53 protein-coding genes and 1 pseudogene are annotated in these 50,260 nt (G+C 36.8%); 46 read left to right on the top strand and 8 right to left on the bottom strand.

Going from position 1 to position 50,260, the window contains the following annotated elements; all coding sequences use genetic code 11:
• Window positions 1-445: 445 nt before the first annotated feature.
• The 9 genes from HNQ98_RS06085 to HNQ98_RS06125 are packed head-to-tail and all read left to right on the top strand — an operon-like array spanning window position 446 to window position 9,867.
• Window positions 446-967, top strand: coding sequence for a hypothetical protein (locus HNQ98_RS06085; RefSeq protein ID WP_259655132.1), 522 nt, complete (start codon window positions 446-448; stop codon window positions 965-967).
• Between the two features lie 16 nt (window positions 968-983).
• On the top strand, window positions 984-2,972 hold the full coding sequence (locus HNQ98_RS06090) for a CD3337/EF1877 family mobilome membrane protein (protein WP_184284965.1): 1,989 nt from the start codon (window positions 984-986) through the stop codon (window positions 2,970-2,972).
• Entirely contained in the window at window positions 2,969-4,111 is a 1,143-nt protein-coding gene (locus tag HNQ98_RS06095) for a phage tail tip lysozyme (RefSeq protein WP_184284966.1), read from the top strand. The genes HNQ98_RS06090 and HNQ98_RS06095 overlap by 4 nt, the downstream gene beginning before the upstream one ends.
• Window positions 4,112-4,126: 15 nt before the next feature.
• Entirely contained in the window at window positions 4,127-4,651 is a 525-nt protein-coding gene (locus HNQ98_RS06100; RefSeq protein WP_184284967.1) for a hypothetical protein, read from the top strand.
• Window positions 4,641-5,207 carry a hypothetical protein gene (locus tag HNQ98_RS06105; RefSeq protein WP_184284968.1) on the top strand — a complete coding sequence of 189 codons (567 nt, stop codon included), beginning with the start codon at window positions 4,641-4,643 and terminating at the stop codon, window positions 5,205-5,207. The genes HNQ98_RS06100 and HNQ98_RS06105 overlap by 11 nt, the downstream gene beginning before the upstream one ends.
• 12 nt (window positions 5,208-5,219) lie before the next feature.
• Window positions 5,220-5,657: a thioredoxin domain-containing protein gene (locus HNQ98_RS06110; RefSeq protein ID WP_184284969.1), complete on the top strand. Its 438-nt coding sequence runs from the start codon at window positions 5,220-5,222 to the stop codon at window positions 5,655-5,657.
• Window positions 5,658-5,660: 3 nt separating this feature from the next.
• Window positions 5,661-8,165: an ATP-binding protein gene (locus tag HNQ98_RS06115; protein WP_184284970.1), complete on the top strand. Its 2,505-nt coding sequence runs from the start codon at window positions 5,661-5,663 to the stop codon at window positions 8,163-8,165.
• A 9-nt stretch (window positions 8,166-8,174) separates the two neighbouring features.
• Window positions 8,175-8,498, top strand: coding sequence for a hypothetical protein (locus HNQ98_RS06120; protein ID WP_184284971.1), 324 nt, complete (start codon window positions 8,175-8,177; stop codon window positions 8,496-8,498).
• On the top strand, window positions 8,491-9,867 hold the full coding sequence (locus tag HNQ98_RS06125) for an ATP-binding protein (RefSeq protein WP_184284972.1): 1,377 nt from the start codon (window positions 8,491-8,493) through the stop codon (window positions 9,865-9,867). Before HNQ98_RS06120 ends, HNQ98_RS06125 begins: the two co-directional genes overlap by 8 nt.
• A gap of 209 nt (window positions 9,868-10,076) precedes the next feature.
• Here HNQ98_RS06125 and HNQ98_RS06130 read toward each other — a convergent pair whose 3' ends face one another.
• Complete coding sequence (locus HNQ98_RS06130) at window positions 10,077-10,607, bottom strand: GNAT family N-acetyltransferase (RefSeq protein WP_184284973.1); 531 nt, start codon at window positions 10,605-10,607, stop codon at window positions 10,077-10,079.
• 204 nt (window positions 10,608-10,811) lie between these two features.
• Between HNQ98_RS06130 and HNQ98_RS06135 the strand changes: the two genes are divergently transcribed.
• The 6 genes from HNQ98_RS06135 (at window position 10,812) to HNQ98_RS06160 (ending at window position 15,372) form a co-directional block, all read left to right on the top strand.
• Window positions 10,812-11,090 (top strand): hypothetical protein, encoded by a 279-nt coding sequence (locus HNQ98_RS06135; RefSeq protein WP_184284974.1) that lies wholly within the window; start codon window positions 10,812-10,814, stop codon window positions 11,088-11,090.
• Window positions 11,091-11,231: 141 nt separating this feature from the next.
• Complete coding sequence (locus HNQ98_RS06140) at window positions 11,232-12,860, top strand: replication initiation factor domain-containing protein (protein WP_184284975.1); 1,629 nt, start codon at window positions 11,232-11,234, stop codon at window positions 12,858-12,860.
• Between the two features lie 146 nt (window positions 12,861-13,006).
• On the top strand, window positions 13,007-13,222 hold the full coding sequence (locus HNQ98_RS06145; protein ID WP_184284976.1) for a helix-turn-helix transcriptional regulator: 216 nt from the start codon (window positions 13,007-13,009) through the stop codon (window positions 13,220-13,222).
• Window positions 13,209-13,589 (top strand): DUF2178 domain-containing protein, encoded by a 381-nt coding sequence (locus HNQ98_RS06150; protein WP_019040931.1) that lies wholly within the window; start codon window positions 13,209-13,211, stop codon window positions 13,587-13,589. Before HNQ98_RS06145 ends, HNQ98_RS06150 begins: the two co-directional genes overlap by 14 nt.
• Before the next feature lie 104 nt (window positions 13,590-13,693).
• Complete coding sequence (locus tag HNQ98_RS06155; RefSeq protein ID WP_150259469.1) at window positions 13,694-14,104, top strand: hypothetical protein; 411 nt, start codon at window positions 13,694-13,696, stop codon at window positions 14,102-14,104.
• A gap of 104 nt (window positions 14,105-14,208) precedes the next feature.
• A complete protein-coding gene (locus HNQ98_RS06160) occupies window positions 14,209-15,372 on the top strand; it encodes an IS30 family transposase (RefSeq protein WP_184284977.1) in 1,164 nt (387 codons plus the stop codon).
• A gap of 74 nt (window positions 15,373-15,446) precedes the next feature.
• Here the strand turns inward: HNQ98_RS06160 and HNQ98_RS06165 are convergent, their stop codons facing one another.
• The gene (locus HNQ98_RS06165) at window positions 15,447-15,803 is read right to left on the bottom strand and encodes a MerR family transcriptional regulator (RefSeq protein ID WP_150259465.1); all 357 of its coding nucleotides are present in this window, start codon (window positions 15,801-15,803) and stop codon (window positions 15,447-15,449) included.
• 70 nt (window positions 15,804-15,873) lie between these two features.
• Here HNQ98_RS06165 and HNQ98_RS06170 point away from each other — a divergent pair, with 70 nt between their 5' ends.
• Window positions 15,874-16,734 (top strand): oxidoreductase, encoded by an 861-nt coding sequence (locus HNQ98_RS06170; protein WP_150259463.1) that lies wholly within the window; start codon window positions 15,874-15,876, stop codon window positions 16,732-16,734.
• Window positions 16,735-16,852: 118 nt separating this feature from the next.
• On the opposite strand, the gene HNQ98_RS06175 is transcribed toward HNQ98_RS06170, so the two are convergent.
• Window positions 16,853-16,990: a winged helix-turn-helix transcriptional regulator gene (locus HNQ98_RS06175; RefSeq protein ID WP_150259521.1), complete on the bottom strand. Its 138-nt coding sequence runs from the start codon at window positions 16,988-16,990 to the stop codon at window positions 16,853-16,855.
• Window positions 16,991-17,519: 529 nt separating this feature from the next.
• Between HNQ98_RS06175 and HNQ98_RS06180 the strand changes: the two genes are divergently transcribed.
• The 14 genes from HNQ98_RS06180 (at window position 17,520) to HNQ98_RS06245 (ending at window position 27,847) form a co-directional block, all read left to right on the top strand.
• Entirely contained in the window at window positions 17,520-17,774 is a 255-nt protein-coding gene (locus HNQ98_RS06180; protein WP_150259461.1) for a hypothetical protein, read from the top strand.
• A gap of 594 nt (window positions 17,775-18,368) precedes the next feature.
• A complete protein-coding gene (locus HNQ98_RS06185) occupies window positions 18,369-18,602 on the top strand; it encodes a helix-turn-helix transcriptional regulator (protein ID WP_184284978.1) in 234 nt (77 codons plus the stop codon).
• Window positions 18,592-19,563, top strand: a complete 972-nt coding sequence (locus tag HNQ98_RS06190) for a replication initiator protein A (protein ID WP_184284979.1) — start codon at window positions 18,592-18,594, stop codon at window positions 19,561-19,563. The genes HNQ98_RS06185 and HNQ98_RS06190 overlap by 11 nt, the downstream gene beginning before the upstream one ends.
• A gap of 27 nt (window positions 19,564-19,590) precedes the next feature.
• On the top strand, window positions 19,591-19,866 hold the full coding sequence (locus HNQ98_RS06195; RefSeq protein WP_184284980.1) for a hypothetical protein: 276 nt from the start codon (window positions 19,591-19,593) through the stop codon (window positions 19,864-19,866).
• Window positions 19,835-20,191, top strand: coding sequence for a hypothetical protein (locus HNQ98_RS06200; protein ID WP_184284981.1), 357 nt, complete (start codon window positions 19,835-19,837; stop codon window positions 20,189-20,191). The genes HNQ98_RS06195 and HNQ98_RS06200 overlap by 32 nt, the downstream gene beginning before the upstream one ends.
• Window positions 20,181-20,615: a single-stranded DNA-binding protein gene (locus HNQ98_RS06205; RefSeq protein WP_184284982.1), complete on the top strand. Its 435-nt coding sequence runs from the start codon at window positions 20,181-20,183 to the stop codon at window positions 20,613-20,615. The genes HNQ98_RS06200 and HNQ98_RS06205 overlap by 11 nt, the downstream gene beginning before the upstream one ends.
• A 4-nt stretch (window positions 20,616-20,619) precedes the next feature.
• Window positions 20,620-21,588 (top strand): hypothetical protein, encoded by a 969-nt coding sequence (locus HNQ98_RS06210; RefSeq protein ID WP_184284983.1) that lies wholly within the window; start codon window positions 20,620-20,622, stop codon window positions 21,586-21,588.
• Window positions 21,589-21,795: 207 nt separating this feature from the next.
• Entirely contained in the window at window positions 21,796-22,173 is a 378-nt protein-coding gene (locus tag HNQ98_RS06215; protein WP_184284984.1) for a hypothetical protein, read from the top strand.
• Between the two features lie 15 nt (window positions 22,174-22,188).
• A complete protein-coding gene (locus HNQ98_RS06220; RefSeq protein ID WP_184284985.1) occupies window positions 22,189-22,974 on the top strand; it encodes a DNA/RNA non-specific endonuclease in 786 nt (261 codons plus the stop codon).
• A complete protein-coding gene (locus tag HNQ98_RS06225) occupies window positions 22,975-23,688 on the top strand; it encodes a hypothetical protein (RefSeq protein WP_184284986.1) in 714 nt (237 codons plus the stop codon). It begins immediately after the preceding gene.
• The gene (locus HNQ98_RS06230; protein WP_050891983.1) at window positions 23,678-23,992 is read left to right on the top strand and encodes a hypothetical protein; all 315 of its coding nucleotides are present in this window, start codon (window positions 23,678-23,680) and stop codon (window positions 23,990-23,992) included. The genes HNQ98_RS06225 and HNQ98_RS06230 overlap by 11 nt, the downstream gene beginning before the upstream one ends.
• Complete coding sequence (gene mobP2, locus HNQ98_RS06235; RefSeq protein WP_184284987.1) at window positions 23,976-25,457, top strand: MobP2 family relaxase; 1,482 nt, start codon at window positions 23,976-23,978, stop codon at window positions 25,455-25,457. The genes HNQ98_RS06230 and mobP2 overlap by 17 nt, the downstream gene beginning before the upstream one ends.
• Window positions 25,458-25,919: 462 nt before the next feature.
• The gene (locus HNQ98_RS06240) at window positions 25,920-26,714 is read left to right on the top strand and encodes a DUF6414 family protein (RefSeq protein ID WP_221429588.1); all 795 of its coding nucleotides are present in this window, start codon (window positions 25,920-25,922) and stop codon (window positions 26,712-26,714) included.
• Window positions 26,714-27,847 carry an AAA family ATPase gene (locus HNQ98_RS06245; protein WP_184284988.1) on the top strand — a complete coding sequence of 378 codons (1,134 nt, stop codon included), beginning with the start codon at window positions 26,714-26,716 and terminating at the stop codon, window positions 27,845-27,847. Before HNQ98_RS06240 ends, HNQ98_RS06245 begins: the two co-directional genes overlap by 1 nt.
• A 492-nt stretch (window positions 27,848-28,339) precedes the next feature.
• Here the strand turns inward: HNQ98_RS06245 and HNQ98_RS06250 are convergent.
• Window positions 28,340-29,326, bottom strand: a pseudogene (locus tag HNQ98_RS06250) (IS30 family transposase).
• Window positions 29,327-29,446: 120 nt separating this feature from the next.
• On the opposite strand from HNQ98_RS06250, the gene HNQ98_RS06255 reads away from it, so the two are divergent.
• Window positions 29,447-29,716, top strand: coding sequence for a hypothetical protein (locus HNQ98_RS06255; protein ID WP_223823384.1), 270 nt, complete (start codon window positions 29,447-29,449; stop codon window positions 29,714-29,716).
• A gap of 171 nt (window positions 29,717-29,887) precedes the next feature.
• On the opposite strand, the gene HNQ98_RS06260 is transcribed toward HNQ98_RS06255, so the two are convergent.
• Complete coding sequence (locus HNQ98_RS06260) at window positions 29,888-30,334, bottom strand: ribonuclease H family protein (protein ID WP_184284989.1); 447 nt, start codon at window positions 30,332-30,334, stop codon at window positions 29,888-29,890.
• 228 nt (window positions 30,335-30,562) lie between these two features.
• On the opposite strand from HNQ98_RS06260, the gene HNQ98_RS06265 reads away from it, so the two are divergent.
• From HNQ98_RS06265 to HNQ98_RS09290, 6 genes are all read left to right on the top strand, one after another.
• On the top strand, window positions 30,563-32,089 hold the full coding sequence (locus HNQ98_RS06265) for an ABC transporter permease/substrate-binding protein (protein WP_002814535.1): 1,527 nt from the start codon (window positions 30,563-30,565) through the stop codon (window positions 32,087-32,089).
• Window positions 32,090-33,061: an ABC transporter ATP-binding protein gene (locus tag HNQ98_RS06270; RefSeq protein WP_184284990.1), complete on the top strand. Its 972-nt coding sequence runs from the start codon at window positions 32,090-32,092 to the stop codon at window positions 33,059-33,061.
• Window positions 33,062-33,138: 77 nt separating this feature from the next.
• Complete coding sequence (locus HNQ98_RS06275; protein ID WP_184285029.1) at window positions 33,139-34,470, top strand: dihydrolipoyl dehydrogenase family protein; 1,332 nt, start codon at window positions 33,139-33,141, stop codon at window positions 34,468-34,470.
• A 131-nt stretch (window positions 34,471-34,601) separates the two neighbouring features.
• Window positions 34,602-34,763, top strand: a complete 162-nt coding sequence (locus tag HNQ98_RS06280; protein ID WP_013102203.1) for a hypothetical protein — start codon at window positions 34,602-34,604, stop codon at window positions 34,761-34,763.
• A complete protein-coding gene (locus tag HNQ98_RS09285) occupies window positions 34,760-34,948 on the top strand; it encodes a hypothetical protein (protein ID WP_013102202.1) in 189 nt (62 codons plus the stop codon). The genes HNQ98_RS06280 and HNQ98_RS09285 overlap by 4 nt, the downstream gene beginning before the upstream one ends.
• Before the next feature lie 8 nt (window positions 34,949-34,956).
• Window positions 34,957-35,229 (top strand): hypothetical protein, encoded by a 273-nt coding sequence (locus HNQ98_RS09290; protein WP_224138790.1) that lies wholly within the window; start codon window positions 34,957-34,959, stop codon window positions 35,227-35,229.
• A gap of 214 nt (window positions 35,230-35,443) precedes the next feature.
• On the opposite strand, the gene HNQ98_RS06290 is transcribed toward HNQ98_RS09290, so the two are convergent.
• From HNQ98_RS06290 to HNQ98_RS06295, 3 genes are all read right to left on the bottom strand, one after another.
• On the bottom strand, window positions 35,444-36,079 hold the full coding sequence (locus tag HNQ98_RS06290; protein WP_041773482.1) for a DUF4230 domain-containing protein: 636 nt from the start codon (window positions 36,077-36,079) through the stop codon (window positions 35,444-35,446).
• A 23-nt stretch (window positions 36,080-36,102) separates the two neighbouring features.
• A complete protein-coding gene (locus HNQ98_RS09295; RefSeq protein WP_004899686.1) occupies window positions 36,103-36,228 on the bottom strand; it encodes a hypothetical protein in 126 nt (41 codons plus the stop codon).
• 86 nt (window positions 36,229-36,314) lie between these two features.
• Window positions 36,315-36,941, bottom strand: coding sequence for a plasmid pRiA4b ORF-3 family protein (locus HNQ98_RS06295; protein ID WP_184284991.1), 627 nt, complete (start codon window positions 36,939-36,941; stop codon window positions 36,315-36,317).
• A 370-nt stretch (window positions 36,942-37,311) separates the two neighbouring features.
• On the opposite strand from HNQ98_RS06295, the gene HNQ98_RS06300 reads away from it, so the two are divergent.
• The 9 genes from HNQ98_RS06300 to HNQ98_RS06345 form a co-directional block, all read left to right on the top strand.
• Window positions 37,312-37,653 (top strand): hypothetical protein, encoded by a 342-nt coding sequence (locus tag HNQ98_RS06300; protein ID WP_019040385.1) that lies wholly within the window; start codon window positions 37,312-37,314, stop codon window positions 37,651-37,653.
• Window positions 37,654-37,827: 174 nt separating this feature from the next.
• Window positions 37,828-39,093, top strand: coding sequence for a hypothetical protein (locus HNQ98_RS06305; protein ID WP_061399715.1), 1,266 nt, complete (start codon window positions 37,828-37,830; stop codon window positions 39,091-39,093).
• Window positions 39,094-39,204: 111 nt separating this feature from the next.
• Entirely contained in the window at window positions 39,205-42,177 is a 2,973-nt protein-coding gene (locus HNQ98_RS06310; RefSeq protein ID WP_184284992.1) for a type I restriction endonuclease subunit R, read from the top strand.
• Window positions 42,178-42,202: 25 nt separating this feature from the next.
• Complete coding sequence (locus tag HNQ98_RS06315) at window positions 42,203-43,744, top strand: type I restriction-modification system subunit M (RefSeq protein WP_184284993.1); 1,542 nt, start codon at window positions 42,203-42,205, stop codon at window positions 43,742-43,744.
• Window positions 43,745-43,818: 74 nt separating this feature from the next.
• Window positions 43,819-44,754, top strand: coding sequence for a site-specific integrase (locus tag HNQ98_RS06320; RefSeq protein ID WP_184284994.1), 936 nt, complete (start codon window positions 43,819-43,821; stop codon window positions 44,752-44,754).
• Window positions 44,755-44,770: 16 nt separating this feature from the next.
• Window positions 44,771-45,982: a restriction endonuclease subunit S gene (locus tag HNQ98_RS06325; RefSeq protein ID WP_184284995.1), complete on the top strand. Its 1,212-nt coding sequence runs from the start codon at window positions 44,771-44,773 to the stop codon at window positions 45,980-45,982.
• A gap of 27 nt (window positions 45,983-46,009) precedes the next feature.
• Window positions 46,010-46,999 carry a toll/interleukin-1 receptor domain-containing protein gene (locus tag HNQ98_RS06330; protein ID WP_184285030.1) on the top strand — a complete coding sequence of 330 codons (990 nt, stop codon included), beginning with the start codon at window positions 46,010-46,012 and terminating at the stop codon, window positions 46,997-46,999.
• A 246-nt stretch (window positions 47,000-47,245) separates the two neighbouring features.
• Entirely contained in the window at window positions 47,246-47,836 is a 591-nt protein-coding gene (locus HNQ98_RS06335; protein ID WP_184284996.1) for a site-specific integrase, read from the top strand.
• Window positions 47,837-48,237: 401 nt separating this feature from the next.
• On the top strand, window positions 48,238-50,260 hold a 2,023-nt coding region (locus HNQ98_RS06345; RefSeq protein WP_184285031.1), incomplete at its 3' end, for a LysM peptidoglycan-binding domain-containing protein.

Consider the following 50,260-nt stretch of genomic DNA (forward strand, 5'->3'; position numbering starts at 1 on the left):
GTAATCCGAACCTCAAATTACATCAGTTGGTTTAATTCCGACAGAATTAGAACGAGTGTTTAGAAAAAGATGTGCCATTTATTGACATAGGAGCAAATTGCATATTTATTTTTTATAGTATTTCTAATGTATACGAGAGGTTGGAGTCATTTTGTTGGACTATTAATAGTTTTGTTAGTAGGTGAGTTAATAATAAATGGTATTTGGATTACAAGTATCGAAAATAGAAAAAAGAAGATACAAAAAGAATTGGAAATAATGAAAGCCAAAGATTTATCGTAATGTGATGAATCCCCTCAAAAATTTAATAGTTTTAAAATGAGCATGTGAAAACATGCTTTTTATAATGTCATCGTCAATTCTTAGAATAGGACAGGTTGGGGCAGTACCAACCAAATGACACCGTCGAAACTATCCAATTAAGCTTGAAAGGAGCATGAACCTTATGAAGAAAATTTCTTTTAAAACGATATTAGCAGATGGACATAATCTATTATATTTCAGATTAATTATTACTGGTCTGATATTAGTAATTGTCATTGCTTCATTACTATTTGTATTTCACAATAAACAATCATCAGTGACACATTCAGAAGCTAGTCAATCTTCATCACAGGTAACTAATCAACCTAGTGAGGGAAAAGACTACACGATTCAATACAGTAATTTATCGCTAATCAAACGCTCGACATTGAACACAGTTTTAACAAAAACTGGTTTGTTTGACTTTGACTACTTATTAAATACCAGTAATAATGGTGGTAATAATGCGAAGATTTTAGTTTACTACAATCAAGTTGATCAAATGCTAGTCTTTAAATTCTATCAAAACGGTTATCAGTCAGACAATGATTATCAAATTGGTGGTTATAATCTCCAAAAGCAAACGAGTATTCATGGCTTACAACCGTCCGCTTTTAATGGACTGCCACTGGTTTATACCTGGGATAATTTGCAAACAAAATAATAGAAAGGAGTGCAGCATGAAAAGAATAGTTATTACTTTAGCGGTGTTATTTGGCACGGCTTTTTTTTTACCACAAAGTGTAGTATTTGCTAACGGAACCATCGGCTCATCTGATGCCAATAGTAGTGTGATTGGTAAGAATACTAAAAGTCGTCTTGGCAATGATACGACAAAACAAACCAATAGTATCAGTCATGATGGCTCACCAGCTAATCAAAGTGAAAGTACCATCAGAGATAAGTTAGGCGAAACAACTGGGTCACCTGATATGAATTGGGTGACGAGCAATATCTTAGCCAATTACAAAATGTATCACGAAGATGGGTCGATTACCGATTTTGCTTTGGGTGCTTCACATATTGTCACTGATTTATTTACCGCGATTAATCTCAATATTGTTTATCCCTTGTTTGATCAATCGTTATCCACGATGTTTGATCTCACCAATATTACCAATGGCGTGAATAATATCTTAACAGACGTCGGGCAGTACACCAAGAGTTCATGGCAGAGTCAAGCTTTTAAAGACCTGCTCTATTTAGCCTTTGGTGTCGGCCTTGTTTGGGTCTTTGCCAAAACCTTTAATCATGGTGGTGGTCTGAAATCAATTTTAACCGTCTTAGTGATTGCCATCATTGGTAGCGCTTGGGTTGGTTCTGGTAGTCAAGTTCTGCAAACGATTAATACCTTAACCTCACAAGCCCAAACCCAAGTCTTTACCGCCACCAGTAATATTAATCAGACGAGCTTTTCTGATACCGGTGATAGTTTTCAAAATGCCTTGCGCTATGTCTACTTTCAAAAAGCAGTCGCCCGACCATTTGCTTTAGGAAACTTTGGTCAAGCTGATGTCGCTAGTGCCTATCAAAATAAGGATAAACAGGGGAATCCCTATCGTTTAATTGGGGGCAATGTTGATGACAAAGTAATTGCCAGTTTTGCTAGTAAAAATCATTATATTTCTAAAGATGGTGGCCTCGAATGGTATCAATCTGCAATTGCTTTTATGTCACCAGTGATGTCTGTTGCTTATGGTGTGCCATTACTAATGATCGGATTAGCCAATTTATTGGTACAACTGGGCGCCGTTTTATTGTATTATCTAGCACCATTTACGATTTTAATTTCTCTATTACCAAAATTTGCCAATAGTGCTTTAAAAACAGCCATGGGGGCACTGGGCTTACTCTTTGCTAAAGTGGGCTTATTATTTGGCATCATGTTTGTTTCTTGGGTGGGTAATGTCACTGATGTGGTTGTACCAGTTAAAGGTAGTGCCAGTGCGATGTTAAATTCCATTGTTTACATTGCTTTGATGATTTTACTTTGGAAAAACAAAAGTTGGCTCGTCCAAACGATTACTGGTTCAAGTGTTGCGAATAATGCTATGAATAAAATCAGTATGACTAAAGCCGGTCGTAAGGCCTTCAATACCACGGGTGAAATGAAGCATCGCGCCAATCAATTGTACAGTGGGGCTAGAAGTGGCTTGAATCAAGGTAAACAGTGGCGTGATAATTATCAAAATAAACATAATTCAGAATTTGATGATCATGCTTTACGTGATGAATTGCAAGCCGAACAACAAGCCCAACGGAAACAAGATCGCAAAGAGTATTTAGCTAAAGACATGCAAAAACATGCGCGAAAGATTCGCAAACAGCGAGCTGAACGTTTAAACAAAATGAAACAGCAAAAACAGCAAACAAATGAGCCAAAACATGATGCTGATAATCCACCTCGTTATCAACGTTCTAAAAAGCTTAAAACCAACAAAGTACCTGCACAAGAATATGTAGATCAAGCGGTTAATCAAGAGAAAAATGTAGAAAAGCCTCGAACACGATATGTTGTCAAAAATACAGCCAACGCCATTACTCACAAACCATACTTACGTGCCAAAAGATTAAAAAAATCATTGCCCAACGATTTCAATCAGAAATTACAACAAAATATTGACCAACACCAACAAAGAAAAGAACGACTTGAGCAGGAATTAAAATGAGAAAACTGCTTAAAGGTTATTTAATAGCGATTCTTGGTCTGGTGTTTTTAATTGTCTTAATCTTAGGTATGTTTGCCGGGAATAGTAATCAATGTCAATCAACAAACACTAGTATCACAGTGACGACTAGTGCTGATAAGGAGGCAGTTGCGCAATCGATTCACGATAATTTGAAAAAAGTATCGGGTGTCACTGAAGCTGGCATTGCTGGTTATTTGGGGAATATGGAAGTTGAAAGTGGCTTCAACCCGAAAAGTATTGAATCCAGTGCCACTTATGATGAAGCCAAAGCCATGAACGCTAGTTTAAGTGGTTACGCTTTTGGCCTCAATCAATGGGATAGTGCGAGGCGGGTTGCTTTATTAACTTATGCCAAAAGCCAAAATAAGCAGTGGTCAGATTCTAGTTTACAATTAGATTTTGCCTTAAATCATGATGGCACTAATTCTGATCTCTTGAAACAAGGGTTGAAGATGACTGATGTCAATCAAGCCACAGAGTTTTTAAGAGCCAAATGGGAACGTGGGGGTCAAGGGACAACCACTAAACGGCAAGCTTTTGCCCGTAATTGGTATGCTAAATTTGCAAATGGCACATCAAATACAGCCATTGATACCGCAACTAATGGGACAGAAACCACACAAAATACGGATAACACGACCAATAATACTAGTGGTTGTGCGACTAATGTGACACAGGGTATGGGTACGAGTGGGGCACCGGTAAAAGAAATACCTAGTACTTACAAAAGTAAAATTAAGGATACGAATTTTACAGCCACCTCGTCCACAAATACCTACGCTTTTGGACAATGCACTTGGTATGTTTATAATCGCATGCAAGAGTTAGGTTATTCAGTAGAGAATGGTTTAGGTAACGGTGCTGATTGGGGACAGAATGCCAAAGCAAAAGGGTACAAAACAGATAGTCAGTCACATGTTGGTTGGGCGGTTAGTTTTTCACAGGGTGCAGATGGTGCAGATGCCACTTATGGTCACGTTGCGGTCGTTGAAGCGATCAGTTATGATAAAAAACATTTCTTAGTCAGTGAATGCAATGTCGTTAGTAGTGGGTCTGGTACAGTAAGTTTCCGGGAATTAACAGCTGGAACAGGAGTCACCTTTATTCAAGGTAAATAAGAGAAAGGGGTAAGCATGAAAAATAGTCATTTAATCATCTTTGCTAGTCTAGTACTGATTGGTATTTTCCTCACCCAATTGAATCAAATACCGAATCTGAACAAACAATTAGTACAAGCTCAAACAACGTTAAAACAAGCTAAAGCTAGTCAAAATAAATCGCAAGCCATTATTTCTAATCCACAGTCACAACAAGATCATGCATCAGGCAGTACAAAAATAGTTACTTCATTCGTTAAAACATTTAGCAATCAACCGACTTCAAGTTATTCCGAAACCCTGAAAGGATTGGCTTCACAAAAAGTAATTAATGAACTAACTCAGACCTTTGCGCCTAGTGTGACTTTTAGTGATAAGGCACATTATGAAGTGCCAGCGGTCGCTATTAAAAATGCTTGGGGTTCTGATTTAGAATACTTGGTTGTCACTAAAAGTGATGCACAAAGTGTGGCCTATACAATCACTTATGATACTGATGAAAAATTAGTGACTGATATTTCACGACTAACTTTAAAAGGGGCATTCGATAATGAAAAATAAAGTCTTAATTAGCATTATGGGTTTGCTTTTGATTGTCCTTGGTATCATGATGTCAATTACAAATGGCAAAAGAGCACAAATACGGCAAGTTAGAAAGGAAGTGTCGCAAGTGAATAAACAACAAAAACAGGTCACGACACAAATTGATAACTTACAAACAACTTACAATGCTAGTGACGAGCAAGCGAAAAATGACTTACTAGCCTTTGCCAAAGCCTACTACACTTTTAGTAGTCAATCAGATTATGATAAACGTTTTAGTAAAGTGTCCAGTATTTTAACACTATCTAACGACCAGCAAAACAATTTATTTGATAGTGGACTAGATGCCACTGGTGGATCACGCATTGATAATCTGGGTCTAACCAGCCAATATCAAACAGCCACAGGTTACACCAGTGATTTGGATAATCAAACAATTGAAGCTCTAGCAACTATTATTGTTCAAACCAGTGGGACAGGTCAAAAAGCAATTAACCAAACCGTTCTATTACATGGCTGGTCTGATACGAAAACACAGAAACTAACGTCTATTAAAATTAATCAAATACAATAGGAGCAAAAACTGATGAAACAACGAATTAAACGACTTGATAAAAACAAACAATCACGGTCGCTGACAAAAATAATCATAATCAAAGTAGTTCCAGTCATTGCATTTCTAGTGGCTGGTTTTTTATTGGTTCCGTATGGATCAATGTATTTTCAAAACAATAAAGTGGCCAATGTTAACACAAAAGCAGAAGTAATACTCTTCTACAATGCCAATTGTTCCCATTGTCAAAAGGTCTATCCCAAAATATTCTGGCATAATGTTTTGAATTTCAAAAATGAATCGAAACAAATACAAACGATCAATGTACAAAACACCAATAATAAGCACTACGTAGCTGACTTTGCCATTCAAGCTACACCAACTTTTATGAAAACAAAAAATATCAATCAACGATTAGTTTCTACTAATAGCCAACAAATTAAGCAATTTATTCAGACAGGAGGTCATTAATTCATGGGTAAAAAAGTAAACATCAAATACGAAAATCCGGTTGTGCAGTACCAAGATAATTTATTACTGACAACGGTGGGTGATGTTTGGGCGTATTATCAATTGAAACCATTTCAAATCAATGTCGCCAACGCGCTAGACAAACAAAGTTTTAAAGAGAGTTTTATTGATGTCTTTGAACGCTTACAAAAATATGATGATGTTGATTTAAAACTGATTCCCGCTGATATGGACTTAGCCGGACGAATTCAAGGCACTAGTCCTGATTGGGCTAAAGACATTGCCGAAGTGGCTCAGTATTACATGGGACAAGAGGAAGTGAATATTTTAGAAAGTGAGTTTCAACCAGCGATTCGTGATGAGTTTTATATTGGCGTGAAACTCAAAAATACTAATGTAGGGGACGATTTAAAAGATAAATTTCAATTTGCCACGGATCTTATTTTAAGACGACTAGCAGAAACGATGCGCTATCAAGTAAAATTTGATGCCCAATTCTTTGAACGCTTTACTACCATGAATGATGATGTGTTAGGTATTTTAAGACCGTTAGATGCTACGAAAATCAGTGAAGCCAAACTCATTAATTTGCTAGGCACAAGTTACCATCATCAAAATATTAAGGATTTTGCTAGTATGCGTGATACTACATTTGATTTAGCTAAAATGGGCATCGTTAAACGCGAAACCAAAAAAGAAACGGATTACATTAGTCACCTGGTGTTAAACTTACCAGACCGTTTGGATAATTTATCACTTCTTCCTGAAATTCAATCCTTTAAGTTTCCTGTCGAAGTTCATATCAAAGTTAACTTTCCCCAACGCGATGGTTTTAAAGGTATGAAGCAAGAAACTCGGAGTTCGAAAGGAAAATATAAAGATGAACTACGCGATGCGTTAATTAGTGATGATGATAGTTCGCAACGTTCCAAAACTAATTATGCTTTAGCACAAGAGTTAGCCGATGTCATGGATCGTAAAGATGCCTTCATGCAATGGTTATTAGTATTGGTTATTCGTGATGACGACTTGAAACAATTAAAGAGCAAAATTCGTATGGTCAAAACCAGACTCTCAACGTTTAATCGTGATATTGAGGTTTTTCAACCAAGTTTTAACCAAGAAATGTTGTTATATCAAAATCTACCCGCTACGAACTTAGGGGTGTTTAAACGTTGGCGCCAGTTTACGACTGCACCCGCTCTAGCGCAACTCATGTTTGGCACTAGTCATGAATTAGGATCAAGGACTGGTTTCTATATTGGTCGCGTATTAGATACTAATCGTTATTTTAGTGTCGATAGTGCGGTTGCTTCATCACGAACTTTATTGTTAATTAATCCAGTCATTGCCAACAAAGGGATTGTGGGGGCTAAAACCGATAGTCCACACATTGCCATCACTGGTGATACTGGGCAAGGAAAATCGTTCTTAGTTAAAATTTTGTTGCTTTACTTAGCGATGTTTGATGTGAAGTTACTTTACGTGGACCCCAAACAGGAAGTCAGACGTTGGTTCAAGGCATCATTAACAGATAATGATAATCCGTTTTTTACCGAGTTAATGAATGCTTTTCACTACGTGACACTCAATACTAATGATAGCTCAAACGTAGGTGTGTTAGATCCGATGTTAACGCTTAATAGTCAAAGTACCATTGATGAAATACCAAGTGTGCTCACTTTAGTGAAAGAAATGTTAGTACAGGTGCGTGCTATCTCACAAGATATGGAATTAGATACAGCGCTAACAAATGCCATTAAGCAAGTTTGTAATCAACGGTTAGCTGGTGAACAAGTAGGAACTATGGCGATTATTGCTATTTTAAAACAAGGGTCTGAAAAATCAAAGCAATTAGCTAATTATTATGAAAGTGTCATTCCCGACAGTATGTTAAAGCTAGCGTTTAGTGATGGGCACACTGATAGTATTGAATTTAATAAGCAACGGACAATTTTAGAAATCACTGGACTAGATTTACCGCATGCCGACCAAAAGTCGCGCAGTTATACGGAAACGCAAAAATATTCAGTCTCTATTATGTTGGCGTTAGGCAAGTATTTAGAAAAATTCGGTCGAGAGGATACCACTCGATTTAGTGCGGAAATTATTGATGAAGCGTGGATTTTTAATGCCTCACCAGCCGGGCGCAAAGTCCTAGATGGCATTAAACGATTAGGTCGTTCGGAAAATAATATGTTGATTTACTCCACGCAACGAGTCGGTGATGTCAATGATGAAAAAAGTAACGGCCAATATGGTCAAATATTTGCCTTTGATAGCGCTGATGAAAGAGAGCGAGAAAATATTCTCAAACATTTTGGCTTACCAGTAAATAAAACCAATATGGACATGTTGAAAGACTTGAAAAAAGGACAATGCTTGTTTCGTGATATTTATGGTCGCGTGGGTAAAGTCGTGATTCACTCGTTATTTGAAGAATGGACGCAAGCCTTTAAGACCGTCGATAAAAATGCTGGTGCGGAACTTGAAGCTAAATATAGTTAGGAGTTAAAAATGACACAAGAATTTACTATACGAGATTTATTGCAGTATTATCCCAAATATGAAGAGGGTATGGACTTAAACAAAGATATTGTTCAAGGGTTAAAAAAATCTGCTAATGATTTTCATGCTTTACTGATTGAAAATAAAACATTGAATCGACTTACTTATTTGCGTGACCTAGATATTAGCTTACAGTGTTTCTATGAAAATGCGAAAGAGTTACTGCAAGAAGGACGCACAGATAGTTTGAATATCTTTGGTTGGTATCTCACCATTAATGATGACTTTAGTTATGCCAAGGACAAGCTACGAGGCCAGACGATTTATGTTTAGAAAAATTAAATACAGCGATCAATATCTAGCAAAGACTTTATTTAAACGTGCTTTGCTTTTTATTTTTCTGTTAATCAATGTTTTCTTTAGCTTATGGTATTTATCTATTTTTAGAGAAGTGGTACAAGGGAAATTTAGCTGGTGGGATATGGCACCAACCGGATTAAGTATTTTCATCACCACGTTTTTTGGTTGGGGTCTGTATGGCTTTTATAAACATTATGCCCCAACACACGCAGACTTATTCTCTCACTACTTAAAACGGATTGAAATTCGCCAAATGATTAGTCTGTTAGTGGCCTCTAAAGCATTCTTTGATACAGAAACCAATGATAATAGCACTTATTTAACTTACTATCCTAAACTCAAAATCAAAGTAAAGCATATCACTGGTCAACTACTGATTGAAGAGCCAATTGATGGTAAAAAATATATGGCACAATTTGCGAGTGGTGACTTTGATCAAAGTGTTGAAACAGCTTTATTAGCTGACCGACAAACAACTGAATTTATGAAAAATAAAATGTTGAGCACATTTGCGTTTGAACCGATTAAGTTTAGACGGCAGTTATTGGCATTACAACCAGAAAAGGGTCGTTTACAAATTGCTAAAGGCATTAATTGGCAATATGACACGTTTTACAATGCGTTAATTTCAGGCAATGTCGGAACAGGAAAGTCATATACAATCTTTGCTATTTTGGGACAATTACTACAACTTACTAAATACGTTGATATTATTGACCCAAAGCGGTCTGACCTAGCTAGTTTGAAATATGTTGATGCCTTAAAAGGCAGAGTACACAGTACACCAACCGAAATTAATCAAGCAGTCATTAAATATTATCAAAATATGATGGCACGAGCTGAAAAGATGGAGAAGATTAAAGCAACGGGCAAGATTGGGACTTATAAGGATTATCATTTTGAGCCATGTTTTTTAGTTTTTGATGAGTTCGGTGCTTATCGAGAAATGAATGACCGGCTAACGTTTAGTGATCCCGCTTATGAAGCTTATCAAACGGCCATGTCTAATTTAAACGAAATTGCCATGCTGGGTCGTGAATTAGGATTTTATTTGATTATTGGTATGCAACGACCGAGTGCCGATAGTTTACCAATGGCAATTCGTGGGCAACTAAATTTACGGATTAATATGGGTGTCCCAACACCAGAAATTGAAAAAATGGTTTTTCCGGATAATGACAAACAACTTCGACCATTATCTTCACAACTAAAAGGGTGGGGCTTTATCAAATTAGGTGATAGTCAAGTACGTGCTTTTTTTGCACCAGAAGTCCCCAAAGAATTCAACCTGCATGAATGGTTAACCAAACAGATAGAAATACGAAAAAAGAGGATTTCTTAAATTGGTCTAAAATAAATTGGCTTGTGAAATTTTAAAAAATGTCACGTCAAATCAACGTTTTATGGACTTTGTGAAAGCTTTTGAGAAAGACGTCTTTTTTAGCCTTTAGAAACGTTGATATAGCGTTACTTTGTATAGCAATGATTATGTAAACATTAATTGGTATATAAAGGATAAAGTAAGTTTTATCTATAAACAAACCCTTTCTTTTAAATTTCGTTTCTTAAAATGCCATATTTTATGGAATCATAATATTTATTTTCCCAATATCGAACTTTTCGGATAACACCTTCTTTTGTCATTCCAAGCTTATCACCTATGATTTCCATTCCTATATTGCCTGACCATGTTGTAAATCCAATGTGAGGTAAGTAGCTGAATAATTCAAACATCTCTATTATCCATTGTCGCAAGGCTATAGTTCCAATTCCGTGTCCCCAACTATTTGAGTCAAAAAGAACTATCCCTACCTCTAGCCATTGTTTTAATTTGCCATCTTCCCAATAAGCCGATACTTCACCTACAATTTCGTCATTATACAATATAAGTTTCCGCATTGGGTTATTTATGGCTTTGGCTTTATTAGAGTCATGAAACTCCTCCCACGTTTGAACAGGGTCTTTAAAGTAGGGCCCATTGTATTGCATCCAATTTAAATCTGATTGTGATCCGTACTTTTTTTCCCACCACTGTTTGATATCTTTTTCTTCGACAAATTTTAATTTAATATTTTGTTCCATATTTTCTCCTAAATATCTAATGATATTAAATCTTACACTACTGTCTGTTTATTTTCAATATACATTATTAAGACAATTTTTTACTCAGATTAGAAAGGAAATAATATATGATATACCACTCACGAAGTCCAACCTTTAGCCATTTTTTATCTTTACTGTTGGTTTTATATTTTAGTTTAAAAATAAAAAAAGTAGGTGAAAAATATGGCTTTTGACGTTAAAAAAGTACAATCACTATCAGAACAATCGATTGTTGATTTAAAGACAATTGAAAAACTAGGAGATTTGGAACATCTCTCACAGCTAAGTGATGAATTGAAGCGAGTGCTTGCTGATGGCAATTTAGAAGAAATCAGTCCGATGTTGCCACCATACATTACAGAAATTCGGAAGAACATTGGCTTCTTATTGGGTAACTATAAGTCGATTCGCACGCACTCGGCTCAAGCAACCACAAAAAAGGCTTTAACCCCCAGTTACTAACAGGGGGGTTAAACCGGTAAAAACGCTGAAAGCGTCAACCCAATATGGGGAACAAACGCCGGTGTGAAGAGATTTAGATGAAAAAACAAAAATGTCCCTCTGAAAGTACCAAATGGGACATTTTGAGAAAGGAAATCTAACATGATAACGATTAACCATGAACTAAAAGCGTACACCCCTATTTTTCTAGGGACAACCCAACATAGTTTACGACTATCGTTAAATATTTTAATCATGGTTGGTATGCAATTACATGATGAGATGATTGAAACTTATAACGTGACCGTTTCGGCTATTGCGTTAGGGCAATTGCCTAATATCGGTAGTGAAATTGCGATTGATGAAATTACTGGTAGTGAGCTAGCTGGCTTCACAGCAAAAATACACCAGTCTAGTGCACCAAGACAAAATACTGTTTCAACTGAGTTAGAAAACTTGATTGATATAAAGAATGTTGGGCGATACCAACTGTTGAAAGGACAAAACAATATGACACAAACGTTAAATGTACCAGAGTTATCAAATAATAACTTGCTATTGATACGCCAACTACTTGGGGTCACACAACAGGAATTAGCTACTGCAATGGGTATCAACAGAAAAACAATTAATCGCTTTGAGACAGGTGAACAGAAAATATCAGACAAATTTATTAACAAACTAATCACCGTCTATCCACAGTTAGCTGAAGCTATTGAGGTGCAATTTGATTGGGTTTCTTTGACATTCCCAGATTTAACGTCAAAACAAGTGATCACTGATGTGCTACGAATACAAGAAAATCTATTTTTAGAACGACAGACCTCACAAAACTTTTACACGCGTGAAATGGCATTTGCTGGCGAAAAGAATATCTATATACAAGACTTTGCACCAGTCAAAAACCCTGAAACGCAAACAGTTGAGCAAAAATTTGGGACAACGCTGTATTTAACTGGTAAAGGCACCCGGCTATTTGAAAAGGCGCTACTGGAACAGAATATGACCTGGCATGATTTTTTTGAAAAAGCGAGACAATATCGCGGACATCTCACTCGTTTAGATATTGCCATTAACGATAAGTGGGGTTTGCTCAATATGAATGACCTTGTAAAAGCGGTACAAGAAAAACGCTTTTGGGGTAAATCAAAGTCTTATGCCGTTCACGGCAACGTTGATGATGGTTGGACGGTCAACTTTGGTAAGTCACCGTTTGTTATCCGTGCTTATGACAAACACAAGGAACAAGCCAGCAAAGGCTATGATACTGATATACAAAACCGTGTTGAGTTGGAGTTACATGGCGATCGTGCTGAACAAGTGATTGATCATTGGTTTGAGCATGATGACTTAGTTGGTTTTACTTTTGATATGTTGCACACGTATCTTTGGTTTACGAATGAATCAATTGACGACAAAATTTTAAAAGGTGCTATGGTGCGTGAAACCATTGAAAGTAATGTTGAGCCGATGCCTGCGTGGTCATTACTAACCGTTTTAGGTCATAAAATGAAATTTATTCGTCAACCTAAAGAACAAAGTGTGGCACGCATTGAAAAATGGGTCTTAGAATCAGTTGTGCCAAGTCTAGCTGTCTTAAAAAAGACCGGTTATTGGCCGGAAGTGATTGAAGCCATGAATAGTGCTGAATTGTCAGCTGAACAACAAAAATTGGTTAAGGCCACCATGATGAATGCGATGACACAGGCAAGTAAACATTTAAATATTAATTTTGAAAAACCTAAGAAAAGATATATTGAGTCCAATGAGCAGAAAAAAAGGACATACTGAGAGGTATTACTTTTACGAAGAGCAATTAATTGGAATAATTTCGAAGGATAATATAAAAATTATTTTGGAAAGTTACCTTTACATTTAAAAACTAAAGTATTATACTCAATGGAAAGGAAACTTTACATCAAGAAAGGTGATTTATCTTGTTAAATAATTTAGAAAAATTGCGCAAAGAAAACAAAGTTAACCAACAAGATTTTGCGCAATATCTTGGTGTAACTAGGCAAACAATTAGTTCACTAGAAAATGGCCGTTACAATCCTTCTATCTTATTAGCAATGAAGATTGCAAGATACTTTGGAAAGAGCGTAGAGGAAATCTTTATTTATACGGAGGAAGATGATAATGATGAAAGATAAAGGAAATAGAGTTAATTATAAAGAAATCGGGATTTTTATTTTAATATTACTAGCTATTATATTTATTTTGCTAAAAATAATTCCAACTAATTTTAGATATGGCATTTTGATAGCATTTGGTATTTCTATGATAGTTATGCCTATGACAAAGAAAAAAATTGTTGATCACGATGAAAGAAATTATCAAATTGATCTCCAAGCTAAAGTATGTGCATTCAACATACTTGAAATGGTGTTTGGTCTGCTTTTACTAATTTTTAGTATCATGCACGTCACGTTCATTGTTTTAGTTTTAACTTTGACTGCTTACTTAATTATAAAAATGGTTAACCTGTTAGCTTTCTCTTATTATCATCAAAACAATTAACTAGAAAATACATGAAAATTTTTAATGATGAAAACTACTAAAAAACCTGTTGCTAAAGCGATAGGTTTTTTATTTATAATCGATATCGACTGAAAGGATAAATAATGACACAAAAAATATGGTTAAATCCAGACCAACTAGAAAATTATATTTCTCAACTACAAGGTTTCAGAAACACTTATCAATCATTATTGAATGTATTAGCATCTGATCGTCAAAATTTCAAGTTCAAGCCTGGCGCACCAAACTTTCAAAACACACTCCAGATGTCAATGAAGTTACATCGTTACATTCAATCAGTCCAGTCACAAACTTTTGGTGATGTCCTGATTTTCGGTAAAGAACTAGACAAGCAAGTACAAACTTTAGTTGAAACCAGTATTGCTTTAACCTTTGAATACCGTGACTTAATCAACTTATTGAATGGTCATGATGTGAATAGTGAAAGTGGCATCAATCTGATTGAAGCCAAACTAAAACAAGCGAAAAAACAACTTTATGAGACCTCAAAATAAGTAATATAAGGCTATAAATTTTTAAAACGTTTATAACACTAAGATAATAAACGTTTGTTACGCTGAAATTGTATATCATTGAGCAAAGGAAAAGAAAGAATAATATGGTAGAAGAACAACCAAAGAAAAGGAAACGGCAACCACGATTAAACGAAAACCAACGTTACTTAATTGAACATTTGTGGAACAATGAACAACTCTCACAAAGCGATATTGGGCGTCAATTAGGTTATGACCCATCAGTGATTAGTCGTGAATTAGACCGTGGTAATGTACTAGACTTCTCTAATCTAGACCGTCATAGTCTATTAAGAATGAATATTCACGCGCGTATTAAGTATTCAGCGCAACGTGGTCAGTACATTGCGACTAAAAAGCGCTTTCGAATGGGACAAGGCTTATTACTGACCCCAGAATTAAAAGAACTGATTGAACACTGGATTAATGTGGAACACTGGACACCAGAACAAATTGCCGGCAACGTGCAAGACGTTGAAGTATCATCCTCAACCATTCGCGATTGGTCAAAAAGAGGCTTAATTGACATTCGTACCCATAAGTATCACCGCCAAGATGGTTCACCAAAAAAACGAGAATTAGCCAGAACACAGCGCGATCGTCAACGAGAGATTGCCCGACTACGTTCTAACTTACAAAAGAGTGGTGAGTTGGTCCGCCATTCTATCTATGATCGTTCACCAGTGGTAGCTAAGCGTAAACAATTTGGCCATTGGGAGATTGATTTAGTATTACCAATGAAACACAATAATGGCCAATATCAAGACCACTCGGCTATTATGACGGTCGTTGAACGCAAGACTAGATTTTACGCGTTAGTCAAAGTCAAAAGTAAACAATCTAAAGATATGATTGAAGCCTTTAAACTATTTTATGAATGCTATGGTAAAGCAGTAAGAACAATTACCGCTGATAATGGCTCTGAATTTATTTCTTGGGATTTCTTAGAATATGTTCAAAAGGAGCTTAAAATCAAACTCTATTACTGTACACCATCATCACCACATCAACGAGGTTCAAATGAAAACCGCAACGGAAAACTGCGTGATTGGTTCCCGAAAGGAACTAGTTTTAAACCAGTAAGACAACAACAATTAGATGAAGTGTCTGATAAGATGAATGCGATGCCAATGCGAATAGCGTTACAAGGTAAGAGTCCAATTGATTTGTTTGATAAAGAATATAAAACGATGCGGAGGTATCAAAGAGCTTATGAGAAAAGAAAAATTAGAAAACACGAAAATAACTAAGGAATAACATTTTCCGAATATTTACAATTTATTAATTCATAATAATTTCATTAATAATCTAAATAAAGTTTATTTTAAATATTATTCTCTTGTCTTTCGTGAACTTTAATTTTGTATTCCATGAATTTAATAGTATCAATAATTGATTTTTTCTGTTCTATGAGAGCCTGAAGTCTATTTTTATACAATTCTATCTGTTCTTGATGTGTTACTTCTCCACTCATAATTAATCGCATTTCTGAAATGGACATTCCAGCCATTCTTAATTTTTTTAAAGTTTCCAATCGTAATATTGTCTTATCATTAAAGGTACGTATTCCATTTTTGTCTCGCGGAATCAATAATAGATTCTCCTTTTCATAATATCGAATAGTGTATTGGGTTATGCCAGTTTGTATACTAACTTTTTTAATGTGAATATTTTTTTTCATACTTTTGATTTTATCACTTGACTTAGAGTAAGTCTAACCGTGTATATTACACTACAGGAGGAAATATAAAATGAATAATACTAATAATGTTTGGTTCGTAACTGGTGGATCTACGGGTTTCGGTCGTAAGTTGATTGAAGAATTATTATCAAAAAATATTCCAGTTGTAGCGACAGCAAGAAATTTATCAGCTTTTGACGATTTGAATATATCTAACAATAAAAATATTCTTAAAGTCCAATTAGATGTTACAGATAAAAAAAGTGTCAATAGCGCTGTTAAAGTGGCACTTAGCAGGTTTAATAAAATTGATGTTTTGGTAAATAATGCAGGCTATGGATACTCGGGTTCAGTTGAAGAATCTGAAGAATCTGCAGTACGTCAAATGTTTGAAACAAATTTTTGGGGTGCTAGCACGATGATTCGTGCTATCTTACCAACTATGCGCAAAAATAGGAAAGGAAATATTTTAAATATAACATCAATCGGTGGTATGCTTTCGGTACCAGCTTATGGCTATTACAACGCTAGTAAACATGCATTAGAAGGATTGAGTAAGGCACTTGCTCTAGAGGTTGAACCTTTTGGAATAAAAATAACGAATATAGAACCGGGTCCATTCAGAACCGATTGGGCCGGACGCTCCCAATTTTCTGCCAATCATTCTATAGTGGAATATGATAATACTCCGGCTAGAGAATATGAAATAGCCTCTCAAAAAAGCTCTGGCATGCAAGATGGTTCCCCTGAATTAGCTGCAAAAGCTTTTATTAAATTAATTGATTCCGATAACCAACCCATGCATTTTATTACAGGTAAAAATGCTTACAATAGAGAATTGGTTGAAATTAAGAATATTCAAGATGACATGTTTAAATGGTCAGCTGAGTCACAACATCTTGATTATGGAGATGAACTTTACTGGTTATAACCCAAAGCTGTATATAAAATTAATTTATTTTCAATAATTTAATTCAAAAAGCAAAGATATCAATATTATTGAATATCTTTGCTTTTTTTACGTCTAAGTTTGGTTTAAAGACTATATCTTATGACCTAATTATCTGGGTGTTGTTTGTTCCCCAGACTTGCATAGCTTCAATAACAGGGTAGAGGCTACTACCTAATTTTGTTACGCGATATTCTGTCTTAACAGGAATTACTGGATAAATTTGTTTATCTAATATACCATCAGTTTATCGTGAACGAATGACAGTCGCTTCAATTTTATGGGCGAAAGTTAGAGACTCTAATCAACCTAAAAAATACAGCCAAGAGCTATTGAAACATTACAAATTAGATATTCGTCAGTACTTATCTTGATAATATCGATTCATAGTAGAAATGGAAAAGTAATATGGACAATGAAGAAAACTTTAGCACCATTATCAATCGCTATTTTAAGAACGATTATCGCGAACGTGGCAAAATCAAATGGAATGGTTTCTTCTTATCCGATCACACCTCGTCTTTAGTCAAAGAGGACGTGCAACGAAATCAGAAAACACAGAAATTACTTAGAACACCACTAAATCAGGCAAAAAGTATCTTGCAACACTCTTGTGTGAACAATCACATAGTGACTGTACAACAACATATTAAAACTAATGATGGTTATCTGATTCCTAAATGTGACTGGTTTAGTCAATGGCTTTACAGAATTAGGTGTCTACATTAATCCGCTTTTGAAGATATTAGAACGGTCATCAGAGAAAAATGAATCCAATTGAAGACATGATTACAACTATCCAAATGCTGTTCACCAAACAACCAAATACGATTTATGACGTACGGATCGTTCATCAGCGATATGCTAACAAAGTTAATATCTTCTTTGAATACTATAAAATCGGACAAGCCAAACGCTCAAAACAAATTGGTCGTCTTGATGATGAATATCGATTGCAAATACCAGCATTAGCAAAACAGATTCATGAAGCTACTGGATTAACGATTCAAACAAGTGATTAATCCAGTAAATCAAGTGAATTAAGACTAACATGATAATCAATCGAAAATACAGATACCAGCAAATCATATTGAATATATTGAGTATCTGTATTTTTTAGAAATTTAGTTGTGGAATTAAGATGTTAAACAGCCTTAAAATAAGCTTTAGAAACCGTGGACAGTGATTTAACATTGCTGTATGACATTGGTACAATAGAATAAGAAGTGTCTGCCAAATCAAAAAGCAACCAGTGAAATTACAAAAACATTTCCGGAATTTTACCGATTGATTAAACATCTGGTAAATGACTTGCAATTCGCCCAACATTATTTAGTGTACCGTGCATAATCTAACGTAACAGAGGCTTGTTGATACGTTGGCGCACAAGGGATTACACAGTTTACTAAAATTCCAAAGTCAATAATTTGAAATAAAGTAAAGTGTTTGTAACATTCGTTACTTTAAAAGCTCATAAGTCCTGTGTGGGCTTATTTTTTTTGCTTAAAAACAGCCTGAATATTAAAAAATTGTTAAGAAACCGTCGTCATGACGGTTAATTATTGGTAATAAAATCAATGGAAATTGACAACTAAGACAAGGGAGAAAGAGACAAAATGAAACATTCTTTTGGATCAATTGTAAAAGCTTATCGGGAACGAAAAAGACTAACACAATTGGAATTGGCCGTGAAATCAAAAGGGGAATTGTCAACAGCGACGATTTCAAAAGCTGAAACTGATCCAAGTTACAATCCAAAACTAACGACATTCATAAAGTTTTACAAAATTATGGATGTACCATTTGAAGAGATTGTTACGACATTAGAGGGGACTGCTGATGACAAATGACCAAGATAAACCTAGAAAAATGGAACGTGTTAGTAGAAATCAGGTAGAAACTAACGAACGATTCTATAAAATTCCAAAAGCACTATTTGAAAATGAATTCTATGCCGAAATGAAGCTTGAAACAAAAATGGTTTACGCCATTCTACGTGATCGTTTCTTGTTATCAATTAAGAATAATTGGATTGATAAAAATGGTGATGTTTACTTGATTTACAAAAACAGTGACCTGCAAACAATTCTTAGTGTTGGCGAGAAAAAAGTCATTAGTTTGAAAAAAGAACTAGCAGATTTTGGACTTCTTGAAGAAGAACGACAAGGGTTAAATAAACCAAACAGACTTTACGTTGGCAACATAAATGCTGATTTTGAGGTTATCCACAGGGACAATCCCTTGGGGGACAAGGGACTGTCAAAGCGACAGTTCCGGAACTTTCAAAATGACAGGTCAAGAACTTCCAAAACGACAGCTCAAGAACTGTCAAAACGACAGTCAAGTGAGACTGAGAGTAGTGAGACTTATTTGAGTGAAACTGAGACCAATTCTTTTGATGAGGATGAAGTAAGTAACAATAACAATTCAAAAAAAGCTCAACAATCATTTATCGCAATCGGCAAAATCATTCAAAACAATCCTGAATTAAGAAGCGTAGTACAAGGTTTGATTCCTGATTTACTTTTGAATGAACCCCAACAAGCAGAAATTGTCGTCCGCGCTCTTGATCGTGGTTATCACTTTTTGATAACCGAACTTGAAAAAGGTAATTATGTTTTGACTTTGCAAAAGCAATTACAAGGTGAGGTTGCGATAAAACAGTTGCTTTTAAACACTGGTTTCAAACAAGTAGATTACATGCGTGACCATCTGATTGATATCAGCCAATATGGCAAATATTTCACTAGAGGCTTTGAAAATCGTTTGAAGATTGCAATCACAACAAGTCAATCAGCATCAGGATTTTAACTTTAACTTGGAGAGAGGAGAGATATAATGGCAAACCAATACAACGTATTTATTGCAGTAGACTTTTTCAACGCAGACATACTTTTTGTGGCTAACTCATCAGGTGAACTCAGCCGAAAAGTGATCAAAGCAATTGAAAATCATGAATTAGAAAGTGATGGCGCAGTGAGGTTATACCGTACCTCTTATCAATCATTTAAGGCTATAAAAAAATTCATGGAACGCTATCACTTACCATTTCATGAAGCTGCAAGACCAAAAGGGAGAGATTATGAAAGTCAGACAATTAATGCTGTTGGATGAGAAAAGTTTACAAGAACTACAACAAACCAAATATGTCGTCATTCTCGTTAAAGAATTAAAAAATAATCTCGTTCAACCAACAAAAAAACAAGCCTTTGTCTGCTTAAAATCAACTGAGATGAAAGTCAAAGGTGAGTTGTTTGACGATTGCTTAGGTAATCATTATGTCGGTTGTACAGTCCTGAAAGGCATTCATTATTCTGAAGCTGGTAACCAAATCCCTGTGTTTAAACTACCAAATAATATCCAAGACTATTTAGCCAAACAATTGACACCGATTGTTAATTTACTGGATCAAAAAAGGAGAAATTATTATGCAAATTAATCACCACGTAGGACGTTTAGTTCGTGATGTAAACTTCACCGTAAGGGGTGAAAAAGAAATTAAAATTGCCTACTTCAAATTAGCCATTAATGATTTAAAAGATGGCAAAGCCACTTACATTGATTACGTTGCTTTTAACAAAACGGCAGAATTGATTCGTGATTATGTGGCTGATGTTGGTCAAGTAGTTGAGGTTGAATTTGTGATGCGTAATCATAATTATAACGATAAAAATACTGGTCAAAAGATTTATGCTATGCAAAATCAAGTGACACAATTCCGCATCTATAAATCTAATCACTCATCGAAAAATTCTGCTGATCAAACACAGGTTGCTGACAGTCAGAGGAGTGAAATGGTCGATAATGATTTGCTACCATATCCTGACTTTAACAGCAATGCATTTGAGTATGTGGAGGGGTAGGACGATGACTACAATAATCACAATAGCTGATAAATTTAGAAATATCTTTCAAAGATTTAGTCGCTTTGGGACTTGGTTTTTGGAACATCAACGGCGCAATTTAATTGCCATATTTAGCCTATTTATTCTGATAGCTTTTAGTACAACCGTCATGGTTAACATTACACCTCGACCTTCAAATTTGCCTAGTACGGATTTAAATACGCCAGTGTCATTTGGCACTTTGAACAAAACTGCTAGTCTGACAAAAAGTGTTTTTAATAAAAATAATGGTGTTTTGGAACTGTATTATACAATTTCTGACGGAGCTGTTTCTGATCAAGATTTGGTTGATATTAGCAAAATTAAATTCACTGCTATGACTGATCATGGTGGCAATCAAGTTACTGGGCGTGTTGTGCCAACTTCAAATAATACACTCGTGGTCCAATTTAAAAACTTGAATCATAACTTCAATGCTGTAACACTAACTGCTCATGATAAAAGCAGCAATACTGCCACAGTCGAAGCGCCAAGTAGCGTAGCTGCTGATAGTTCAAGTGCAAAGAAAACTAACGCAAACAGTAATACCGCAAGTGGCAAATTCATTATCAATCGTGACAAAGTATCTAAATCAAATTCGCTAACATTTGCCAGCCAAGAAGAACTTGAAGTTAGCGAAAGTGAAGCTAAAATGGCGGCACAACAAAAATTGATTTCCAAGAATACAAACGCAATTGTTGAATATCAAAAAGCAATTGATCAACAGCAATCTTCCATCAAAAAGTACCAAAAAATACTCGCCCAGTCTGATGACTCAGATACACAAACTAGCATTGATAATGCGCGTGATGAGATTACACAAATACGAACACAAATTAGTGATGCACAAAAAAATATTCACCGTGCTAGGACAAATATTAGTCAATATCAAAAGACTAGAAAGCAGGTTCAGGAAGGCAAATCATTGTTGCCAAAACCAACGGATTTGTAATACCACATCGTTAAATAAATTGCCTATTGGGCTATTTTTTTCAATCAAATAAAGGGTTAAAAAGGGTTAAACGTAGGTTAAAAAATGGTTTAACCAAACGCTCACACTCCCAGCACTTGAAATGCCCGCACGGCGGGGTTTAGGCACATGGTGCCGGCATTTCCCCTTAACCTGTTCCCAATTATCAAAATAAATTTAGGAGTTTTTATGCAGACAGTTAGAAAAGAAGTTCGCGGTCTTGATAAACAAGATTTGAATATCATTGACCAGCGTGCGCAAGCAGAAGGAACATCTACAAATGAATTACTGCGTATTGTTATTACGGACTATGCAAAGCGAATTAGAGAAGATGATGCTAGTAATGTGTTACACAGCTACCTAGATGATTTAATCATGGCTAACAATAATGTTGTGCACGGATTAAATGACAATACAATTGCGATTGGTGAAATGTTTAAAACAATTCTGGCACGACTTGAAATGTATTTTCCAGACTTAAATGATGAGGTAGAACGAATTCAAAAAAACGCTCGCCCTCAGGAAAAAAATTTGACAAAGTCGATTGACTTTGATGAGTTTGAATAATTGGAAGGAGTACAAATGAAAAATTATAAACGTGGTCGTTTTGCGAGAAGGATTTTATTAAGTATTGTCATATTGATAGGTGTTGTGTATTTAAATCGTGTCTCGATTTTGCAAAAAATTGTTGCACTAGGTTCGCAATCACAACTGATTAATATTGATAAACAAAGTAACTCTCCAACACAAAATGATGAGCTTGTTAATTTGAAATATACTGGGCAAACAGTTGTTGAAATCAATCATAACCAACCAACATTTAGTCAGGATGATTTACAAATAAAAGAGGGTGGCTGGCAAAAACTTTCGTCATTAGATTGGTTAGGCAGACCACAATTTGCTAATGCATTGCTTAACCAAAAATTGATGCCGTCCTCTCAAAAGTATAAAGCGCGTGAACGATTAACAATTAAAACGCCAGGATACCATGCCATTAAAACTGGAACGAATAGTACAGACTGGTTATACAACCGTAGTCATCTGATTGGGTATCAATTTACTGGCCTAAACAATGAAGCCAAAAATTTGATCACAGGGACACGACAATTAAATGCAGATAGTCGAGTGAATGCAAAAAGTATGGTGACTTATGAAACAGAACTTGCTGATTACTTGCATCAGTCAAAAAATAATTATGTGCGTTATCAAGTCAAACCAATTTACAAAAATGTTGAGTTAGTTCCCCGTGGTGTTCATATGATGGCACAGTCAAATGACAATACTTTGAAATTTAATGTCTATGTTTTTAACGTTCAAGATGGCTGGACAATCAACTACTTAAACGGTAATGCTGAAAGGAATGAATAAGTGAAAGATGCAATAGAATTCAAAACAAGTCAAATGAAGGCACTCATCAAAAGAAGAAATGTTTTGAATAAAAAATATGATACAACGCTACCCGAAGATATTCCTTTAGAGGTTAAATCGGAACTAGAGCTTATTGAAAATTTGTTAAATGAATTTGACATTAATCAATCAATCTTTGATGACAGACCAACGATGATTGGAATTAAAAATTCACGAGATGAAGAATGGTATTTTCAACAAATGAAGCATTGGATAGAAAGACACCCAAATGCTCTTAATGCGAAGTTTAGTAGAAGTAGTGTCTATAAGTTTTCTTTGCATTTCTTCGTAGAAAATATTGCCCTTAATGCTAACAATGCACGTCTCAATTACTCGGAACTAGCCCAGAAGGTAAATGATGCCAACTCCACAAAAAGTGATTCAAAATTGACTGCGCAATTGGCAAATGTAGAGAATTTATTAGGTTTTCTTTTAACCATGCAACAACGTCAACTTGAATACATTCCAGAAGGCATTAATTTAGAAAATGGTTTTGTTAAATATGCCATCAACCCCATTAATCCCACAGAGTTCCAACAATTTGGTACACCAACAGAACTCAATCCAAACAATGAATTGGCACAATCTTATGAAGAATATAAAAAAATTCGGAGTCGCGATAAGCAGCTAATCAAAAAATATCATCAGACAGGAGGCCAATTAGATGATGACTAAAAAGCATAGTGAAAGAAAAGCACAATTAACAAAGTATTTAGAACAACTTGATGAATTCAATTGGCACCATCCTACTCAAGTTAGTGAGATGGCTGACAGTCAACATGAACGCGATAATCGTACGTACTATTTGGCTCAGATAAGTTTAATTCTGTTTAATAACTATCAACAATCCTACATGCAAATTGCTCAAATGCTGAACATGTCCTCCAGAACAGCCCGCCGTTTGACAATTGATTATGAACAAGATTTTGATAGTTTAGAAGAGATTATGGAGGAATTGCAAAATGGCGAAGACTGGTGAAATTGCTGCATTTGCCCTGGGTGAAAAACAGACGGCAATGGTCAATTTACCAGCGCAGTTTGTCACGTCTAGTACAGCAGATATGAAGGGTCAAAAATACTCAGACCTCGTTGATTATGCGGATAATTCTGAGAAAACGAGTGATCTCAATAATGAGTCCATAACTGATCTCATCGATTTAAAGGAACAATTTAGCAAGCGAGGCTATGCAAATCGAAATTCTGCGGTAACAGAAACGCATCCAATATTTGGAAGCGATAAACTAAATTATGATAATCACGATATTTCTGTATTGAGAAAAGACTTGGATGAGGCTCAAAAAAATGGCAATAATATCCATGAACTCGCTTTTTCAATCAGAGGCGATTGGTTAGTTAAAAACAATCTCTATGATTCCGAAACTCGTATGATAGACCAAAATAAATTGAAGCATGCAGAACAAGAGGTTGCTAGGACGCTAATTAACAAAGGATTTAATTTACCTTTGGGAGAAGATGAAAATGACGTTGTTTGGTTTGGTGTGATTCATCAAGATACTGACCACCTAAACATGCATCTGTGGTTTGCTAAAAAAAGCCAAGAAACGCGGTCTGAGATGGTCAAGAAAGAAGGTAAGTACAAGGGGCAGCCAATCGGCGTTATACCTCTGGAAGTGATTGAACAAGCCAAGCGACAGTTTAGAAAACAATTAATGTCATCGCAGGAACTCAGACGGCATCAGGAAATATTAAAAGGTGTTGGTGGCTTTAAAAAAGAAATTGTTGAGACAGCGCCAGACAACCTATTAAATGATCGTCATGCTAAAGCCATCAAGCAAATTTATGATGCTTTACCTCAAGACATGAGTGGGCGGTGGCAAGTTGGTAATGCTCATTTAACCGCTGGAAAAGGCAAGATGTTAAAAGCAAATCAGTTAACAAATCAACTATTAGACGATTTGTTTGACAAAGAGCTTAAACCTGAATATGAGGGCTTTAAGTCATTGGCACAAGAATACGATGCCATTAATATTGAAGACCAGGGTGTGATGCATAAGGGACAACGCAAGTGGTCTGAGAATAAGGAAGATGAATTAAGAAAGCGCTTAGCGAATCAACTCTACAAACAGTTAGCACAAATTGAAGATAACTCACTAAATGATATTAACCGACAAATGTCTGAACTACTAAGCCATGTTAAACTGAGCGACAAGGGCAATAACGCAGATAAAACTAAAATAATAGCTAGCCCTCAGGAAAAAAATTTGGCCCCAAAATCGCCGGCCAACAATGTAAAACAAAATTCAAAGCACATAGGTGATCAGATGCCAGTGCGGGGTGGTTCGTTTAATAAAATTAGTCGCTTGTGGCGGCAGGACATCCGTGCTGAAACAAACGCAGAACGTCAATTCTTAACTAACCAAAAAAGGGTTGAACAAGAAAAGGCTCAAGAGGAATATGAGACACAAATATCAAAAGGAATATAAGAAAATAGGTAATTAGGACATTAAAATATTTTTGCATTTATACGTTCAAAATGATGTACGATTAAGATATTAGAAATTGTCATCGTGAGACTCTTGCATATAAATTTATCAATCTCACTTATAATTTGAACAAGTAATTAGTACAACTGGATGTTGAAATATTTTGAAATAAGAAATAGAACAATTTTTTTTATTCCAGGAGTGCAATTCAGTTACTACTGGACAAAATATTTCAGGTTGCTTTTTGGTTATCGAGTTCAATTGTATATAACATAATATTATTGCAAAACTCATGAGTACCTTCTCCAACAATAAAAGTTAATTTATTGATTCTTACACAAAATGTTTAAAATCTTAAATTGGTATGCTATCTTTATTTTGAGAGATGAGCGATGTTTTAAGTCACTTATTTATATTTTAAAATTTAATTGACTATTTTATCAAAAACGTATGGAGATTATTATGAACAAACTACCGAGAAAAATTATTTATTTTGATGAAACATCCGCTGTTGATTTATTACAAATACGTCAAAAAGGTAAATTGTCGCGTACCATAGAAACAATTAAGGAATTCTCGGGTGGCGTTGGTGCTGAGGCCAAAGTCGATGCATCGTTAAATCATGACGGTGGCGCCATGAATATAATTAAAAAAGTGGTTGGATTTCAAGGAGGGTTTGGAGCCGAATTTGGATTAGACGGATCATTTGATGGAAATAGAATTGCCAAGACGGTAATTGCGAATTCACTACTATATGATTTTTTAACTGCAGTTGAATCTCGTCGTGGAAATCCGTTGCTTGAAATTTGTGAAGGCTATACGTTATCAATACCGAAGGATTCTATGACTTATTTTGCTACAATTGCCCCTTTTACTGAAATGATGGAAGGAAATCAAAAGTTAGAAAACCCAGATATTACAATGGCGGTATCTAAAATGAATACCGGTATCCGTGGATCAAAAGGGTATTACGAACTAATTGGTGAAAGTAATCAAGATAAAAAAATATTCAGATTCAATATAGATACTTTCAAAAATAACTACCGTATTCAGGATCTCCCCAAAATGGATTTAGCTTTATATGCTATACAAGTTGGAAAAACAAAACTGTCTCATTTGAATTTTGAAACAGAGTTTAATATAAATAATGGTTCCTCTGGTCTTGAGTTTACGGCTGTTGCTAGCGATAATTTAGAAAAAGTAAAAGAAGAAAAAAGTGTCGATGTATACGATGTTTTTCTAGCAGGAGTTAAATAATGACTAAAGTACATTTATTTTATGGTTCCAATAAAGATTTTCAATCGAATATTATGCACCATCATTTGGAAAATTACGTCTCTTTCTTAGAATTAATTCAAATGTATAATGCCAATCTAGGTACGAATAGTGAAATAGGAAATGATGACACTCAGTTCAAAAAGGACACTATTAAAAATGTTGTCATATTTGCTGATGACTTTGCATCTGTAATGAGCCATGTCATTTCGAACTTTTCTAATATTGTCTTATTTGGCAATAGTATTGAAAACATATATATTCAAAACCCACCAAAACGTGTGGAGTCATCTCTTCGCTCTCACATAGATGCTGATGAAGTCACTACAAAAAATGGTTCATATTTTCAACCTAGTACTGAAAAAATTGTCGAGCTGTACAAGTTATTGCAAACTAATGACACTGTGATTGGACAGAACGGAGCCAAAAAAGCAAGCTGTGTAAGTCTTTTTAAGGCTGCATATAGTAAGCAAAAAAAACCAACAGTTTTGATGTTTTATGGTCCATCAGGCGTTGGAAAAACAGAGTTAGCCAAGTCAATCAGTGATTTCTATGAAGGAAATCTAACACGTATCCAGTTTTCTATGATGCAAACAGATGAAGCCTACAAATATGTATTTGGCGATACTCATGCAACCCCTTCTATGGCTAAGGATTTGCTCGCACGTGAAACAAATATCGTCCTTATTGATGAATTTGATAAGTGTGCGCAAGGATTATACAATGTATTCTATCAAATATTTGATGAGGGCATATTTGAAGATGCGAACTATAAAGTTGATGTTACCGATTGTATTTTTATATTAACTTCTAATTTTAATGACGAAGAATCTATCGCTAAAACTGTTGGTATGCCAGTCTACTCTAGAATCGATAAAAAAGTAAAGTTTGAAAAATTATCTATTGCAGAAATTGAGTTAGTCATAAATAAAATATTCAACAGTACCACTAGCGTATTGAATAAAACAGATGTAAAACTAATAGAGGAATCTACTTTAAAGGAGGGATATATTAGTAATTTATCTTCGTTTAATAATATCCGAATGCTTGATAAATTCATCGAAAATGATGTGTATACACTACTTTTCAGTAAACGATTAGCTGAATCGGAATAACTTTTCAAAAAATCAATTTTATAACTACAAAGTTATGAAATGTTATAAATTGTTACGAACATTGTGTTAAAACAGCATAAAAATTAGAATTATTATTTATAATAGTTAGCGCATCGTAGATCCAAGTAGCTAATCAAAATGTCTTTATTTTATGGAGAAATTCAGATTTGAATTTAAAAATGAATGTATTAATTATATGGATCCAGATTTGATTTTAAGCACATTATAAAGCTCAAAAAAGCACGTAACTTTTTGTTAAAAAATGATCTTCATTTCATAATTTTTTTAGTTTGTAAGATGGCCCGCTCTCTTGTTGGCCTATTCGTAGTCAAAAATCGTCTTTTGTTCTCAAAATGGCAATACATTACTTTAATTATCTGTTTTTTTCACATTAATGAACTTACCATTAATTTAGACCAAAAAATTATGAACGCTGTCAATAACGAATTGAATTAAAAATACTCTATCTTGTTAATTTTGCGTGGCGAATTGTCAAACTAAGTACAACGGTTTGTCAAAAAATACTTCATATGGGGTTTCATAGTTTAACACTTTGCGAGGACGTTGATTTAACTGCTTTTGGCAGTGTTCAACGTCCTGTTCTGTATAATTATCAATATCTGTTCGCTTGGGAAAATATTCCCGGATTAATCCATTTGTATTCTCATTTGTTCCACGCTGTTCAGGCGAATATGGATCGGGCCAATAGACAGTAACACCTAACCTTTCGCTGATTTCATCAAGATGAAGAAATTCGGTCCCATGATCTGGTGTAATAGAATGAACAAATTCTTTAGGAATGGCCCCTAACAGTTCAACTAAGCCTTTATTTTTCTCCTGCGAGTCCTTTTGCACAACCTTTTTGATAAGCGTAAGCCGACTAAGCCGATCGACAACCGTTTAAAGGATGGAGTGACCCGTTCGACCAATCACAGTATCAATTTCCCAGTCACCTATACGTTGACGCTGGTTGATAAAACCAGGGCGCTCATGGATCGAGATATAGTCGGTCTGTACTTCTCGATGTCGTCTAGTATTCTTTGAATGCCGAGTCCGATGTTTATGTCTGATATGGCGCTGAATACCGGTATCACCACGTGAGGAGTACTTCTCACCTAAATTGTGTTGATAGATATGACGGTAAATTGTGTTGTAGCTAACACACCATTGATGTTCCTTATTAAAGCGAGCGGTAATCTGCTCTGGTGACCAGTGCAGATCTAAGATGTAATGAACAATTTGACGGCGTAATTGTGGATGGCTGTCTAATAGCCGCTTCTTGTGACAATTCTGCCGCTTTTGATGATAGTCATTATCTGCTTTGCTTGGGGAATAATTACCTGCACAACGTTTTAACTCCCGTGAAATAGTGCTTGGATTTCGCCCCAGCCGTAACGCAACAGCCCGGATAGATAACCCCTTAGCTCGTAAAAACATAAGTATTTCACGTTCTTTTATAGTAAGATGTTTATAGCTCATACCGGATACCTCGAATTGTTTGATTTGGTCGTTAAACATATTCTACCCGGTATGGGTTTATTTTTTTACTTTGTGTTGCATTTCAATTGTAAATTCGCCATATATAACGAGGATAATGAATTGATTAAAAATGGACTCCCGGATGAGCTATATCCTGATTCAGGACTAGTGGCGAAGGTAAACGTTTTAAATCGTCAGTATAGCGAGCTGTTTACCAATAATGGTTATGAATTTAGATATAATGGATTTAAAACGCATGAAGATGAGAATGCGTTCGAACGTGACTTTAATGCGATTTATGAAGAAATCGCTGAAAGAACTAGAGGGAAGTATCGAGTTATCAATGAATATTATTTCACATCTAATACTGAAGATGTGCGGGACCTGTAGTTGTTGGTCAATCATTGTGGATGAATTCAATTGGAAATAAGCTATATGTAGAATTTGTTGCGATATCGTAACAGTAGTTATGAAGAAATTAATTCAACTAAATAAGCCGACCGTCAAGTATACGATCGGCTTATTTATGTCCAAAATGACTGACAGGAAATGAGTTCGATTTTATAGCTTCGTCATCACCGCCGTTAGCGTAGTCGTTGCGGTGGTCATCGCGGGATCGTCCACGGGGTGGTAGGTGATGGTGAGGTTGGGAAATTCTTCGATAATGGGAATCAGCGTTTGCCATTGGGGTAGGTCTGGTTGGTCGGCTTCGGGAACGTCCCAGTTGTTTTGCTGCCAGCTTAAATAACGTTGTTCGCTAATAACCGCCGCCACTTGTTCAGTTGTGGTGTGAGTATGAACGGGTAAATCATGACGTTTCAACGTGGCGAGTGCGGTGGTCAGAGCACTCAAGGCCAGTGAAGTTTCGGTATGTCCGTAGCCACCGTCGTTTAGCGCCTTTTGATGGTCAGCATATCTCAGAATGACGACCCAGGCAGCGGGGGTTGTTGCGGTGATGTTGGTCGATTGGTGGTTGGTACTTGCAAGGTAAAGATGAATCGTAGCCATTGTTGGGGCCTCCTTAGTGGTAATGATAATCCATTGAGTGGTTCATCTAATAGCTTTGTAAAAACTAGCCAGCTTCATTTTAAATTAATGAATAATTTTAATGTGAAACTACAAAATTTAGTGAATTGCCGGTGCGTATTACTATGATTTTTGGCGCATTATGCTACGATTAAATACATGGATAATTAAGAAGTTATTAAGCAATAAAGGTGAGCACTGGAGGTTAGCATGCAGACATTAATACAGACGTTTATAGATCGACGCGGGGATTTGCTGACTGCGCTATGGCAACACTTGGGGATCTCATTAGCATCATTAGTCATCGCAATGGTAATTGCGATTCCGTTGGCTATTTGGGTCGTTCGACGACCACGGTGGGCCGAGGGATTATTACAGCTCACGAGTGTCTTACAGACGATTCCGTCTTTGGCACTGTTAGGGTTATTGATTCCGTTAGTTGGGATTGGAACGGTGCCAGCAGTAATTGCGCTGGTGATCTATGCTTTACTGCCAATTTTTCAAAATACTTATTTGGGTATCTCAGAAATTGACGCCTCAATTGAAGAGACCGCCGATGCCTTTGGGATGTCACGAATGCGTAAGTTGTTTAAAGTTGAACTACCCATTGCCCTACCACAGATCATTTCTGGGATTCGGACCGCGCTCGTCTTAATTATTGGGACGGCTACTTTGGCCGCTTTGATTGGTGCTGGGGGTCTCGGGACCTTTATCATGCTCGGTATTGACCGTAATGATACCTCGTTATTATTGATTGGGGCTATCTCATCAGCATTGTTAGCAATTCTGCTGAGTGCGCTCGTTCGGTGGTTTCAAACGGCTAAACCACGCCACGCCTTAATTGTCTTTGTCGGTATTTTAGCTTTACTAGGTGGTGGCGGGGCTTATAGTGTTTATGCCAATCGAGTTGAAACAATTACGATTGCAGGTAAACTCGGTTCTGAACCAGAAATCTTGATTAATATGTATAAGCAGCTGATTGAAGCTGAAGATGAGCATGTTCATGTGACGCTCAAGCCTAACTTTGGCAAGACCACGTTCTTATTCAGCGCGTTAAAGAATAATCAGGTTGATATTTATCCTGAATTTACTGGCTCGGTGCTGGAGACCTTAGGTAAGGGGAATAACCCAGCTGGTCAAACAGCTAACCAGACCTATCAGCTCGCCAAACAGCGCCTCGCTAAACAGGAACAAATGACTTACTTGAAGCCGATGCAGTATAACAATACGTACGCATTGGCAGTGACTAAGAAATTTCAACAAGAACATCATTTGAAGACAATCAGCGACTTAACGCAAGTTGAATCGATTCTGAAACCCGGAATGACCCTAGAGTTTATTGATCGTAATGATGGCTTAAAAGGAATCAAGAAGACTTATGGGTTAGACGTGACTGCAAAGTCGATGGAGCCGGCGCTACGCTATGAAGCTATCAGTAAGGGGAAAATCAACTTGGTAGATGCCTATGCGACGGATAGTGAATTACGGCAGTATCACTTGGCCTTATTGAAGGATAACAAGCACTTCTTCCCAACGTATCAAGGGGCACCGTTGATGAAGACGAGCTTTGCCAACAAACATCCTAAGGTCGTTAAAGCGTTGAATAAGTTAGCAGGAAAGATTTCAGAAACTGATATGCAAGAAATGAACTATGAAGTCAATGTTAAGAAGCAGTCCGCTTCGACGGTTGCACATCGCTATCTTGTGAAGCACGGTTTATTGAAGGAGGGACGTTAAATGACAACGGCAATTGAATTTCAACACGTCCAGAAAGACTTTAATGGGCAGACCGTGATTCCCGACCTTAATTTAACGATTGACCAGGGTGAGCTATTTATTTTGGTAGGGACTTCTGGGAGTGGCAAAACGACGTCACTTAAAATGATCAACTGCTTAGAGCCATTGACGGCTGGTAAAATCCTAGTTAATGGTACTGATACAACCACGATACCAGTCCGAAGTCTACGGTGGCAAATGGGGTATGTCTTACAGCAAATTGCCTTGTTCCCAACGATGACGGTGGCGCAAAATATCGCCGTGATTCCAGAAATGAAAGGGACAGCTAAGAAGGAAATTAATCAAACGATTGATGAGCTATTGGCGGAAGTTGGCCTCGATCCAAAGGAATACCGTGACCGGATGCCGTCAGAATTATCCGGTGGTGAGCAGCAACGCATCGGTATCTTACGGGCGATTGCGGCGCAACCAGATATTGTTTTGATGGATGAACCATTTAGTGCGTTAGACCCCATCTCGCGGCAACAATTGCAAGACTTGGTCTTACGGCTACACGCCCGCTATCACAACACGATCGTCTTCGTGACGCATGATATGAATGAGGCGTTGAAGTTGGGTGACCGGATCGGTGTCATGCAACACGGTCAGTTAATACAAGTCGATACGCCGGCTGCTCTGGCTCAGCATCCAGTGAACGACTTTGTGCGGAACTTCTTTGGCGCGAGCCGAGCTAAAAATGTCTATGATGTCTACGTTGGGCGTGTAGGGCTTATTCAGGGTTATCTCACAGAAAAACCCAGTGTTGCGAGTGGTCGGATTCAATCGTTAGACGTTCAAGCCACGTTACGCACCGCCTTTACGGCATTGACAGATCACGATTATGTGGCGATCACGGAAGAAAATCGGGTTGTTGGCTATTTGGATAGCCAACGAATCGTGGCTTACTTGAGTCAACATGAAGAAGTATCTTAATCGTCAATTAAGGATGAATCAGTTACACTAGGTTGTGATAATTGATGGTCGCTAATGAATTTAAGGAGGAATTTCGAATGGCGGAACAGTACGATGTTGTTGTGATTGGTGGCGGACCAGCCGGCAATGCCATGGCTAGCGGATTAAAGGCTCAGGGCAAGACAGTGTTGATCGTTGAAGCGGATCTGTGGGGCGGCACTTGTCCTAACCGCGGTTGTGACCCTAAGAAAATCCTATTAAGCGCCGTCGAAGCGCGACAAGCAGCGCAACATTTACAAGGGCAGGGCCTGATTGGTGCGCCCAAAATTGATTGGCCAGCACTGATGGCGCTTAAACGAGGCTATACGGATGGCATCAACGATGGGACGTTGAACGGACTAAAGGGGCAAGATATTGCGACGTTACATGGTCAAGCGCACTTTCAATCCGACAATCAGTTAGCGGTCGGGGATCGAGTAGTCAGTGCGACTGATTACGTGATTGCCACTGGTCAGCGTCCGGCGATTCTACCGATTACCGGGCACGAATACTTTAAGACGAGCACTGACTTCTTAGATTTGGACCAGATGCCTAAACGCGTGACATTCGTAGGTGGTGGCTACGTAGGCTTTGAATTGGCGACGATTGCGAATGGCGCTGGCGCTGATGTGCACGTGATTCATCATAATGACCGCCCGTTAAAAGCTTTTGATGCAGATTTGGTTAAGGATTTGATGGCCGCAATGACGGCTGATGGAATCACGTTTGACTTGAATACGGATGTCCAAGCAATTACTAAAACGGCGACCGGTCTACAATTGACAGCTGATAATTTCGAGCTGACAACGGATCTGGTCATCAGCTCAGCGGGACGGATTCCGAACGCCGACCAGTTAGGTCTAGCCAACGTGGGCGTTACCTTTGATCGGCATGGGATTCAAGTCAACGATCATTTGCAGACGGCCAACCCGCACATTTATGCCATTGGGGATGTCAGCGATACACCGGTACCGAAGTTAACGCCAGTTGCAGGTTTTGAAGCGCGTTATCTGGTCGGTGAGTTGACGCATCCCGGCGCAGCCATAAAGTATCCCGTTGTGCCAACGCAGGTTTTTGCAGCGCCCAAGTTAGCGCAAGTCGGGATCAGCGCGGCCGCGGCGACTGAGCATCCAGATGAGTATCGTGTCAATACACTTGATATGACGAAGTGGTTCACTTATTACCGCTTTGGCGCACAACAAGCCCAAGCTAAAGTAGTGGTTGCTAAAGCGAGTGGGCAGGTTGTGGGTGCTACCCTTCTAAGTGATGTTGCCGACGAGATGATTAACTACTTCACGTTGTTAATTGAAAAACACGTGACTTTACCAGATTTACAACGGTTGGTATTGGCTTACCCAACGCCGGCTAGTGACTTACAATATTTGTATTAATGTGTGGTTGAATTAAATCAACGTCCTCGCAAAGTGTTAAACTATGAAACCCCATATGAAGTATTTTTTGACAAACCGTTGCACTTAGTTTGACAATTCGCCGGAAGTAAAAAGCCTTTGACAAATTAGCAATGCCAGATGATCTGGACGGCAGTGTTAGAGAGCAAGCTATTGAAAAATTAAAAAATTCAAATAGTGAAATTTCAGCAACGGAGGAGTTGAATGATAACTATCACATTGGCCCATATTATTTGATGGTAAATGTCTTTGGGAAAAATACATCAATAAGTTGATAAGGGAAATTTTCTATCATCTAAAAAATAAGTCAGGTATCGATGCGCAGCAATTATTTTCAAAAAGCAACAATTATTCCCAAATTGGCCTAATTTATCCTGATTTTAGTAGTAAAAATAGTGACAAAAGAATAATAGCGAATACTAGGTATAAGCCAATTGGTAACATTGGAGGTAAGGACTAATTAAAGTTATGGCTTATATGTTTCGCTTCAATGCCAAAAAGGGGTCTTACATTTATCCAGCAAACAACAACGAATCAGTTCCTGAATCCAAAATGTATTTGAACGAAGGGACCACTTTTGAAAATAATGTGAAGCATAAAGAAGATATTATTATTACAAAATTGGGCTTGATGATACCGAAAAGCAAGGATTTAACATATTCTGAATTTTCTCAAGAAATGAAATTGAATGAAACCCAACTTGTAAACTCGATAATGAAGGATCAAGATTTTGGTTACTAATTATTTTTATTCTGATTTAAAGTAAAATCTAGATATCCTACTATGCACTTGGTAAAATATCAGTATTTCACTAACTACAGATCGCATACTTTTTGGTACGTGAACAGTTGATTTTTTTATGCACACAAGCCATGAAAATATACAAGTTTAAAAGACGTCTAACATTTTTGGTGTTAGACGTCTTTTAAATTAGTAGTTATGTAGCAATATTCTATTACTCAAAATTAACTTTCACACTTGTTTCTTTGCCAGTCGACTTGAAAAGTGTGGTGTAATAATCCTTAGCCGAATCCTGAATCATTTCTTTGTATGTTTTTAAGTAATGCTTTTGTTTACTGCTTGAAAGTGCTTGAGAAACAAGTTGTCCCGTATCTACGTTTTTTGTTGATGCACTCAAAATATTGCCACTGTCATCATAAAGTTGGTAAGGGTTTTTCTTATCTAATTCGACACCAATAACGTCGAATTTAGGTACTGTAATATCAACTTGGTTCTTATCATTATATTTAATCTTAACTGGCTTTTTGATTCCCAACTTAGCATCATAGTTTAAAATAATTATCGCTTTTTTCTCTGTTAGTGGTACCCCTATGTGAGTCCATGGTATTTTAAGATTATTTTGTCTTGTTTCGATATCTTGTATACCGACATTCAAAAAAACATGTTCATCAACTTTTTCAAGGTTTTTAACCATTGTAGCTGTAGTTGACTGACTGGTTTGTATTCCGGCATCTTGATTATTGAAAAGACTATTTAATTTAAAACCAGCAATCAAACCGACAATTAAAATAACAACCAACAAAACCAGGATAAGCCATGTCTTAGTTCTACTTTTTCGCCTAAACTTCATTATAGTTGCACCCGCTATATATATTATTTTTTGTTAACGAATTTCATGACTAATCCAAAAATTACCAATCCAACAAAAGCCAGGGTAGGATTTAAAAATAGTAATCCAAACAATACCAAAACCAAAATAATAGTTATCGCTTTTTTCATCTTACACTCCAGTAAATTCTCTCAATTAAATATTACTATATCATATTATAGGATTTCACTAAAAACAATAACTAGAGTTTTCCAATCTACTCATTATCTTCGTATTGACGCTTCAAAATGCTTATTTCGGGCTTCAACTTCTCATTGGCAATGGGCAACGAGAAAGGACGAAGGTGGGGCAGTTGATTACCAAAAATTTGATAATAATGATCAAGATCACCACTGGCAAATGCTTCTATATATTCATGTAACCCAGAATTGCCACCGATATCTTCTATTAATCCATAGCCCGATCCTCCAGTGACCCTAGGAATGTCATGCAACATTATTTCTTTTGTTTCTATTGATTCAACGTTTAAAGAAATCTTCCAATTATCTCCGAAGTCGTACTGAAACGTAAATTGATTGTTGAGATTTGAAGACGAAAAAAATTGGCTCAAATTTGTGTGCATTACACTATATTGCTTACCAGGCGCTACGAATTCAGGTAAATCCATTGCTGGTAATAAATAATAGTAGGATTGCTGATGATTAAAAAGTTCAAAACTCTTTTGAAAACCAAATAGGTGGGAGCCTTCTAATCCAAAAGCAGATATTAAGGTATAACCCAAATATGCAAGTGAGCGTTCCGCATTAATCAAAATCGTTCGACCAATGACTGGTTGGAAATCATCGAGTTTAGCTTCAATTTGATAGATTGTATGAGTGGCCATTGTTTATTTCTTTCAAGTTATTTTTGTTTGTTAAAAATAAGTTTAGCACATCATCCTTAAAGCTAGTATAAATTTATAAGACTGAGATTATTGCTACACCATACTGGGGTTTATTGCAGTTAATTGTTGATAAATATTTTTACTTAAGAAATGCCTTGACATTAGCAAAGAAATATTATAAATTTAATTCAACAAATAAATCACGTGTTATATCAAGAGCTAGTGAGTGGTTACACACTTTGACCTAGCAGCAACCTGCCGACCGGTAAGGTGCTCCACTGTAAACGGATATACGTCACTTAACCGTGTTCGTATATCGAGCGCGGTTTTTTTGTGGCAAAGTCCCAGTGACGTTAAACAGGAGAATAAGATGTCAAGTATACTAGATGATCAACTACGATTAATGGCTTTAAAGCAATACGGGTTAATTGAATCAATTAAAACACCCGACATTTCTGAAGCAGATTTAACATTAATACTGAAAAATACAGAAAATGAAACTATTGAGCAATTAGCAACTGAACAGCTGCAACATCTTAATAGTCAGGCCATCCAAAATAATTTGAATTTGTATCACAAATTCTATGATTTGAAAGGTATGGCAGCTTACAGGGCGAGAACACAAAGTGTTATCGAACTGAAAAACAGATATAAGAAAGCTAATCCTGATGAAAAAGTTAAAATTCTGGATATTTTATATAATGCTAATTAATGTGATAGCACACTCAAACCAGGATTTTTTGCAGCTGTCGTGATATCAAGTGCTGTTTAAAAACCAAATTAGATTATTAATTTGATAGAACCCAATCTTGCTCAATTAACATGGTCAATTTCCATTGATTAGTGGCATAATATAATTAACTTAACTTTGGAGAAAATTGAGAATATGGAAGAGAAAAGTGTCATTAGTACTGCTAACGAGATTGTTCTAAAAAATACAATAGGTGACGAACTAAGTCTCATTCGGACGGCCCCTAGTAATTTGAAGTCTGATGGTTTTCAGGAAATTTTAATTAACAGTGAAGTGATTGGTAGTTCAATATATGGGTTGAGCAATTTAACCCAAACTTTAAATTTTTCCACTGAGGGCTTACAACTTTTTACAAATACGATTCCAATCACACAATTGAAGCAGTATGCTAATCAAACATTATCCTCAATGGTGAAAGGTGATGGGGGTAAAATCATTAGTCATTCTGGCTTTAAGCAAGTTGGTACATTATCGTCTACCCTGGCTAACCCCGCAGTAGCCTTAACAGTTTTGACAACAGTTATTATCAAGCAACAGTTCAATCAAATCAATCAAAAGATTGACGATATTGACTCCAAGTTAAATAGCGTTATTGGTATGATGCACGCCGAAAAATTGGCTGTATTACAGACTATCGATGCACGAATCAAAACAATTACACAGCAAGAAAATATTTCGTCAGCTAATATACAAGAACTAAGCCAATTGGCAAACGACGCACAAATTATTTTCAGACAATACAGTATTTTACTTAACCAATTTGATCAGTCAAACCTTTTAAAAACAAAAGGACTAAATGATGCGGCCAAAATTGCGTATATGTTAAAAAATATTCAAAATAGTGACTTCATGATGGATTTCAAAATGGCCTATTTTGCGGATTCTTTATCCTGGTTGGTCAGACTCACTATTATTACGTCGTTAGTTAAAACAGGAACTGATTCAAAAACTATTGAAGAACGAATTGATACATTCAAGAGAGAGTATGAATCGAGTTTTTCTAATCATGCCATTGATTATATTGAAAAAATAAAACAACCTATTATTGAGAGAGCACTCAACGTCATTACAAAAACCGACACGATTGGTGACGTTGGTACTAAAGCGGTTGAAGCATTAGGGCACGTTACAAACAAAATTCCTGGGAAAGCAACAAAATTTCTAGGAAATAAATCACAGGCCTTCAAAAAGCATTCAGAGACAATTAAAGAGAATGCTACTGTTGAACTTGAAGATGAATTTAACAACATGGTTCAACCTATTTTTGGCGAACCTGTCGATGAAATAGCCTCAAATATTATCGATAAATTGACTGCACCTACAGAGGTTATCTACGCGATAGATGATAAATCGCAAGATATTAGAATGTTTATCGGAAAATCATCAGCAAAAACAATATAGTAACATGTGATTAACAATTTAATCCATTAGCTGACTATAGAGATGAAAAATACGTGGGCAATGGCGTAGCTACAATTATAAAATACACACATAGAAAGATTAGACCAATTCATGGCAGAAGATAAATTTGAGGAAGCCGTTATAGAAAAGTTGAAAAGTGAAGGTTGGGATTACCTGGCTGATTATTCAGGTGTAACTATTAATTACCTCTATGATCATTGGCGTGATATATTGAATGATAATAATCGTACAAGGTTAGAGGGCGTCTTATTATCTGACAATGAGTTTGAGCAGGTAAAATTGGAATTACTGAAAAACAAAACACCTTATGACGCTCAGCTAATGCTTGCTGGGGCTGGTGGAGTTGGAACCATCCCATTAATTCGTGATGATGGAACGCAATTAGAGTTAGAGATTTTTTATGGTGATGAAGTAGCTGGTGGACATTCCCGCTATGAAATTGTGAATCAAATTACCTTTAATGATTTGACGTTTAGTTTGAGTTCAAAGCGGCGCGTCGATATTGTTTTATTAATTAATGGCTTGCCAGTCGCTCACGTGGAAGAAAAAGACGAATCTCTTCAAAATCAATGGAACGCATTCGAACAACTTCAAAAATATGATAGTGATGGTATGTACACGGGACTTTTTTCTTTTGTTCAAGTGCAGTTTGTTTTATCGCAAAATTCAGCGCATTATTTTGCGCGTCCAAAGAATAGTGATGCTTATAATAGAGACTTTGTTTTTGGATGGCGCGATGATAATGGCCAAGATGTCACAAATACGATGGCCTTTATTCACGAAGTAATGGGCATTCCTGCCTTGCATCGTTTAGTGACGACAAATATGATTCCCGATGCGGCCAATGATAATTTGATGGTCATGAGATCTTATCAAATTCAAGCCACTCGCCAAATTCTTGATCGCATGCGTGAGATGAATCAAAATGATTTTGTGGAAAAAGAGGGCGGCTACATCTGGCATACAACAGGCTCCGGAAAAACTGTGACTTCCTTTAAGGTAGCCCAATTGTTGGCTGCGATGCCTCGTGTTCAAGATGTATTATTCATTGTTGATAGAGTGGATCTAATTAATCAGACATATGATAATTTCCGATCATTTGCCTACAAAACTTTTGAAAACCGAATCAAGGTAGTTAATAGTACGGAAATCAAACGTGCTTTAAAACAGAATAAAACCTCAAATATTTATTTGATAACGATTCAAGGTTTAGACCGTGCTGTTAAGTCTGGATTATTGTCAAACCGTCGGATGGTTATCTTAATGGATGAAGCTCACCGATCCGCCAGTGGTGACTCTGTAGGCCGTATTAAAAAAGCCTTACCTAAAACAACATGGTTTGCCTTTACAGGAACCCCTAATTTTTACAGTGATGAGGTTAATGAAGTTAAAACGTCAAAAAACATTTCAACGTTCGATATTTTTGGGCCCAGACTTCACCGCTATACCATTAAAGACGCAATTGGCGACGGCAATGTTTTGGGATTTGATGTTACTTATTATGAAACTGATTTTGAACATAATCAGGAGTCAGAATTAACTGAAAAACAGCTGGAACAAAAAGTCTTTGAAAGTTTGCCATTCCGTCAAGCTGTTTTGAATGATATCAAAAATAACTGGACAACTAACGCCAGTGGCCCCATTGAGATGGGGGTTAGAAAACCAAATCAGTTTCAAGCGATTTTGGCTGTCTCAGGTAAACAAGCTGTTGCATCTTACTACAGTTTGTTCAAACAAATGTTTCCAGAACTACGGGTAGCCATGACTTTTTCTCGCGATGAAAATAACGGGGTCGGAACATCGGACCTACAGTCGGCATTAAAGCAAGCAATGATAGATTACATGACTCTCTATGAAACGCACAATTTTTTGGAGGATAATGACCCCCAGCGATCATACTTGAATGACATTACAAAGCGAATTTCTAGGAAAAAGCCCTATAACCAGGATAAAGATGCTGACCGTCTAGATTTGATTATTGTGGCTGATCAGTTATTAACTGGTTTTGACTCTAAATATGTCAATATCATCTATATGGATAAATTGATGAAAGAAGGCCCATTAATTCAAGCCATGTCTCGGACTAACCGTACGATTAATAAAGCAGCGAAGCCACATGGTAAAGTACGTTTTTACCGTAAGGGCGCGGTTATGGAAGAAAATGTCAAAAATGCCTTAGTTATTTACACCAAAGGTGGTAATGATACGATGGCTGATGCAGCAAAAATTCCCGATGAAACCGAACAAAAGGAGCTGTTTGATGACGGCATTCTGGCCCCAAAAATGGCAGATCAAATTCATGACTTGCAACCAAAAATTACCCGATTGCAAGTTTTAGCTGGTGAAGACTTTTCACAAATGCCGCGTTCTGAAAAAGACCAAGTGGAATTTGCAGTAACTGCTGCCGATGTTAACTCGAAGGTACAGCAACTAGTTCAACAAGGATACGTAATAGGGAGTCAGGTTGAAGGTGTTGATGGCCCAGTTAGTTTGGGCATTAAAAACAACTCGCAATTAAGTGCTCTGCAGGCCCGGATGAATGATGTTAACGAAATCTTGCCCGCAGAAAAACAAATTGATTTAACCAACATCAAAATAGCCATTCAATCCTATGCCAACGAAATCATTGACTACGATAAATTGGTGGATTTGCTCAATCAATATATGGATACAACTATTCCTGAGAATCGTGTAGCCGTTGAAGAACATGTAAAACCTCTGGATCAAGATAGTCGTGATGAGATAGGGCATGTCTTAGATGGCATCGAACAAGGTACTTATAAAGATCATTTTGATACAGAAAAGCTGAAGTCCGTTAGAAAAATAATTCGTAATACGCAACAAGAGTTAAATATCTACAAGTGGTCAGCTGACCATAATTATAATGGTAATGACATTCTCGAAGCTTACAATGTTTATCTTCCGGGTGTGGAATTGGTTGATAATACAAAATTAAATCAATTACTCCAAAAAATGGAAAACAAATTGAATATTGGCTTTTTTGAAACTGCAGACTTTGAAGAAAATGTGTTGGCCTATTTTGCTAAAATTACCAAACATTAAAATAATTTAGAAAAGAGAAATCAAAATGGCATTAACTGCTGATAAAAAAACATTAATCTGGAAAACACTGAATGAAACGCGTGGGAAAATTGAACCAGCTGAATACAAGAACTATATATTTGGTTTGATGTTCTATAAGTTTCTATCTGAAAAGGCTCAAAATTGGCTTATTGGACAACTTCGTGGAGAAACATGGGCTAATATTTGGAACCAAAATCCTGAAAAAGCGGCAGCGTTTATGCAATCAAAATTAGGTTACGTCATTCAACCTGGCGAATTGTTTAGTGACTGGCAGGATGCTATCAACACGGATCAGTTTAATGTTAGTAATGTCGCAGATGCATTGGTTCATTTTAATCAAGGCATCCAAAAAGGGGCTAAAGCAACTTTTGATGGTATTTTTGATGATATGGATCTTTCATCAAGTCGATTGGGCAGTAATACTCAAACTCGTACGAAAACCCTCATGGATTGGATTAGTTTAATTGATCAAATAGAATTAAACGAAGATTCGGATGTTTTGGGTGATTTGTATGAATATTTAATTGGAATGTTCGCGGCTAATTCTGGTGCAAAAGCCGGTGAATTCTACACGCCTCATCAAGTTTCAGATATTATGGCCCGTATTTTGACAGCGGGTCGTGAAGACATGCCTGAATATAGTCTGTATGACCCAGCGATGGGATCAGGATCCTTACTTTTGACAACTGCATCCTACATGCACAATGATGGTGTACGAGGAGCCATTAAGTATTTCGGTCAAGAATCTATCACAACCACTTATAATTTAGGACGCATTAATTTAATGATGCACGGCGTCGAATATAATGACATGCATATTAACAATGCAGATACATTGAGTTCTGATTGGCCAGATGGTGTTCAAAGTGGTGTGGATAGTCCTCGCATGTTTGATGCTGTGATGGCAAATCCACCGTATTCACAACCCTGGGATAATAATAATCGTGAAGATGATCAGCGTTTCAAAGCTGGCGTTGCACCTAAATCAAAAGCTGATTTCGCATTTTTGCAACATGGATTGTATCATTTGAAACAAGACGGACGTATGGCAATTGTTTTGCCCCACGGTGTTCTTTTCCGTGGAGCAGCCGAGGGTCGTATCCGTCAGCAATTACTGGAGAGTCGTAACATATCTGCAGTGATTGGGTTACCAGAAAAAATATTCACAAATACTGGTATTCCAACGATTATCATGATTTTAGAAAAAAATAGAAAAACCGATGATGTCATGTTTATTGATGCATCTAAAGGGTTTGAAAAACAGAAAAACAATAATTTGCTTCGTCAACAAGATATTGACTTAATTATTGAGACTTATCTGAAGCATGAGGACGTCGATAAATACGCTCATGTTGCCACTTTTGATGAAATCAAGGAAAATGATTTTAATTTAAACATTCCACGTTACGTCGATACCTTTGAAGAAGAAGAACCAATTGATTTACACAAAGTTGATGAGTCACTTATCGAAATTGATAAGGAAATAAACGAAAGCAAACAGACATTTAACGAATTATATCAACAGCTAGTTTCCACCGAAGAATAATTATCGTCTCAATAAGTTTTATTTTTTCCATATGAAGTGTACATACTAAACACTTCATGTAGAAAGGATAAAAAATGTATAATTTATCAACATATTTTGAATATTGGGTTTTAAACCACAAAGCAGGTTTTGTGCGTGACAAAACATTGGCTAAATATAAAACCACCGGATCATGGCTTAAAAGGCTAGAAACAGAAATACCTATTTCTAAATTATCAAAAAGCAATTATCAAGAAATCATTAGATTGTATAGTCAAGTTCATAGTCATAAAACTGTCATGGATTTTCATCGGCAAATTCGTGCAAGTATTTTGGATGCTTATGATGATGGTATTATTCAAAAGGATTTTACACGCAAAGTATTTTTAGGAGGACGAGCAGTTAAAGCTAAGAATATGTTTTTGGAGGAAATTGAAGCCAAGAATTTGATGCAATCGTTTGAACTAGAGAAAAAAAGTGGGCTAACCTGGGAACATTTTTTAGATTTGTTACTCACAACAGGCCTCAGATTTTCAGAAGCACTCGCGCTGACGAAGAATGATTTTGATTTTCAAAATTTAGTTATACATGTCACAAAGTCATATAATTATCAGAAAAAAGGTTTTGTTAATCATAGATTTCAGCCTACGAAAAATGAATCATCTATCAGAACGATTGCGTTAGACTTAAAAACTGCATGGATACTACGACCTATTGTAGAAAACATAAATCATACAATGCCGATATTCCCGAGCATAGAAGGAGAGGGACATCCTGTGATATATAATTCTACTATTAATAATCGATTAAAAAAATATTGTCAGTTGGCAAAAATACCAATCATTACGCTCCATGGACTTAGGCATACGCATGCTTCTGTTCTGATAGCCAATGGTATTAGTATTCAGGTTGTAGCCAAACGATTAGGTCACGCAAATAGTATAACTACTCAGAACACTTACATTCATTTATTAAAAAGCACAGAACAAAAGGCAAACGAAAAAATTACCAGTATTTTAATTAATTGGTAGAAATGGGAGTGAGGAAATGCAAACAAAAAAAAGAAAGTCACCTTCTCTGCGATTTAGAGGTTATACAGATGATTGGGAAGAGCGTAAGTTAGGAGAATTATCTAATATTGTTGGTGGTGGAACACCAAGTACATCGAACCCTGAATACTGGGGCGGTGATATTGATTGGTATGCACCAGCTGAAATTGGAGAACAAAGTTATGTTAGTAAAAGTAAAAAGACTATTACTGAACTAGGTCTAAAGAAGAGTTCAGCTCGAATTTTACCAGTAGGAACCGTCTTATTTACTTCTCGTGCTGGTATCGGAAACACCGCTATATTAGCCAAAGAAGCTACAACTAATCAAGGGTTTCAATCAATTGTTCCTGATCAAAATAAACTTGATAGTTATTTTATTTTTTCAAGAACTAATGAGCTCAAGCGATATGGGGAAGTCACCGGTGCAGGATCTACTTTTGTTGAGGTTTCAGGTAAGCAAATGTCGAAAATGTCGATTATGGTACCTGAACTTTCAGAACAACAAAAAATAGGCTCTTTCTTCAAACAGTTAGATGACACTATCGCTCTTCATCAACGTAAGTTAGATTTACTCAAGGAACAGAAAAAAGGCTTCTCGCAAAAAATGTTCCCAAAAAATGGTGCAAAAATTCCTGAATTGCGATTTAAAGGATTCACGGATGATTGGGAAGAGCGTAAGTTAATTGAAGTTGCCAACTATAGAAACGGGAAAGCCCATGAAAAAGATATTTCAGAAGATGGGGATTATATTGTTGTAAATTCAAAATTCGTTTCTACCAATGGTCTGGTTAAGAAATATTCTGATGAAATGATTGCACCTCTGTCTAAGAATGAAATAGCATTTGTTTTAAGTGACGTTCCAAATGGTAGGGCAATTGCTCGAACATTTTTAATCAATAAAGATAATAAATATAGCTTGAATCAACGAATTGCAGGGATCACTCCACATGCGGATACTAATTCATATTTTTTGCATTCATTGATGAATAGAAATCACTATTTTTTACGTTTTGATGATGGAGTAAGTCAAACAAACTTATCCAAAAAGGAAGTTGAAAAATGGGTTGAATTATATCCGATTTATCAAGAACAACAAAAAATCGGCTCATTTTTCAAACAGTTAGATGCCACTATCGCTCTTCATCAACGTAAGTTAGATTTGTTGAAAGAGCAGAAAAAAGGATTCCTGCAAACAATGTTTGCAAAGTGATTATTAATTACAGAAGGGGGTGTAGGAATATTGAATAAGTCTATTTTCATTTCATATGCTTGGGAACAAGATGAGCCACTAGATAAGGAAGTTAAAAATTTTTCACAATGGTTAGCAATTTATTTGCAATCCTGGGGGTTTCGAGTCCATCTTGATGTTTTGGAAAACCACCCTGGAACTAAACTTGATGAATTCATGAAGAACGGTATTGATAGTTCCCACTTTGTTATTTGTATTTGTACGCAAACTTATTTAAAAAAAACAAGCGATTCAGCAACCGGCGTATATAACGAAATAGAATTAATAAAAAAACAAGCTAACAGTCCATTTATAATTGCCATAATTGATATCGAATCATTTACTGATCTGCCCGATTTTTTTAAAGGAAAGTATATCAGTCAATTAAAATTCGATACACCGTTTTCGCAGGAGAATAAAAAAGGACTATTTGAATTAATATCAACTATACGTGACGAACTATTTCTAAATATCAAGGTGGAAACAAAACCTGATGCTCAAGACAGAATTGAAAGGTACTATAATAGTGTTGAAAAAATAAAATTTTTGAATGATTCAGCCAATTTAATGAATTTCAAACCACAATCAGAAGGTCAAATCTCTTTTCAGTACCTACTTAATGGGGGAGATTTTAAATTAGGAATTGCACCAATGGACTTTATAACTAATTGGTCGGTTGCAGGGACTGATACAATTCACTCTTATAACAAAGTCAGTAGGATGATGAGAATTCATAACTTTGAAAATTTTGAAAAAATAACTAAGCCAGCAGATATTAACTTAGATAAATTAATTGCTATTAATTGGAGTGTATCATTGAAAGTAGGGGATGGTATTGTCTGGATAAATGATAAAAACTATTTAGCGATAGGTAAAATAATTCAAATTGACTTGGATTCAGAAGATACTTATAAAAGTATGGTAACACTTTCTTATAAAATTCTAAATCCAATTGATCTGACCGATGATTTCATCGAGCAATTAGCGATTGTAAACTAAGATAATGGATTTATTATCGTTATGCTACTAAGTTTATTAAGGGTCTATAATTAATTAATAACCCCTCAAAAATACTATTAAAATAACCCTCATTATCTAGTGATTAGATAATGGGGGCTGTTTTTTTGTTAAGTGATATAATAAACCATAAAAGAAGTTTAGAAATGCGGTCCTGGTCATCAATAAATAAACAATTTAATTAATTATTTATTTAATTATTTAATTTCAGAAAGGTATATATGAATCATGGTGCAACAAATTGTCCTACCCATCAAAGACTCCAACGTCTTAAAGATGGTACAAGATACACTTCTCGATAGTTTCCGTGCTGGTCGCCGAAATTACACCGTTTTTCAAGTTGGTAAGGCCACGCTACTACGTGTGAGTGATGTCATGACATTAAAAAAATCAGATGTCTATAATCCAGACGGCTCTGTCAAAAATACAGCCTTTATTCATGATAAAAAGACCGGTAAAGCAAACACGTTATATTTAAAGCCTGTTCAGCAAGACTTGCTGCAATATCATGATTGGCTGATCCAAGAAAACATCAATTCTGAGTGGCTATTCCCCTCGATAGCCCATCATGATCGCCATATCACCGAGAAACAGTTTTATAAAGTGATGGCGCGTGTTGGTAATCTACTAGGCATCAACTATTTAGGCACACACACCATGCGTAAAACAGGCGCTTATCGTGTCTATACACAGTCAAATTACAATATTGGTTTAGTCATGCACTTATTGAATCACTCAAGCGAAGCCATGACACTGACTTACCTTGGTTTAGATCAAGCTAGTCGCGAGACGATGTTAGATCAAATTGATTTTGGTTAACCTATAAAAAAATTTTGCTCGTATAATGAAAATCCGGATTTCTTTATTTCTAGGGCATAATCCGAGATAACCAAGTATAGGGGTTTTTTATTATGAAAGCTAAGAGATACTCAACTGAATTTAAATCATCAATTGTTGCCTTGTACAACGAGGGTCGTTCTGTTAATTCGCTGACCAATGAATATCATTTGGCTGTACAAACGGTTACGGGCTTGGTCAAAAATCTCAAATCAATCCCAACTGCTCTTATACTAAAAATAGTCCAATTTATTGACTTCTGAGCAATTTAGGAAATAATTTTATTTTATACTATGAAAAAGCATCTATACATGGGTACATGATAGGCGTATTATATAGATATTGCGTTTAGGTTAAAGAGAGAATGGAAAAGAGAAAATCTTATGAAAAATAAGACATTAGAAAATAAATTATTTAAAAGTGGCAAAGTGTTGATTGCTGTCGCAGGAGTGTCTGTAATCATGACAAATGCTGTAATCCCTGTTATTAGTACAGTATCAGCAAATACGAATAAGGTGACACCTGTTCATACTGCTTCAAACTGGAGAGCTAACGACCAAAAAACCGTTGATAATAACATGAGGTCGCAAGGTATTGATTCAATTAATGATTTATCTAATTACAATGTAGTTTGGGGAGACACACTTACAACTATAGCAAATCACTTCCATACAACCGCTGACGAATTAAAAAATAAATTTAATATTGTAAATGCTGACTTTATTGTAGCGGGATTTGAATTAAGTAATCAAGCACAGTTCAATAGTATTGGTCGAGAGTTGCTATCAAGTTCAATCACTAGTTTTAATAAGAATACTACAGCAGCATATTTGCAAAAACCTATTAATGTTTATAGAAGGTCTAATAGCAATAACAGTACATCTAACACAGAACAAAAACAAGTAGTTGCAGTTAATCATGACTATAGTGTAACGGCTAACAATAATGTTACTGATAAAGCTGCTGCTGACAAGGCTGCTGCAGATAAAGCTGCCGCTGACCAAGCTGCTGCAGATAAAGCTGCCGCTGACAAAGCTGCTGCTGACAAAGCTGCCGCTGACAAAGCTGCTGCTGACAAAGCTGCTGCAGATAAAGCTGCTGCTGACAAGGCTGCTGCTGACAAAGCTGCCGCTGACAAGGCTGCCGCTGACAAGGCTGCCGCTGACAAGGCTGCCGCTGACAAGGCTGCTGCTGACAAGGCTGCTGCAGATAAAGCTGCTGCTGACAAAGCTGCTGCTGACAAAGCTGCCGCTGACCAAGCTGCTGCTGACAAAGCTGCTGCAGATAAAGCTGCTGCTGACAAAGCTGCTGCTGACAAGGCTGCTGCAGATAAAGCTGCTGCTGACAAGGCTGCTGCAGATAAAGCTGCTGCTGACAAAGCTGCCGCTGACCAAGCTGCTGCTGACAAAGCTGCTGCTGACAAAGCTGCTGCTGACAAAGCTGCTGCTGACAAGGCTGCTGCAGATAAAGCTGCTGCTGACAAGGCTGCTGCAGATAAAGCTGCCGCTGACCAAGCTGCTGCAGATAAAGCTGCTGCTGACAAGGCTGCTGCAGATAAAGCTGCTGCAGATAAAGCTGCTGCTGACAAGGCTGCTGCAGATAAAGCTGCCGCTGACCAAGCTGCTGCAGATAAAGCTGCTGCTGACAAGGCTGCTGCAGATAAAGCTGCTGCTGACAAGGCTGCTGCAGATAAAGCTGCCGCTGACCAAGCTGCTGCAGATAAAGCTGCTGCTGACAAGGCTGCTGCAGATAAAGCTGCCGCTGACAAGGCTGCCGCTGACAAAGCTGCCGCTGACAAGGCTGCTGCTGACAAGGCTGCCGCTGACAAAGCTGCTGCTGACAAAGCTGCTGCAGATAAAGCTGCCGCTGACAAAGCTGCTGCTGACAAAGCTGCTGCAGATAAAGCTGCCGCTGACAAGGCTGCCGCAGATAAAGCTGCCGCTGACCAAGCTGCTGCAGATAAAGCTGCCGCTGACCAAGCTGCTGCAGATAAAGCTGCTGCTGACAAGGCTGCTGCAGATAAAGCTGCCGCTGACAAGGCTGCCGCTGACAAAGCTGCCGCTGACAAGGCTGCTGCTGACAAGGCTGCCGCTGACAAAGCTGCTGCTGACAAAGCTGCTGCAGATAAAGCTGCCGCTGACAAAGCTGCTGCTGACAAAGCTGCTGCAGATAAAGCTGCCGCTGACAAGGCTGCCGCAGATAAAGCTGCCGCTGACCAAGCTGCTGCTGACAAGGCTGCCGCAGATAAAGCTGCCGCTGACAAAGCTGCCGCTGACAAGGCTGCTGCAGATAAAGCCGCACAATTAAACATTTCATCTAATTTTTGGGCTGGAAATGATGAAACAGCGGGAAAGTATTCTAAAAAATTGATAGTAGGATTTACAGGTACTGACATAACTCCTTTCA

The sequence above is a fragment of the Leuconostoc carnosum genome (genome assembly GCF_014207505.1).
In the GTDB taxonomy this organism is placed as follows: Bacteria; Bacillota; Bacilli; order Lactobacillales; family Lactobacillaceae; genus Leuconostoc; species Leuconostoc carnosum.

Coding starts and splice junctions, on each gene's coding strand:
- HNQ98_RS06085 (WP_259655132.1), top strand. CDS start 446: ATGAAGAAAATTTCTTTTAAAACGATATTAGCAGATGGACATAATCTA.
- HNQ98_RS06090 (WP_184284965.1), top strand. CDS start 984: ATGAAAAGAATAGTTATTACTTTAGCGGTGTTATTTGGCACGGCTTTT.
- HNQ98_RS06095 (WP_184284966.1), top strand. CDS start 2,969: ATGAGAAAACTGCTTAAAGGTTATTTAATAGCGATTCTTGGTCTGGTG.
- HNQ98_RS06100 (WP_184284967.1), top strand. CDS start 4,127: ATGAAAAATAGTCATTTAATCATCTTTGCTAGTCTAGTACTGATTGGT.
- HNQ98_RS06105 (WP_184284968.1), top strand. CDS start 4,641: ATGAAAAATAAAGTCTTAATTAGCATTATGGGTTTGCTTTTGATTGTC.
- HNQ98_RS06110 (WP_184284969.1), top strand. CDS start 5,220: ATGAAACAACGAATTAAACGACTTGATAAAAACAAACAATCACGGTCG.
- HNQ98_RS06115 (WP_184284970.1), top strand. CDS start 5,661: ATGGGTAAAAAAGTAAACATCAAATACGAAAATCCGGTTGTGCAGTAC.
- HNQ98_RS06120 (WP_184284971.1), top strand. CDS start 8,175: ATGACACAAGAATTTACTATACGAGATTTATTGCAGTATTATCCCAAA.
- HNQ98_RS06125 (WP_184284972.1), top strand. CDS start 8,491: ATGTTTAGAAAAATTAAATACAGCGATCAATATCTAGCAAAGACTTTA.
- HNQ98_RS06130 (WP_184284973.1), bottom strand. CDS start 10,607: ATGGAACAAAATATTAAATTAAAATTTGTCGAAGAAAAAGATATCAAA.
- HNQ98_RS06135 (WP_184284974.1), top strand. CDS start 10,812: ATGGCTTTTGACGTTAAAAAAGTACAATCACTATCAGAACAATCGATT.
- HNQ98_RS06140 (WP_184284975.1), top strand. CDS start 11,232: ATGATAACGATTAACCATGAACTAAAAGCGTACACCCCTATTTTTCTA.
- HNQ98_RS06150 (WP_019040931.1), top strand. CDS start 13,209: ATGATGAAAGATAAAGGAAATAGAGTTAATTATAAAGAAATCGGGATT.
- HNQ98_RS06155 (WP_150259469.1), top strand. CDS start 13,694: ATGACACAAAAAATATGGTTAAATCCAGACCAACTAGAAAATTATATT.
- HNQ98_RS06160 (WP_184284977.1), top strand. CDS start 14,209: ATGGTAGAAGAACAACCAAAGAAAAGGAAACGGCAACCACGATTAAAC.
- HNQ98_RS06165 (WP_150259465.1), bottom strand. CDS start 15,803: ATGAAAAAAAATATTCACATTAAAAAAGTTAGTATACAAACTGGCATA.
- HNQ98_RS06170 (WP_150259463.1), top strand. CDS start 15,874: ATGAATAATACTAATAATGTTTGGTTCGTAACTGGTGGATCTACGGGT.
- HNQ98_RS06180 (WP_150259461.1), top strand. CDS start 17,520: ATGAATCCAATTGAAGACATGATTACAACTATCCAAATGCTGTTCACC.
- HNQ98_RS06185 (WP_184284978.1), top strand. CDS start 18,369: ATGAAACATTCTTTTGGATCAATTGTAAAAGCTTATCGGGAACGAAAA.
- HNQ98_RS06190 (WP_184284979.1), top strand. CDS start 18,592: ATGACAAATGACCAAGATAAACCTAGAAAAATGGAACGTGTTAGTAGA.
- HNQ98_RS06195 (WP_184284980.1), top strand. CDS start 19,591: ATGGCAAACCAATACAACGTATTTATTGCAGTAGACTTTTTCAACGCA.
- HNQ98_RS06200 (WP_184284981.1), top strand. CDS start 19,835: ATGAAAGTCAGACAATTAATGCTGTTGGATGAGAAAAGTTTACAAGAA.
- HNQ98_RS06205 (WP_184284982.1), top strand. CDS start 20,181: ATGCAAATTAATCACCACGTAGGACGTTTAGTTCGTGATGTAAACTTC.
- HNQ98_RS06210 (WP_184284983.1), top strand. CDS start 20,620: ATGACTACAATAATCACAATAGCTGATAAATTTAGAAATATCTTTCAA.
- HNQ98_RS06215 (WP_184284984.1), top strand. CDS start 21,796: ATGCAGACAGTTAGAAAAGAAGTTCGCGGTCTTGATAAACAAGATTTG.
- HNQ98_RS06220 (WP_184284985.1), top strand. CDS start 22,189: ATGAAAAATTATAAACGTGGTCGTTTTGCGAGAAGGATTTTATTAAGT.
- HNQ98_RS06230 (WP_050891983.1), top strand. CDS start 23,678: ATGATGACTAAAAAGCATAGTGAAAGAAAAGCACAATTAACAAAGTAT.
- mobP2 (WP_184284987.1), top strand. CDS start 23,976: ATGGCGAAGACTGGTGAAATTGCTGCATTTGCCCTGGGTGAAAAACAG.
- HNQ98_RS06240 (WP_221429588.1), top strand. CDS start 25,920: ATGAACAAACTACCGAGAAAAATTATTTATTTTGATGAAACATCCGCT.
- HNQ98_RS06245 (WP_184284988.1), top strand. CDS start 26,714: ATGACTAAAGTACATTTATTTTATGGTTCCAATAAAGATTTTCAATCG.
- HNQ98_RS06260 (WP_184284989.1), bottom strand. CDS start 30,334: ATGGCTACGATTCATCTTTACCTTGCAAGTACCAACCACCAATCGACC.
- HNQ98_RS06265 (WP_002814535.1), top strand. CDS start 30,563: ATGCAGACATTAATACAGACGTTTATAGATCGACGCGGGGATTTGCTG.
- HNQ98_RS06270 (WP_184284990.1), top strand. CDS start 32,090: ATGACAACGGCAATTGAATTTCAACACGTCCAGAAAGACTTTAATGGG.
- HNQ98_RS06275 (WP_184285029.1), top strand. CDS start 33,139: ATGGCGGAACAGTACGATGTTGTTGTGATTGGTGGCGGACCAGCCGGC.
- HNQ98_RS06280 (WP_013102203.1), top strand. CDS start 34,602: ATGCCAGATGATCTGGACGGCAGTGTTAGAGAGCAAGCTATTGAAAAA.
- HNQ98_RS09290 (WP_224138790.1), top strand. CDS start 34,957: ATGGCTTATATGTTTCGCTTCAATGCCAAAAAGGGGTCTTACATTTAT.
- HNQ98_RS06290 (WP_041773482.1), bottom strand. CDS start 36,079: ATGAAGTTTAGGCGAAAAAGTAGAACTAAGACATGGCTTATCCTGGTT.
- HNQ98_RS09295 (WP_004899686.1), bottom strand. CDS start 36,228: ATGAAAAAAGCGATAACTATTATTTTGGTTTTGGTATTGTTTGGATTA.
- HNQ98_RS06295 (WP_184284991.1), bottom strand. CDS start 36,941: ATGGCCACTCATACAATCTATCAAATTGAAGCTAAACTCGATGATTTC.
- HNQ98_RS06300 (WP_019040385.1), top strand. CDS start 37,312: ATGTCAAGTATACTAGATGATCAACTACGATTAATGGCTTTAAAGCAA.
- HNQ98_RS06305 (WP_061399715.1), top strand. CDS start 37,828: ATGGAAGAGAAAAGTGTCATTAGTACTGCTAACGAGATTGTTCTAAAA.
- HNQ98_RS06310 (WP_184284992.1), top strand. CDS start 39,205: ATGGCAGAAGATAAATTTGAGGAAGCCGTTATAGAAAAGTTGAAAAGT.
- HNQ98_RS06315 (WP_184284993.1), top strand. CDS start 42,203: ATGGCATTAACTGCTGATAAAAAAACATTAATCTGGAAAACACTGAAT.
- HNQ98_RS06320 (WP_184284994.1), top strand. CDS start 43,819: ATGTATAATTTATCAACATATTTTGAATATTGGGTTTTAAACCACAAA.
- HNQ98_RS06325 (WP_184284995.1), top strand. CDS start 44,771: ATGCAAACAAAAAAAAGAAAGTCACCTTCTCTGCGATTTAGAGGTTAT.
- HNQ98_RS06335 (WP_184284996.1), top strand. CDS start 47,246: ATGGTGCAACAAATTGTCCTACCCATCAAAGACTCCAACGTCTTAAAG.